48 protein-coding genes and 2 tRNA genes (1 of these 50 running past the window's edge) are annotated in these 57671 nt (G+C 66.2%); 25 read left to right on the top strand and 25 right to left on the bottom strand.

Annotated elements, in window-relative coordinates; all coding sequences use genetic code 11:
• Positions 1-1036, top strand: partial view of a phosphoenolpyruvate synthase gene (ppsA, locus tag IEY31_RS05860; protein ID WP_188969956.1) — the 3' end only. The gene continues 1337 nt to the left of window position 1, outside the view; 1036 of the gene's 2373 nt are visible here — the last part of the coding sequence; its start codon lies beyond the left edge, outside the window; its stop codon occupies positions 1034-1036.
• Positions 1037-1120: 84 nt separating this feature from the next.
• Entirely contained in the window at positions 1121-1681 is a 561-nt protein-coding gene (locus tag IEY31_RS05855; RefSeq protein ID WP_188969955.1) for a PEGA domain-containing protein, read from the top strand.
• 239 nt (positions 1682-1920) lie between these two features.
• Here the strand turns inward: IEY31_RS05855 and IEY31_RS05850 are convergent, their stop codons facing one another.
• Complete coding sequence (locus IEY31_RS05850; protein WP_188969954.1) at positions 1921-3405, bottom strand: SIR2 family protein; 1485 nt, start codon at positions 3403-3405, stop codon at positions 1921-1923.
• A gap of 193 nt (positions 3406-3598) precedes the next feature.
• Between IEY31_RS05850 and IEY31_RS05845 the strand changes: the two genes are divergently transcribed.
• A complete protein-coding gene (locus IEY31_RS05845; RefSeq protein ID WP_188969953.1) occupies positions 3599-4717 on the top strand; it encodes a tyrosine-type recombinase/integrase in 1119 nt (372 codons plus the stop codon).
• A gap of 18 nt (positions 4718-4735) precedes the next feature.
• Here IEY31_RS05845 and IEY31_RS05840 read toward each other — a convergent pair whose 3' ends face one another.
• The 3 genes from IEY31_RS05840 to IEY31_RS05830 all read right to left on the bottom strand — a co-directional run bounded on the left by IEY31_RS05840 (position 4736) and on the right by IEY31_RS05830 (position 6996).
• Positions 4736-5554, bottom strand: a complete 819-nt coding sequence (locus tag IEY31_RS05840; RefSeq protein ID WP_188969952.1) for a DUF4393 domain-containing protein — start codon at positions 5552-5554, stop codon at positions 4736-4738.
• Positions 5555-5736: 182 nt separating this feature from the next.
• Positions 5737-5812, bottom strand: a tRNA-Lys gene (locus tag IEY31_RS05835).
• Positions 5813-5838: 26 nt separating this feature from the next.
• The gene (locus tag IEY31_RS05830; RefSeq protein WP_229723354.1) at positions 5839-6996 is read right to left on the bottom strand and encodes a glutamate ligase domain-containing protein; all 1158 of its coding nucleotides are present in this window, start codon (positions 6994-6996) and stop codon (positions 5839-5841) included.
• Positions 6997-7078: 82 nt separating this feature from the next.
• On the opposite strand from IEY31_RS05830, the gene purE reads away from it, so the two are divergent.
• From purE to IEY31_RS05815, 3 genes are read left to right on the top strand one after another with little or no spacing between them, the layout of a single operon-like run.
• Entirely contained in the window at positions 7079-7576 is a 498-nt protein-coding gene (gene purE, locus IEY31_RS05825) for a 5-(carboxyamino)imidazole ribonucleotide mutase (RefSeq protein WP_268238926.1), read from the top strand.
• On the top strand, positions 7573-8688 hold the full coding sequence (gene purK / locus IEY31_RS05820) for a 5-(carboxyamino)imidazole ribonucleotide synthase (RefSeq protein WP_188969948.1): 1116 nt from the start codon (positions 7573-7575) through the stop codon (positions 8686-8688). Before purE ends, purK begins: the two co-directional genes overlap by 4 nt.
• Positions 8685-9242 carry a GNAT family N-acetyltransferase gene (locus IEY31_RS05815; protein WP_188969946.1) on the top strand — a complete coding sequence of 186 codons (558 nt, stop codon included), beginning with the start codon at positions 8685-8687 and terminating at the stop codon, positions 9240-9242. The genes purK and IEY31_RS05815 overlap by 4 nt, the downstream gene beginning before the upstream one ends.
• A gap of 58 nt (positions 9243-9300) precedes the next feature.
• Here IEY31_RS05815 and IEY31_RS05810 read toward each other — a convergent pair whose 3' ends face one another.
• The 7 genes from IEY31_RS05810 to IEY31_RS05780 all read right to left on the bottom strand — a co-directional run bounded on the left by IEY31_RS05810 (position 9301) and on the right by IEY31_RS05780 (position 17959).
• A complete protein-coding gene (locus IEY31_RS05810) occupies positions 9301-10713 on the bottom strand; it encodes an FAD-binding oxidoreductase (protein WP_188969944.1) in 1413 nt (470 codons plus the stop codon).
• Positions 10714-10780: 67 nt separating this feature from the next.
• On the bottom strand, positions 10781-11254 hold the full coding sequence (locus IEY31_RS05805) for a cupin domain-containing protein (protein WP_229723353.1): 474 nt from the start codon (positions 11252-11254) through the stop codon (positions 10781-10783).
• A 193-nt stretch (positions 11255-11447) separates the two neighbouring features.
• Complete coding sequence (locus tag IEY31_RS05800; RefSeq protein ID WP_188969942.1) at positions 11448-14624, bottom strand: ATP-binding protein; 3177 nt, start codon at positions 14622-14624, stop codon at positions 11448-11450.
• A gap of 108 nt (positions 14625-14732) precedes the next feature.
• Positions 14733-15482 carry an acetylglutamate kinase gene (gene argB / locus IEY31_RS05795; protein WP_188969940.1) on the bottom strand — a complete coding sequence of 250 codons (750 nt, stop codon included), beginning with the start codon at positions 15480-15482 and terminating at the stop codon, positions 14733-14735.
• A gap of 45 nt (positions 15483-15527) precedes the next feature.
• Entirely contained in the window at positions 15528-16607 is a 1080-nt protein-coding gene (locus IEY31_RS05790) for a PilT/PilU family type 4a pilus ATPase (protein ID WP_188969938.1), read from the bottom strand.
• Positions 16608-16681: 74 nt separating this feature from the next.
• Complete coding sequence (locus IEY31_RS05785; protein ID WP_188969936.1) at positions 16682-17299, bottom strand: maleylpyruvate isomerase N-terminal domain-containing protein; 618 nt, start codon at positions 17297-17299, stop codon at positions 16682-16684.
• 45 nt (positions 17300-17344) lie between these two features.
• Complete coding sequence (locus IEY31_RS05780) at positions 17345-17959, bottom strand: 5-formyltetrahydrofolate cyclo-ligase (RefSeq protein WP_188969934.1); 615 nt, start codon at positions 17957-17959, stop codon at positions 17345-17347.
• 26 nt (positions 17960-17985) lie between these two features.
• Between IEY31_RS05780 and IEY31_RS05775 the strand changes: the two genes are divergently transcribed.
• The 3 genes from IEY31_RS05775 (at position 17986) to IEY31_RS05765 (ending at position 19640) form a co-directional block, all read left to right on the top strand.
• A complete protein-coding gene (locus IEY31_RS05775) occupies positions 17986-18135 on the top strand; it encodes a hypothetical protein (RefSeq protein ID WP_188969932.1) in 150 nt (49 codons plus the stop codon).
• A gap of 64 nt (positions 18136-18199) precedes the next feature.
• Positions 18200-19120, top strand: coding sequence for a carbon-nitrogen hydrolase family protein (locus tag IEY31_RS05770; RefSeq protein ID WP_188969931.1), 921 nt, complete (start codon positions 18200-18202; stop codon positions 19118-19120).
• On the top strand, positions 19110-19640 hold the full coding sequence (locus IEY31_RS05765; RefSeq protein WP_188969929.1) for a GNAT family N-acetyltransferase: 531 nt from the start codon (positions 19110-19112) through the stop codon (positions 19638-19640). Before IEY31_RS05770 ends, IEY31_RS05765 begins: the two co-directional genes overlap by 11 nt.
• Before the next feature lie 59 nt (positions 19641-19699).
• Here IEY31_RS05765 and IEY31_RS05760 read toward each other — a convergent pair.
• A tRNA-Leu gene (locus tag IEY31_RS05760) sits at positions 19700-19783 on the bottom strand.
• A gap of 182 nt (positions 19784-19965) precedes the next feature.
• On the opposite strand from IEY31_RS05760, the gene rpsO reads away from it, so the two are divergent.
• Entirely contained in the window at positions 19966-20241 is a 276-nt protein-coding gene (rpsO, locus tag IEY31_RS05755) for a 30S ribosomal protein S15 (RefSeq protein WP_075837046.1), read from the top strand.
• 87 nt (positions 20242-20328) lie between these two features.
• Here rpsO and IEY31_RS05750 read toward each other — a convergent pair whose 3' ends face one another.
• Positions 20329-20787, bottom strand: coding sequence for a gamma-glutamylcyclotransferase family protein (locus IEY31_RS05750; protein ID WP_229723352.1), 459 nt, complete (start codon positions 20785-20787; stop codon positions 20329-20331).
• Between the two features lie 24 nt (positions 20788-20811).
• Complete coding sequence (locus tag IEY31_RS05745) at positions 20812-21522, bottom strand: XRE family transcriptional regulator (RefSeq protein WP_188969927.1); 711 nt, start codon at positions 21520-21522, stop codon at positions 20812-20814.
• Between the two features lie 147 nt (positions 21523-21669).
• Between IEY31_RS05745 and IEY31_RS05740 the strand changes: the two genes are divergently transcribed.
• The 13 genes from IEY31_RS05740 to IEY31_RS05680 all read left to right on the top strand — a co-directional run bounded on the left by IEY31_RS05740 (position 21670) and on the right by IEY31_RS05680 (position 38046).
• Positions 21670-22047, top strand: coding sequence for a hypothetical protein (locus tag IEY31_RS05740; RefSeq protein WP_188969925.1), 378 nt, complete (start codon positions 21670-21672; stop codon positions 22045-22047).
• A 129-nt stretch (positions 22048-22176) separates the two neighbouring features.
• On the top strand, positions 22177-23394 hold the full coding sequence (locus IEY31_RS05735) for a S1C family serine protease (protein ID WP_188969923.1): 1218 nt from the start codon (positions 22177-22179) through the stop codon (positions 23392-23394).
• Positions 23395-23528: 134 nt separating this feature from the next.
• Positions 23529-24023, top strand: a complete 495-nt coding sequence (locus IEY31_RS05730; protein WP_188969922.1) for a multidrug DMT transporter — start codon at positions 23529-23531, stop codon at positions 24021-24023.
• A 298-nt stretch (positions 24024-24321) separates the two neighbouring features.
• Entirely contained in the window at positions 24322-25842 is a 1521-nt protein-coding gene (locus tag IEY31_RS05725) for a SulP family inorganic anion transporter (RefSeq protein ID WP_188969920.1), read from the top strand.
• 226 nt (positions 25843-26068) lie between these two features.
• Positions 26069-27421, top strand: a complete 1353-nt coding sequence (locus IEY31_RS05720) for an ArsB/NhaD family transporter (RefSeq protein WP_229723351.1) — start codon at positions 26069-26071, stop codon at positions 27419-27421.
• A 59-nt stretch (positions 27422-27480) separates the two neighbouring features.
• Positions 27481-28767, top strand: a complete 1287-nt coding sequence (locus IEY31_RS05715) for a cation:proton antiporter (RefSeq protein WP_188969918.1) — start codon at positions 27481-27483, stop codon at positions 28765-28767.
• 31 nt (positions 28768-28798) lie between these two features.
• Positions 28799-29848 carry a UDP-glucose 4-epimerase GalE gene (galE, locus tag IEY31_RS05710; protein WP_188969916.1) on the top strand — a complete coding sequence of 350 codons (1050 nt, stop codon included), beginning with the start codon at positions 28799-28801 and terminating at the stop codon, positions 29846-29848.
• A gap of 286 nt (positions 29849-30134) precedes the next feature.
• Positions 30135-31370: a lipopolysaccharide biosynthesis protein gene (locus IEY31_RS05705; protein WP_188969914.1), complete on the top strand. Its 1236-nt coding sequence runs from the start codon at positions 30135-30137 to the stop codon at positions 31368-31370.
• Complete coding sequence (locus IEY31_RS05700; protein ID WP_188969912.1) at positions 31367-32518, top strand: glycosyltransferase family 1 protein; 1152 nt, start codon at positions 31367-31369, stop codon at positions 32516-32518. The genes IEY31_RS05705 and IEY31_RS05700 overlap by 4 nt, the downstream gene beginning before the upstream one ends.
• Positions 32519-33210: 692 nt before the next feature.
• Entirely contained in the window at positions 33211-34446 is a 1236-nt protein-coding gene (locus IEY31_RS05695; RefSeq protein WP_188969910.1) for a glycosyltransferase, read from the top strand.
• On the top strand, positions 34443-36224 hold the full coding sequence (locus IEY31_RS18965) for a sugar transferase (protein WP_188969908.1): 1782 nt from the start codon (positions 34443-34445) through the stop codon (positions 36222-36224). Before IEY31_RS05695 ends, IEY31_RS18965 begins: the two co-directional genes overlap by 4 nt.
• The gene (locus tag IEY31_RS05685) at positions 36221-36844 is read left to right on the top strand and encodes an acetyltransferase (RefSeq protein WP_188969906.1); all 624 of its coding nucleotides are present in this window, start codon (positions 36221-36223) and stop codon (positions 36842-36844) included. Before IEY31_RS18965 ends, IEY31_RS05685 begins: the two co-directional genes overlap by 4 nt.
• A complete protein-coding gene (locus IEY31_RS05680; RefSeq protein ID WP_188969904.1) occupies positions 36841-38046 on the top strand; it encodes a DegT/DnrJ/EryC1/StrS family aminotransferase in 1206 nt (401 codons plus the stop codon). The genes IEY31_RS05685 and IEY31_RS05680 overlap by 4 nt, the downstream gene beginning before the upstream one ends.
• 75 nt (positions 38047-38121) lie before the next feature.
• On the opposite strand, the gene IEY31_RS05675 is transcribed toward IEY31_RS05680, so the two are convergent.
• The 10 genes from IEY31_RS05675 to IEY31_RS05630 all read right to left on the bottom strand — a co-directional run bounded on the left by IEY31_RS05675 (position 38122) and on the right by IEY31_RS05630 (position 49686).
• Complete coding sequence (locus IEY31_RS05675) at positions 38122-39228, bottom strand: LptF/LptG family permease (RefSeq protein ID WP_188969902.1); 1107 nt, start codon at positions 39226-39228, stop codon at positions 38122-38124.
• Between the two features lie 115 nt (positions 39229-39343).
• Positions 39344-40390: an LptF/LptG family permease gene (locus IEY31_RS05670; RefSeq protein ID WP_229723350.1), complete on the bottom strand. Its 1047-nt coding sequence runs from the start codon at positions 40388-40390 to the stop codon at positions 39344-39346.
• A 221-nt stretch (positions 40391-40611) separates the two neighbouring features.
• Positions 40612-41328 carry a DNA damage response protein DdrC gene (gene ddrC, locus IEY31_RS05665; protein ID WP_188969900.1) on the bottom strand — a complete coding sequence of 239 codons (717 nt, stop codon included), beginning with the start codon at positions 41326-41328 and terminating at the stop codon, positions 40612-40614.
• A 265-nt stretch (positions 41329-41593) separates the two neighbouring features.
• Positions 41594-42787 (bottom strand): GGDEF domain-containing protein, encoded by a 1194-nt coding sequence (locus IEY31_RS05660; protein ID WP_188969898.1) that lies wholly within the window; start codon positions 42785-42787, stop codon positions 41594-41596.
• Between the two features lie 62 nt (positions 42788-42849).
• Positions 42850-43800, bottom strand: coding sequence for a nucleoside hydrolase (locus IEY31_RS05655; protein WP_188969896.1), 951 nt, complete (start codon positions 43798-43800; stop codon positions 42850-42852).
• Positions 43801-44178: 378 nt separating this feature from the next.
• Positions 44179-44799, bottom strand: a complete 621-nt coding sequence (locus IEY31_RS05650; protein ID WP_188969894.1) for a hypothetical protein — start codon at positions 44797-44799, stop codon at positions 44179-44181.
• A 133-nt stretch (positions 44800-44932) separates the two neighbouring features.
• Complete coding sequence (gene pdxY / locus IEY31_RS05645; protein ID WP_188969892.1) at positions 44933-45844, bottom strand: pyridoxal kinase PdxY; 912 nt, start codon at positions 45842-45844, stop codon at positions 44933-44935.
• Positions 45845-45914: 70 nt separating this feature from the next.
• The gene (locus tag IEY31_RS05640; protein WP_188969890.1) at positions 45915-46889 is read right to left on the bottom strand and encodes a hypothetical protein; all 975 of its coding nucleotides are present in this window, start codon (positions 46887-46889) and stop codon (positions 45915-45917) included.
• Positions 46886-47392 (bottom strand): PH domain-containing protein, encoded by a 507-nt coding sequence (locus IEY31_RS05635; RefSeq protein WP_188969888.1) that lies wholly within the window; start codon positions 47390-47392, stop codon positions 46886-46888. The genes IEY31_RS05640 and IEY31_RS05635 overlap by 4 nt, the downstream gene beginning before the upstream one ends.
• Before the next feature lie 17 nt (positions 47393-47409).
• Positions 47410-49686: a RelA/SpoT family protein gene (locus IEY31_RS05630; RefSeq protein ID WP_188970273.1), complete on the bottom strand. Its 2277-nt coding sequence runs from the start codon at positions 49684-49686 to the stop codon at positions 47410-47412.
• Positions 49687-50331: 645 nt separating this feature from the next.
• On the opposite strand from IEY31_RS05630, the gene rnr reads away from it, so the two are divergent.
• Positions 50332-54228, top strand: coding sequence for a ribonuclease R (gene rnr / locus IEY31_RS05625; RefSeq protein WP_229723349.1), 3897 nt, complete (start codon positions 50332-50334; stop codon positions 54226-54228).
• Positions 54229-54596: 368 nt separating this feature from the next.
• On the top strand, positions 54597-56624 hold the full coding sequence (locus IEY31_RS05620) for a DNA topoisomerase subunit B (protein WP_229723348.1): 2028 nt from the start codon (positions 54597-54599) through the stop codon (positions 56622-56624).
• Positions 56625-56682: 58 nt separating this feature from the next.
• On the opposite strand, the gene IEY31_RS05615 is transcribed toward IEY31_RS05620, so the two are convergent.
• Positions 56683-56907: a hypothetical protein gene (locus IEY31_RS05615; RefSeq protein WP_188969884.1), complete on the bottom strand. Its 225-nt coding sequence runs from the start codon at positions 56905-56907 to the stop codon at positions 56683-56685.
• Positions 56908-57671 lie beyond the last annotated feature (764 nt).

The following is a 57671-nucleotide window of genomic DNA, read 5'->3' as shown; positions in this document are numbered from 1 at the left end:
CGTCACGGTGTCGTGCGCCGAGGGCGACACCGGCTACGTGTACGAGGGCCAGCGCGACTTCAAGGTTCACCGCATCGAGCTGGACGCCATGCCCGACGTGCCGATGAAGATCATGATGAACGTGGCCTCGCCGGACCGCGCCTTCTCGTTTGCCGCGCTGCCCAACGAGGGCGTGGGGCTGGCCCGCGTGGAATTCATCTGCTCGAACGTGATCGGCGTCCACCCGCGCGCCCTGCTGGATTACCCGGACGTGCCCCAGGACGTGAAGGCCCAGATCGAGGAGCGCATCCGCGGCTACGCCTCGCCGCGCGACTTCTTCCGCGACAAGCTGATGGAAGGCGTGGCGAACATCGCCGCTGCGTTTGCGCCCAAACCGGTGATCGTACGTCTGAGCGACTTCAAGAGCAACGAGTACGCCCACCTGATCGGCGGCGCGGCCTACGAGCCACACGAGGAAAACCCGATGATCGGCTTCCGGGGGGCCAGCCGCTACCGCAGCCCCGACTTCGCCGCTGCCTTCGCGCTGGAGTGCGACGCCATGCGGGCCGTGCGCGACGACATGGGCCTGACCAACGTGCAAATAATGATTCCCTTCGTCCGCACCGTGGGCGAGGCGAAAACCGTGCTGGAGATTCTGGAGAAGAACGGCCTCAAGCGCGGCGTGAACGAACTGAAGATCATCATGATGTGCGAGATCCCCAGCAACGCCATTCTGGCCGAGCAGTTCCTGGAACACTTCGACGGCTTTTCCATCGGCAGCAATGATCTGACCCAGCTGACGCTGGCGCTGGACCGTGACTCGGGGCTGGTGGCGGACCTGTTCGACGAGCAGGACCCGGCGGTGCTGGCGCTGATGGCGCAGGCCATTGCCGCCGCCAAGAAACAGGGCAAGTACATCGGCATCTGCGGTCAGGGGCCCAGCGATCACCCGGCGCTGGCCCAGTGGCTGATGGACCAGGGCATCGACTCGGTGAGCCTGAATCCGGACTCGGTGCTGAGCACCTGGCTGCATCTGGCGGGAGAAGCTCAGGCCTAGTGGGTCCGGCAACAGGGTCTCCCCTGTCCCCATGTAGGCTTGTTGGTCGGCGGGTTCATCGTGACGGCGATAGGCGGGGCGCTGATGCCTGAAAGCGAGGTGACTATCACGGTGACGCCAGCCAACGCCACTGTGAAGGTGGACGGGCAGACGTTCACACAGTCACCTGTGAAGCTGCCGCTGAACGATCTGACGTATACCGTCGAAGCGAGCGCAGCGGGCTATCACTCGGAGTCCGTGAAATTCGACGCTGAGCAGCAAAAAGCTGTGACGATCGACCTGAAGCAGATCACGGCTGAGGAGATCGCCGCGCAGAAAGCAGCAGAAGCGCGAAAAGCCCGTGACGCTGCGGCTGCACAGGCTGTAGCGCAGGCCAAGGCAGCTCGTGCCGCTAAGGAACTGGATGACGGCACGATGCTCGTGAAGTGCGAGAACCTCGTCCGCTCGCGCCTCAAATCTCCCTCAACGGCGAAATTCCCAGGCACGATGGAAGCCGCAGCGGCGATCACCACCTACGAGAACGGCAACAAAGACTGGTCAGGGTGGGTGGACAGCCAGAACAGCTTCGGGGCGATGCTCAGGACCGAGTTCCTGTGCGAGTACGACTTGGAGTCTCAGCAGCTCGAAGTGACCCTGCGGCAGTAGTCCCCACACGGTGTGCAGAAGGCTATTAAAAAGTGCCAGCAAGCTTGCTTTTTGATAGCCTGGGTGCATTAACTATGAAACCTTTCTACCGTAGGCCATCTTATCAAACATGCATATAAGCTTCGGTTTATATACCGCTGGTAGTTTATCAAAATCTCCAGATGCTAGATTGTACCTGTAGAAATCTTTCAAGAGGGTTAAGTCGATTGCTGTTTCGCCATGCACTTCAATGAATGCACTTAAATTGTGCGCAAATTCACTATCCAATACGGCATAGCTATAAAAGAGGAGAAGGTGGGATAAAGTCTCATCTTCTCTTTTCTTGCAGTGGCGGCAGAAGTATAGTAACGAGAGTATCCTTGCTCGCGCGTAATTCTATTATATATCTTTCTGACGCCCTCAATCCCTTCAAAAGGATTTGGCTTCTCAAAACGGCCCGATAAATGGAGATACTTACATATTGGAACATACGTAAGAGAGTCAAATCTATCATCTATAAATTCAGAAAGTATCTCTTCTGGCTTGTATCCCTGTTCGATGAGCGAATCGTCTATAATATCATGTAATGCATCTCTGATCTCGAGCCCTGAGTAGCCTCGTTTATTGATAGAAATTTTTTCCTTAATTCCGAACCCAATAACAATCTCCAGATTGTCAATACTGTCTTCGGAGTAACTTTCTTGGTCAAGAAGAACAATCTTCCTTTCGGGATCGTTGCCACTTGCTTGGCTTTTGATCTCATAAAGGTTTTGTAATACGTATTTTAGTACGGCTTGGGGGATAATTTCAGGCAGCTCGGATAAAACTTGGAACGTATCGATATAATTTGGTACTCTTACTATATTAACTGGCAATTGAACATCAAGAATATTTTTATAGGTTTTAGATATTTCGGGGGCGGTAAGGCTTTCATCCCACTCAAAAATAAATATCTTATCTCTTATTTTTTCTGTGATAAAATCGCGATCCTTGGCTATTTTCATAATATCTGAAAGGATAGCCTGAACATTATAGTCTCCAATGCTATAGCCAAAAAATATTATAGGGTTCTCAACGAAGATAGTCATGATTTTGGCTACTAAATATTTGTTAATACCAAGAAATTTCTTATAGTCTTCATAAGTTAGAACTATTGAGCTTGGATCCTCGATGCTTCCGTGTATCTTATAAATGTCTCTGACTAAAGTCAGCTGACTAGTAATCAAGTCGTTTTGTCCGACGTAAGGGGTAAAATTAGGAAACACCTGCTCCATGAGAGTGTCGTAATTTGTGGTGATGATTCCTCGTGCCCTCGCTGATTTGAGGAAGTTAATTTCTGTTGCTAGGTCATCCGAAAGCGATGACTCATCTAGAGTTTTTTCTGACATGTACTCACTAATTGCAATTTTTATTGGAGCTTCTCTAAAACCCGCACGGCCGAGATACTTTTCTCTTTGTGCTTCATATTTTGGACTTCTGAACCAAACATCGGTAAAGTCGCTTGCTACAAGAGTTCCCGTCATAGGCATTGACAGGATCTGCTCATCGTCATCTTTTAGCTGAGTTCTGACTTTGTAATAGTCTAGAACATTGCTAGATTCGCTTGCAAATTTTTGTAGCAGTCCGCTCCAGCTTTCTAGGCCTAGATATCTGATGGACATTCCAGATCCCACGAATAAATAGGGTAGACCTCCGGCACGAGTAAGCATTGATGTTAGCTGACTTCTATATGCATCCGGATCCATAGTGCGAGTATAAAGTGGGCGCTGGAGTTCTTATCCGCACATTCGCTAATCGCGCAGGTGTTCGAGACGGGAGCGAGTGGCAGAACACTGTGTATTTTGATCGCAGAAAATGCGGTGCCACTACCAAAATCTTGCCTCTAGGACGCAGAAAACACCTGTGTACTTTGGTCAGCGGGTGGCGATACCTTGGCTCATGGCTACTGGCATTTATCCGCTCCAGAACGGCAAATATCGTTGGCAGATCATGGTCGAGGGCCATCGATTTCACGGTGTAGCAGACTCCGTGAAAGAGGCACAACAGGCTCGGGCGCAGAAGCTCGCAGAGCAGGCGAAAGGGCTTGTCATTGCGCCGAGCCGTGTGACGCTCGGTGAGCAGTTGGCAGCGTGGCTAGCCGAGAAAGACCAGTCACGCGCCAAGCGCACTTCGCTGGGCTACCGCTACAGCTCCGAGAAGTACATCTCTGACAGCTTCAAGGCGCGCAAGCTGAAGGACATTCGACCAGTTCACATTCGTCAGCTCTACACGGAGTTGCAGGAGCGAGGGGTCACAGAATCGAACACGCTGCGACTCACACATGTGGTGATTCACGGCGTGTTCGAGTTTGCTCTGAAGGACGAGCTGATCGCTCGTAACCCTGCACATGGGTTGAAGCCGAATACGACGAACAAGGACGATGTGAAGGACCTTCTGGTTCTCAACCCAGCTGAGGCAACGCGCTTCGCTGCGGCCTGTAGACGTCACCGATGGGGTCCGGTGTTCTTGTTCATGTTGCTGACGGGTGTGAGACGCGGTGAGGCGTGTGGGGTGACTTGGTCGAACGTGTTCTTGGACGCTGACTCACCACATGTGCGTATCGAGCAGGCGCTTCATGTTGCGGGCAAGGAGAAAGTGCTGACTCGCCCGAAGACGAAGACGAGTCGGCGGACGCTGTACCTGTCGGCAGACGTAGTGACTCTGCTCAAGCAAGTGCGTCAGCAGCAGCAGGCCGTCCGAGATGAGCTGGGCGACAAGGCGGAGCGGAACGACTTCGTGTTCACGAATCTGAAAGGCGACTCGTTGAGCCCGGACAACCTGAAGGTGCACATGACGGCCATCTGCAAGGCCGCTGAGGTGCCTCGGATTCGGATTCACGATCTGCGCCACAAGTATGCGTCGCTGGCACTCAGGGCTGGTGTGAGGATTGAAGTGCTGAGCAAGCAACTCGGGCACGCAAGTGCCGTGATGACGCTAGACGTGTATCGGCATGTGTACGTTGAGGAGATGCAGCAGACTGCTTTGCCTACTTCGGTGTTGTTCGGGCATGCTAATTAAGTGGCAGGCTGCCGCAGTCTAAATACATGCTAATTTCAAAGCATCTCCAAATGGTGTAAGAGAAATAATGCCGGGCTGATAAAACCCAGGAATGATCTTGTCACTTTCCGTAAAAGATGCAGAAACCCTCGGTGGAGAATATCGCGCATCATCGATCTCTGCGTTGGCGGATTTCAGGAGATTAATCATTGGTATATATTCTTCGTCTTTGATTAGCCATCTTTCATAGGATATCTTTACAATTCCGAGTCTGGATAGATTCTCTATCGCAAGTTCAATTTCTTTTAAGTCTTCATCCATATCATTCAGATCGGTAAAATGAAGCAGAGTATCTGTCTCACTGTTATCTATGCGCGCTACTATTTTAACGGCAGGAATATAACTACGCATTCTGGTTGTGAAGCTTCGCAATATGCGAGCATCGAGAGGGGATAACTGCCGCACTACTTCGACAAAAGATGAGTGGAAGGATTTGGCTTTATCGGCGTTTGCGGCAGAAGCTAAAAGATTGGCAAACATTTCCCTAATATCTTCATGCTGAGCGGCATATGACGAAGCTTGTAGAACCGGCACTAATATGGCGGGATCAACTGGAATGCGCTGTTCTTCCGGAATCGCTTCGAGCTTGGGTTCCAATGTTGCTTGCAAGAGATTCAAATTTGCTCTAGCGATAGCGCCTTGCGCTTGCCAGCCGTGCATGTAATAGCTAGCTAGACCGCCCACGCCCTTACCGACTTCTTGGATCGCAGGTTTGAGTAGGTCATCGTAAACTGGCCCTACGAGCTTGTCGATCAATGCTGACACCGGATTATTGGGCGTGCTGTTGTCTTCAGGCATAACTCAGAATAGCTGTAATCACAGGCGGGGCGGCGGTACTGTCACGAATTTAGGTATGAGAAGGCCGAGGTGCATCCCTCGGCCTGTCTTCTTACACTCGAATTACACAGTTTTGCCGATCGGGGTCGGTTTTCACTAGTGTGCAAAAGAAAAGAAACGATGTGCTGGACATCGTTTCTGTCTGGTGGATCGTGTAGGAATCGAACCTACAACCCGCTGATTAAGAGTCAGCTGCTCTACCAATTGAGCTAACGATCCAGAGCAGAGCGGAGTATAGCAGCTCTTCAGGGCCTGTCAAGCTGCGCCCGCACGCCTGCCGCCAGATACAGGCTGCCGGTGACCAGCAGCGTGCCTCCCGGCGGCGTCAGGGCCAGGGCGCGGGTCAGCGCACCGGCAGGGTCGGGACAGGCCTCACCGCCGTAACGGGCCGCGAGGTTCTGCGGCGGCGTCGCCAGATCACCGGGCGCGGTAAAGACCCGCAGTGGGGCCACCGGCAACAGCGGGGCCAGCGTGGCGTCGGTGTCCTTGCGGGCCAGGTTGCCGAACAACAGCACGTCGGCCTGCGGCACCGCCAGCGCCAGCGCGCGGGTAGCGTGAGGGTTGTGCGCGCCGTCCAGCAGCACGGTCCGGTCCCCCACCACCAGCCGCTCCAGGCGGGCGGAATGGCGGGCGTTCAGGGCGGCCTCAACTCCGCTGCCGTGGTCCAGCGTCCGCAGGGTGGCGGCGGCCAGGGCGGCGTTGGCGTGCTGGTGCGGACCCGCCAGCCGGGGGGGGTGGGGCAGGGCGAACAGTCCAGGATGGCCAGCCGGGGTCAGCAGCGGCGCTCCCCGCTGCCGGGCCACCATCCGCGCCACCGCCAGCGCCTCCCCCGTCGCGGTGGTCAGCAGCGGCACGCCACGCATGGCCGCCCCCGCCTTGTCGCGGGCGATCGCGGCCACCGTCGCCCCCAGCACGCCGGTGTGGTCCAGGTCCGCGTTGGTCAGGGCCACGGCGACGACGTTTTTCAGCGCGTGGGTGGCGTCGCTCTGACCGCCCACGCCCGCCTCCATCACGGCCACCTCCACTCCGTCCCCGGCGAACACCTGACAGGCCAGTGCCAGGGTCAGGTCGAAGAAGGCGGCGTCCGGGGCGTGCGCCCTGGCCCACCCGATAAAGGCGCCCGTGCGGGCCGGATCAAGGTTGACCCCGTCCACCCGGACGCGTTCCTCGTAGGCGTGCAGGTGCGGGCTGGTAAAGCGCCCCGTCCGGACGCCCGCTGCCATCAGGCCCGCTTCCAGCATGGCGCAGGTGCTGCCCTTGCCGTTGGTCCCGATCACGCGGACGGACGGGAAGCGGGCGTCCGGCGAGCCCAGGGCGTCCAGCAGCGCCCGCGCGCCCGCCGGCCCCCGCGCCCGGCCTGCACGGGTGCGCGAGTACAGCCAGTCGTAATCGGGCGACGTCACAGGCCAGAGGCTAGCGCGTCCGGGTAGCATGCAGGGCGTGAGTGAAACACCGTCCGTGAGTCAGACGCCGCCCGCCCCCCGCGTGGGCGTGGTGATGGGCAGCCGTAGCGATTTTGCGACCATGGAGGCGGCGTTGGACACGTTGGCCCAGCTGGGATTGCCCTACGAGGTGCGGGTGCTGTCGGCCCACCGCACGCCGGAGCTGCTGGCCAGTTACGCGGCGCGGGCCCAGCGGCTGAACTTCACCTGCATCATCGCGGGGGCGGGCGGCGCGGCCCACCTGCCGGGCATGCTGGCGGCCTTCACGCGGGTGCCGGTACTGGGCGTGCCGGTGCAGTCGCGCGCCCTGAGCGGCCAGGACAGCCTGCTGAGCATCGTTCAGATGCCCGGCGGCATTCCGGTGGCCACCTTTGCCATCGGGCCAGCCGGGGCAAAGAATGCCGCGCTGTTCGCCGCCGCCATGGTCGCCGGCAGCGACGACGGGGTCCGGCAGCATCTGGACGCCTTTCGCCACCAGCAGACCCAGGCGGTGCTGGACGAGCCGTTTTTTGAGGGCCACCCCGAGGCAGGCGCGCAGTGACCCCTGCTTCCCCACACCTGGGTATTCTCGGCGGCGGGCAGCTGGCGCAGATGCTGGCGCTGGCGGCCCTGCCGCTGGGCGTGCGCGTCACGGTGCTGGAGCCGGACGCCGGGGCCCCGGCGCGGCTGTGCGCTACCCACCTGCACGCGCCCTACACCGACGCGGCCGGACTGGACCGGCTGGCCGGCTGCGACGCCGTGACCCTGGAGTTCGAGAACGTCCCGGCCGCCGCTCTGGGTGCGCTGGAAGGCCGGGTGCCGGTGCGGCCAGGACGCAGTCTGCTGGAACGCAGCAAGCACCGCGTCCGCGAGAAGAGGGCCCTGCGCGAGGCCGGGGCGCAGACGGCTCCCTTCGTGGCCATCGAGACCGGGGCCGACCTGGACGGCGCGCTGGCGCAGGTGGGCGGGCGGGGCGTCCTCAAGACCTCCGAACTGGGCTACGACGGCAGGGGGCAGGCCCGCGTGTCGGACGGGGCCGGGCTGCGGGCCGCGTGGCAGGAGATGGGCCACGTGCCGTGCGTGCTCGAAGGGCTGGTCGACTTTGAGCGCGAGGTCAGCCTGAGCGTGGCGCGGGGCCCGGACGGCGCGGTGGCGTTCGGCCCGCTGATCGAGAATGTCCACCGGAACGGCATCCTGCGCACCAGCGTGTGCCTGGAGGGGGACGCGCACGAGGCCGGGGCCCGCGAGGTGGCCGGGCGCGTGGCCGCAGCCTGGGAGTTGCAGGGCCTGATGACGCTGGAGTTCTTCCAGCTTGCGAACGGCGGGCTGCTGGTCAACGAGGTGGCCCCGCGCGTCCACAACAGCGGCCACCTGACCCAGGACGGCGGCGGCGTCAGCCAGTTCGAGGCCCAGGTCCGCGCCGTGCTGGGCCTGCCGCTGGCCGACTGGCGGCCCCTGCTGCCCTGCGCGATGGTCAACATCATCGGGGCGGGGGGCCAGGAGCCGGACCAGCAGCCGGACTGGGCGGGCATCGACGCGCTGCCGGGCACGCACCTGCACCTGTACCACAAGGCCTGGCGGGCCGGGCGCAAGCTGGGACACGTCAATCTGGTGGCCCCGGACCCGGCGACGTTGCGCGGGCGGCTGGCACAGCTCGAGGCCCTGATTCCATGACCGCGCCCCACGTGCCCAGCGAACTGCGCACGCCCCGGCTGCTGCTGCGTGCGCCCCGGCCTGGGGACGCCGGGGCCGTTCACGCCGCTGTCCACGCCTCGCTGCCGGAACTGCGGCCCTGGATGGTCTGGGCGCAGGAACCGCTGGACCTGCCGGGAACCGCTGAGAACCTGCGCGGGGCCGCTGAACGCTATGCCGCCCGCGAGGAACTGCGTCTGCTGGTCTGGACTCCAGATGGCCGGGAACTGATCGGCAGCAGCGGCTTTCACGCCCTGGACTGGCGCGTGCCGAAGGGCGAGATCGGGTACTGGATCGCCACCCCCCACACCGGCCACGGCCACGCGCAGGAGGTGGCCGGGGCGCTGACCACCTTCGGCCTGGACACCCTGGGGCTGCGCCGCATCGAGATCCGCTGCGACAGTGCCAACGCACGCAGCGCCCGCATTCCCCGGGCACTGGGCTACGCCCTGGACGCCACCCTGCGCCACAACGCGGTGGCCGCCGACGATCCGGCGCAGCTGCGCGACACGCTGGTATTCAGCGTGACGCGGTAGGGACGGCAGGCCGGGAAGAGGCCCCCGACCTTCTGGCCGGGGGAAGAGCGCGGGCGGGTCAATCTGCCCGGATGTTCTGGTTGACGTTAAAGACATTGTCCGGGTCATAGCGGGCCTTGACCTGCCGCAGCCGGTCATAGTTGTCGCGGTACGCCGCCCGGACCCGGTCCTGGCCCTCGTCCATCATCATGTTGACGTAGGCGCCGCCCATCGAGTGGGGATGCACCGCTTCCCAGTAGTTCACGCACCAGTCCTTGATGGTGCCCGCGTTGGCCGGATCGGGATCGACGCCGACAATCACCTCGCCCCAGGTGGCGTCGCGGTAGCTCCAGGCGGTGTCCTGCGGGCCCACGCGGTGGGCAGCGCCGTCCAGCGGGTACAGGTGCATGGTGCACTGCATGGTCGGCAGGGTCCGGGCGTGCTCGACGTGCGTGGCGATGGCCTCGTCACTCAGCTCTTTGACGAAATCCGCGCGCCAGTACCACTGGTGTCCGGGCGGGTACAGGCCGTCAAAGGCACTTTGCAGGGCGGGAAACGGCATGTCATGAATGCCGTGGAGCGCCGGCGGCCCGAAGTCGCGGATGGGCGCGAAGACCTCCTCGGCCTTCTCCTGCGGCCCGGTGTAGCACCACACCACCCCGCACATCTTCTGCAGGTGCAGCGCCTCGGGGAACGGCGGCGCGGGCGGCACGGTCAGGAAAGCGAAGAAGCCGTTGAGGTCCTCGGGGGCGTTCACGATGAATTCGCGGTACCAGCGCATCACCTCGGGGGCCTGCTCCAGCGTCCACAGGGTCGGCCCACCGACGACGGTGTCCACCGGCTGGCCCCGGAACAGGAACGAGGTGACCACGCCGAAGTTGCCGCCGCCCCCGCGCAGCGCCCAGAACAGGTCGGGATGCTGCTCCGCGCTGGCGGTCACGAGCTGCCCGTCGGCCAGCACCACGTCGGCTTCCAGCAGGTTGTCGATGGTCAGGCCGTACTTGCGGGTCAGGTGGCCCAGCCCCCCGCCCAGCGTCAGGCCGCCCACCCCGGTGGTGGAGATGATGCCTGACGGCACGGCCAGCCCGAAGGGGTGCGTGGCGTGGTCCACTTGCCCCCAGGTCGCGCCGCCCTCCACCCGCACGGTGCGCTCGGCAGGATCGACCCGCACGCCGTGCATCGGCCCCAGGTCGATGACCAGGCCGCCGTCGACGCTGCCCAGGCCGCCGCCGTTGTGGCCGCCGCCACGAATGGCGAGTCTCAGTGCGTGTTCGGCGGCAAACTTCAGGGCCGCCTGCACGTCAGCCACGTCGGTGCAGCGCACGATCAGCGCCGGGTGCCGGTCGATCATGCCGTTGTAGAGTGCCCGAAGATCGTCGTAGCGTTCATCCTCGGGCTGAATGACCTCGCCGCGCAGGGAGGCCCGCAGAGCGATCACTGCGTCCTGGACTGGAAGATTGGAAAGAGCTGGACTGCTGGGCATGGTGGTCATGACACACTTCCTTTGGTCGAATGCCGCCACCCCCCTCGGAGCGAGGGGGAGTCAGCGGTCAGGGACGTTATTTCTTGTCTCTCGGATCAAGAGCCGCGTCGACATAGGTAATCTCGAAGGGGCCGTCCATGTGAATCTGCAACTCCGTGGCCTCGTCGGTCCACGCGTAATGGTTCATCCTGGCGCCCAGGGCCACGAAGCCGCCGGGTTTCAGCAGGGTGCCGCCGGTCTTGGCCAGCACGTCACCCATGCCCACGTACACGCTGCCGGACAGCACGGTGACGTCCTCCTGGGTGGGGTGCCAGTGCGCCAGAATCTGGTAGCCGGCAGGCATCTTGAGGCGCAGCGTGATCCTTACGGCCTTGCTGGGGTCGCCGTCCAGCACCGCGAGCTGTGCGCCCGGCGGCAGGAAGGGAGGTGCATCTCCCCACTTCAGCGCGTCGGCGTTGACCGGTGCGGTGGCGGCGAGGCCCAGAGACAGCAGGGCGGCGCCGGCGGTCAGCGAGAGCAGGGTGAGCGCAGTCAAGCGGGGAACAGGCATGGCAATCAACTCCTGGGACGGAGGGGGCGGAAGCTGAAAGCAACCCCGCCGGAAGAGCGTGCCGGTCTCGTGTGGTCTGTCACTCCCGCTCTTCTGGGTTTCCGTGAAGCGAGGTTAGACTTCGCGCCGTTCGCCCGCCGTTCGCCCGGGCGTTCGGGCGCTGGACCTCAGCGTTCAGAGGCGGCCCAGGCCGTCAGGACAGCCGCTGCAGCAGCGCCCGCGCCGCGCCCAGGTCGGGCGTCACCAGCCGTTCGGGGAAGGCGGCCTGAACCGGGTCCAGCACCGCGGCGGCCTCCGGGGACCGGCCCTGCAGGTGCAGGTGCCCTGCCAGGCTGGTCACTGCGCGCAGCTCCAGCGAGCGGCTGCCCTGCTTCTGGGCCAGCGCGTGGGCGCGCCGGAACCAGACCTCGGCCTCTGGCGGGCGGGTCAGGCCACGCAGCCGGTACAGTTCAGGCAGGTACCACACCTCTCCGTTCTGGCCCACCATGGCCTGGGCGCTGTCCAGCGTGGCCCGCGCCGCTTCCGGTTGCCCGAGGTGCAGCTGCGTCTCGGCCAGCAGCGCCAGGTAGTACGGCCGGCGCAGCGCCGCGTCCTGCTGACGCAGCGCCTCCAGGCCCCGCTGGATGCGGGCCAGACCGGCCTGCCCCTCGCCGCGCTGCGCCAGGACCCAGCCGCCCACGATCATGCCCCACTCGTGGTAGTACGCGATGTTGTGGTGCTGGCAGCCGGCCACCGCCGCCTCGGCACTGGCCCAGGCGGCGTCCAGATCGCGCTCCAGCTGCTGCGAGATGGCGCGGTAGGCCACGGTCTGCATCACCGTGAAGGGATGGTCCAGCTCCGCGGCAATGGCGGCGGCCCGCGCCACATGTTCCCGCGCCTGCCCGACGTCGCCCTGAAGCCACAGGCCGTGCGCCCCCCAGGACAGGCTGAAGGCCCCCACGTCCGCCCCGAACAGGACCCGGCGCTGGCCGTTCTGGTGGTACAGCCGGTTGGCAATGCCGAAGTGCTGGGCGGCGCTGACCAGCCGGCCCTCGATCTGGTCCACGCCGCCCAGCGCCTGATGGCAGTCGGTCAGCCGCCCGCCGTGGTTCCCGGCCAGGGCCAGCGCCCGCTCGGCCAGCCGGCGCGACAGGGCCACGTTGCCCCGGACGAGGTGCAGCGCATACAGGCCCCACAGGCTGGCGATAACCGCCCCCTCGTCGCCCAGTTTCTCCGCCAGCCCCAGGGCGTGGTTCAGGGCGCCTTCCAGCTCAGGAGAGGCGAAGCCTTTCAGGGCGGTAAAGGCCGCGGCCAGGCTGGTGTGGGCGCCGAGTTCGTGCCGGTCCCGGCCCGCGCCGGGCGGAAGCTGCCGGAGCTGCTGCAGCGCCCGCCCGGCCAGGACGATGGCCTGCTGGCTGGCCGAGACCGCGTTGGCCCGCTGCGCTGCCCGCAGGGCAAACGTGACCGCCTGCTCCGGCTGCCCGGCCTGTTCGTGGTGGGCGGCCAGCTGGGCCGCCACGCCGCCCAGGTCCGGCGCGTGCCGCAGTTCCAGCGCCTGGGCCACCCGCCGGTGCAGCAGCCGCCGGCGGGCCGGGCTGAGCCCCTGGGCGGCGCCCTCGCGCAGCCGGTCGTGCGTGAAGTCGTAGGTGCCGCCGGAACCGGGCTGTTCGCGCACCACCGCACGCTGCCACAACTCGTCCAGCGCCGCCACCAGCGCGCCCTCTTCCAGATCGCTGGCCTCGCGCAGCACGTCGAAGGCAAAGGCCCGCCCGATGGTGGCGGCCAGCTGCGCGACATCGCGCGCGGGGCCGGACAGCTGCCCAAGCCGCGCGGCGATGATGGCCTGCACCCGCGCAGACGGCGGGAAAACCAGTGAGCCGTCCCCGGCGTTGACGGTCAGGCCGGCCCGCACCGCCTCGACCACAAACAGCGGCTGGCCCTCGGTGGCCTCGAACAGCTGCGCCTGCGCCTGTGGGGACAGCGCCTCCGCCGAGACCGACACGGCAAGCGCCGCCGTCTCGGCGGCCCCCAGCGGCCCGAGTTCGGTGCGCTCCAGCAGTCCGCGCTGCTGGTGGTCCCGCAAGAAGGCCTGCACCGCCGGGCGGACGGCCAGGTCCTCGCGGCGCAGGGTGCACAGCAGCAGCAGCGGCGCGGCGGGGGCAAAGCGCAGCAGGTAGTGCAGCCACTCCAGCGTGTCGCGGTCGCACCACTGCAGGTCGTCGAGCAGCAGCAGCGTCGGCCTGCCGCCCACCAGAAAGGCGCGGGCCAGCGCCTCGAACAGCCGCTGGCGCTGCCAGCCCTGGCTGGGCAACTCGGGCACCGGCACGGCCTGTGGCGGCGCCAGTTCAGGCAGCAGCCGCGCCAGTTCGCCCCGCCACGGCTCACCCAGCTGGGTCAGGCCCGCCTGCAGCGCCGGACTGCGCAGCCACTCGCCGATGGGCGCGTAGGCCAGCCGGCCCTCGGCGGCGTAGCAGCGGGTGCGGGCCGCCACCGCCCCCTGTGAGGCCGCCAGCGCCAGCAGGGCGTCGGCCAGCCGCGTCTTGCCGATGCCCGCCTCGCCGGCGATCAGCAGGACCTGCGAGGTGCCGGCCGCAGCCCCGCGCCACACCCGCAGAAGCTGCTGCCATTCCGCGCGGCGGCCAATCAGCGGCCGTTCGCCGGCAGGTGGTGGGGGCGGACCCGCCGCGCCGCCCTGCAAGGCCGCGTACTCCGCCTCCACCACCGGGCCGGGGCGCACGCCCAGCTCGGCCTGCAGCAGCGCCGCGCAGCGGCCATAGGTCTGCCGCGCCGCCGCCGCGTTGCCCCCGGCCAGCTGCAGCCGCATCAGCTGCGCGTAGGCCGTCTCGCGCAGCGGCTCCAGGGTCAGAAGCCGCTCCAGCACCTGCAGCGCCCGCGTGCCCTCGCCGGCGTGCTCCAGCTGCGCGGCCAGCTGCTCCAGCACCGCCACGGCCTGTCCGTGCAGCGCCTGGCGGTGACCCTCCAGCCACCCGTCTTCCGCCGCGTACAGCAGCTCGCCCCGGTACAGCGCCGCAGCCCGTTCCAGACCAGCCGGGCCGGCCTCCAGGGCCTGCTGGAAGTCCCGGACGTCCAGGGCGCAGGGCGCGTCGTGGCGCCAGCGCAGGGTCTGCCCCGTGATGTCCAGGTACCGCCCGGCGCCGGGCAGGCCACGCCGCAGGTGGTGCAGTTCGCGGCGCAGGTTGGTCAGCGCCTGCGCCTCGCCCGAGTCAGGCCACAGGGCCCCAGCGATCTGCCGGCGCGGCTGGGGACCGTCTGGATGCAGCAGCAGCCACGCCAGCAGCGCCTGCTGACGTGGGGCGCTCAGGGTGGTCAGGGGCTGCCCGCGGTGGACCAGGTGAAAGCCGCCCAGCAGCTGAATCTCGAGTTCCGGCACGGTCCCACTCGCCCCCTCTGCCCGGAGTGTGGCTCCCGCAGTCTAAGCCCTGCGGCCGGGAACGAGAGATTTTTTACAAACGGTCCCCCTGGCCGCACACCCGGAGGCTCACGGCGTGAGGCGCGTCCCGGCCTCGCCGCGCGCGGCTGCCGCCAGCACGCCCGCCGTCATGCCGCTGGCCACCGTGGCAAACGGCGCGCCGCGTTGCAGGGCGTCCAGCGCCGCGCGGACCTTGGGAATCATGCCCCCGGCAATCCAGCCCTGGGCGATGCCGACCTCGGCCTCGGCGCGGCTCAGGTGGGCGGCGCGGCTGTCCGGATCGGGGTAGTCGCGGTACACCCCGTCCACGTCCGTCAGGAACACGATGCCCACCCCCAGTGCCCCGGCCACCGCGCCGGCGGCGGTGTCGGCGTTGACGTTCAGCGCCTCGCCGTCCGGCCCCACGGCAACGCAGCCCAGGACCGGGGTCAGGCCCGCGCCCAGCAGGGTCCGCAGCAGGTCGGCGTTCACCCCGGTCACGCGGCCCACCCGCCCCAGCGCGGGATCGAACGTCTCGGCGCGCAGCAGATCGCTGTCGCGGCCCATCAGCCCCACCGCCCCCCCCACGTCCTGACTGAGGCGCTTGTTCAGCGCGCACAGCGCCATCTCCACGACGTCCATCAGTTCCGGCGGCGTGACGCGCAGTCCACCTTTGAAGGTGCTGAGCAGTCCACGCGCCGTCAGTTCGCGCTCGATGAAGGGCCCGCCGCCGTGAACCACCACCGGCAGGTGCTCCCCGCGCAGCGCGGCGATCTCGGCCGCCACGGCGCGGCGCAGTTCCAGGCTTTTCATGGCGTTGCCGCCGTACTTGATGACCATGGGGCAGAGTCTAGGCTGCCGGGTCCCCTTCCGGGTCAGCGCCGCTCAGGACGCGAACTGGTGGCGCATCATGAACAGCTTGAGCTCGTGCGGGCTGGTGGCGGTGGCCATGGCGTCCTCGGCGCTGATCTGACCGTCCTGGACCAGCGCGGCCAGGTGCTGATCGAAGGTGTGCATGCCGTGCGCGCTGCCCTCGATCAGCGCCTGCTTGATCTCCTCGGTGCGCTCGGGGTCCTTGATGCACTCGCGGATGGTGGGCGTGCCCAGCAGAATCTCCAGCCCCAGCACCCGGCCCCCGTCCACGCGCGGCAGCAGGCGCTGGCTGACGATGCCCACCATGGACTCCGACAGGCTGCGGCGCACCTGCAGGCGCTCGTGCGGGGCGAAGAAATCAATGATGCGGTTGACGGTCCGCACCGCGTCCTGGGTGTGCAGCGTGGAAAAGACCAGGTGTCCGGTCTGCGCGGCGCTCAGGGCCGCCTCGACCGTTTCCTTGTCGCGCATCTCGCCGATCAGGATGATGTCGGGGTCCTGGCGCATGCTGGCGCGCAGGCCCGCCGTGAAGCTCAGGGTGTCGAGGCCCAGTTCGCGCTGGCTGATCATAGCCATGCGGTCGCGGTGCAGCACCTCGACCGGGTCTTCCAGGGTCACGATGTTGACCGGCTGGGTGGCGTTGATGTGGTCAATCATGCTGGCCAGCGTGGTGGTCTTGCCGCTACCGGTGGGGCCGGTGACCAGCACCAGACCGCGCTCATGCTCGGTGAGCGCCGTGAAGGTGTCCTGCGGCAGGCCCAGCTGCTCGAAGGTGGGAATGGGCTTGTCCTCGATCACGCGCATGATCAGGCCCACCGTGCCGCGCTGGAAGTAGGCGTTGACCCGGAAGCGCGCCACCCCGGCGACGCCGTAGGCAAAATCCGCCTCGCGGGTTGTCTGGAAGTGGTCCCACATGGCGGGCGTCATCATCTCGCGGGCGAAGTCCGCGACGTGATCGGGCGACAGGCGGCTCTCGCCGTAGCGCTTGATCAGACCCCCCACACGCCCTGCCGGCGCGCTGCCCACCCGCAGGTGGATGTCGCTGGCCCGGTCCTTGACAATCGCAGCCAAAACGCTGTTCAGAACACTCATCTGGGGCTCAGCCTAGCGGCGGGGGTCTTACAGTTTTCTGCGCGGACCTGAAAACCAGAGGCGGCCCCCACAGGTCAGGACGGCGCCGCTTCGGGCATGACCTCCTGTCCCTCTCTGGCCTCCTCCTTCGCGCCGCGCAGCCGGCGGCTTTCCAGGTCCGCGTGCTGGGTCAGGTAGCGCAGCCACGCCTTGGCGGTCAGCGGCCCCAGGCCGTTGTGGTTCACGGTATCGCCGTCCTCCGGCGGGTTGGCGTGCAGCTGCCGGGCCAGATCGACGGTGCCGGAACGGGTCTGAGACAGCAGGTCCCGCAGGTCCGTCAGGCTGGCGTCCGGCGCGGGGCGGTAGGCGTGGTAGGTGTCGGACTGGTAGGTCGCGCGGCCCAGCGCCGCCCGCAGCCGGTCCTGGCCCCAGCGCTCGATGCCGATGATGTGGGCCAGCACCTCGCGGTTGGCCGGGGTGTCGGCGGCCCGCGCGGCGCGTCCGGCCAGGGCGGTGCCGCCGCGTTCCAGGCCCTGGCCCAGATCGGTGTAGCTGCTGCGCCCGGCGGGGGCTTCCAGCACGCGCGAGACCACGAAGTCCTTGACCTCGCCCTTGCGCTGGCGGGCCAGGTAGGCGGCCCCGGCGGCCAGGCCCACGCCTGCCACCGTGATCAGGGCAGGTACAAGAACGTTGGGGGTGTTTGGCTTGGTCATGGGTCAGGGTACGCGGTTTGGGGCCGGGGGGTTCCCACCGGGCGCTCAGCTGGCCGGGAACGGGGAACCGGAAACTTCCAGCACCGCGTCCGGCGTGCCGATCAGGACCACGCGGGAGTCGGCGGGGCAGGGCAGCGTGGGGCTCAGCATCAGCGGATGCGCCAGCGTGTATTCCGGCAGGCCCAGGCCCAGGCCGCGCGCTCCCCAGCCGAAGCCCTTGCCCAGCCGCGCGCCGTCCCAGCCCACCGCCACGCTGGCCAGCACGGCGGCCTGCGCGCCCTCCAGGGTCAGGCGGCCGGGCAGCGACAGGGCCGGCTCGCCCACGCGCGGCATGGCGCTCAGGCGGGCGCCGGCCGGGTCCCGCAGGCGCCAGTACCACAGCTGCCCGGCGCGGGCCTCTTTCTTCTGGTTCGGCACGTACAGCGTCATGCCCGCCTGCAGCGCCAGCTTCCGCAGCGGGTACAGCGCCCGTTCGGGACCGACGATCAGCGTGCCCAGCCCCGCGACCTGCGGGTGCGCGAGCAGCTGCGCGGCCGCCTGCCGGGCGCCGATGAAATTGGGGTGGCGGCCGTGTGGCGGCAGCGGGTAGGCGCAGGCCCGCGCCCGCATCAGGGCCGTCCACAGCTGTTCGCGGTACGCACCGGGCAGGAGGGGGTCCATTGTGTGCCCAGGGTAGCGCCACACTGATGACCACCGACGGTCCCTTCACCGACGTGACCCTGTGGTGCGTCTTCTCTCCCGGGACCATCGCGGCGGGCACGGGGACCGGGCAGGCAGCCGACAGCCTGGGGCAGTCCACCGCCGGATTGACCGGGCGGCGGGCCAGAGCGCATTGATGGGCCAGTGCGCATTGAGAGGAGATGCACCGGGCGCGGCGCTGACCTGCCCTAGACTGCGGGCATGACGGTGGTGCGGGTGGCAGCGGCGGCGTATGGCGTGGATTTTCTGGCGGACTGGGCGGCCTACGAGGCCAAGGTCAGCGCCTGGGTGGCGGAGGCGGCGGGGGCCGGCGCGGAGCTGCTGGTCTTTCCCGAGTACGCGGCGCTGGAACTGGTGGCGCTGCTGCCGCCGGGGCTGCACCACGACGTGCTGGGCATGCGGCCCGCGCTGCAAGCGTTGCTGCCCGAATTTCTGGCGCTGCATGCCCGGCTGGCGCGGCAGCACGCGCTGTGCATCGTGGCGGGCAGCTTTCCGGTGGCCGGGGCAGGCGGGTACGTCAACCGCGCCCACGTCTTCGCACCGGACGGCACGCACGCGTGGCAGGACAAATTGCTGATGACCCGCTTCGAGGCCGAGGAGTGGGACATCGCGCCCGGCGCGGGCGTGCGGGTCTTCGCGCTGACGCTGCGCGGGGGCGACACGTTGCGGTTCGGGGTGGCCACCTGCTACGACAGCGAGTTCCCCGGCCTGGCCCGCCGGGTGGCCGAGGGCGGCGCCGAACTGCTGCTGGTGCCGTCCTTTACCGGCAGCCGCGCCGGCTTTACCCGCGTGCGGGTGGGCAGCATGGCCCGTGCCCTGGAAGGACAGTGCTACGCCCTCCACGCCCCGCTGATCGCCGATGCGCCGTGGTCCTACGCCCTGGAGGACGCCGTGGGCCGCGCCGCCATCTACGCCCCCGCCGATGGCGATCTGCCCGAGGACGGCGTGGTGGCCGAGGGTGAATGGAACGGGAGCGGCTGGTTGATCCGTGACCTGGATCTGAAGTTGATCCGCGACGTGCGCGTGGGCGGCCACGTCCTGAACTGGCGGGACCGGACGGCGGCTGAAAAGCGGGCCACCCCCGCCGAGGCCGTGATCCTGGGGGCGGGCGTTGTCGGCTGAACGGCTGGTCCGGCTGCTGACCGCCGGGGACGCCGCCGTCTACCGCGAGGTCCGGCTGGCCGCCCTGCTCAGCGACCCGGACGCCTTCCTCACCACCGCCGCCGAGTTTGAGGGCAGGACGATGGAGTCGGTTGCCGAGCGGCTCACGCCCCGGGACACGTCGGTGACCTACGGTGCGTTCGTGGGCGGGGAACTGGTGGGCCTGCTGACGCTGGTCCGCGAAGCAATGCCCAGATTGCGGCACCGGGCCAGCATCTTCGGCGTGTCCGTGGCCCCAGGGGCACGCAGCCAGGGCTGCGGCGACGCGCTGGTGCGGGCGGCCCTGGCCCACGCGCGCGGCTGGGACGGCCTGACCTCCGTCCACCTGACGGTCACCGAGACGCAGGCCGCCGCCCACCGCCTGTACGAACGCCACGGCTTCCGGGTCTGGGGCACGCAGCCCGACGCCGTCCGCGACGGGGCAGGCCGCGCCCTGGCCGAGCATCACCTGTGGCTGCCGGTGGGCAGCGCCACCGCCTGAGCGCACAAAAGCCAGCGCCGAATCCCCGTGAAAGGCATTCGGCGCTGACCCTGAACTGTTGGTGCTCGGGATGGGACTTGAACCCACACAGCTAAGCTACACGCACCTCAAGCGTGCGCGTCTACCAATTCCGCCACCCGAGCACACGGTAAAGCGAGGCAACGCAATATTAGGGGCGGCCCCACCCGATGTCAACCCACATCAGGGGCGCCTGTGGTATCTTCCTCTTTGCCGCCGCGAGCGGTCTGGCCCAGCCCCCGCGTCTGCGGGATGGATTTTGCCAGGGCTGCTGCGCGCGGGACTTCAAACAAGAGAGGCAACATCCATGATCGACAAGAAAGCAACCATCCAGGCCCACGCCAAGAGCGACAAGGACACCGGCAGCACCGCCGTTCAGGTGGCCCTGCTGTCCGCCCGCATCAACAACCTGGGCGCCCACCTGGCCGAGAACAAGAAGGACAAGCACGGCCAGCGCGGCCTGCAGCTGATGAACGGCCAGCGCCGCCGTCTGCTGAAGTACCTGGAGCGCACCAACTACGACGAGTACATCGCCCTGACCGATCAGCTCAAGATCCGCCGCGGCCAGCGCATCGTCCGCTAAGTCCCAGCGTTTGCAGGAACCGCCGCCCAAGTCCATGGGGCGGCGGTTTTGTTTTGTCTTGAATGCTGTGTGCTGAACGCCCTCCGTTCAGCGGTCACTCTGCGATGTGCGGCGGCGGTCCGCCACCGTGGTCCAGTCGCCGCCCGCGACAGCACTCACGCCGGGGCGCGTGAGGCGGCCCTCCAGTGCGTACAGGTAGACCCAGGCGGCCAGGGTTTCGCCGCCCTCCAGCGTCAGCGTGACCTGTTGCCGGGTGTACAGCGGCGGGATCTCGTCCACGCCCTCGAGTTCATCCAGAAATGGCAGGGCCACCGGACAGTCGGCGGGCGCGTAGGTCAGGGCGTACCCGCGCACGGCCTGTGCCGCGTCGGCCCCCGCCGGAACCACCGCGGGGTACGCCTCGGGCCACAGGTGCAGCAGCCGGTGGCCGGGCAGGCGCGCAGGCTGGGCGCGAAACGCGCCGCCCTGCGCGGCCACGTGGGCATTGCGTTCGCCGGGCATCAGGGTGCCGTAGACGAAGACGGTGGTGGGAGGCGCGGCGGACACAGGGAAAACTGTAGCGTCCGGGGCCTAGAGCCGCACGCCGCGCGGCTGGTGAAAATACACGCGGCCCACCACCGTGACGTCCTCGGGCTTGACTGGCGGGTGGTCCGGGTTGTCGCTGGTCAACCACAGCGCCGCGCGGGTGCCTGCCCCGTACCGGCGCAGGCGCTTGACAGTCAGCCCCAGGCCAGACACATGCAGCACGTAGACCAGACCCTCGCGCAGGTCCAGGTCACCGGGATCGACGTAGATGCGGTCGCCGGGCCGGATGCCGCCCCCGGCTGCGGTGGTCATGGAGTCGCCGCCCACCTCCAGCACCAGCATGCCGGGGCGGTGGTCCCGCGCCGGCACCAGTTCGTGATCGATGATGCCAGCAGTGTCCTCGGTGACCGGCAGGCCCGCGCTGGCCAGGGCGCGCACCGGCACGCGCATCAGTTCCAGCACCTGCAGGGCGTCGTCGCTGGGAGCGCCCTGCAGCAGCGGCAGCCCGGTGCGGGCCACCCACTCGCCCGCCGGAATCTCCAGGGCGCGGCGCAGGGCGTCCTGGCGGGCCGGGGTCAGGGCCGAGAGCGGCCGGACGCCGCGCTCCAGGCGGCTCAGGTACGGCTGCGTGACGCGCCCGGCCGGGCCGCCCTGCTGCAGGGTGCGGGCGCTGACCTGCCCCTGCTGCAGCCCCAGCGCCGTGCGCCGCGCCCCCAGCCACGCCGCCAGTTCCGGTGAGGAAGGTTCGCCTGACATGGCCCGAGTCTAGCGGGCGGCGAGAACAGCACCGGAATCTACATCACTTGTATTATGTCTATAGACATAATACACTTCAATCCTGAATACGCTCTGAACAGAACAGGGTGTTCCTTTTCGTCCCCACATGCCGCACCGGAGGTCCGCATGTCCGACGTCTCCCCCGTTTCCGCCCTGCTGGTTCTGGCCCCCCTGCTGGGGGCGGCGTTCGTGGCCGGCGGCATCACGCAGCTGGCGCGGCTGCTGGGCCAGAGCGAGCCGCCACGCACCCGCGCTGTGCTGGCCCTGGCGGTGGCCGCCGGCATCGCCGCGCTGACGGTGGTGGCGCTGCTGACCGTGACGCTGCGCCCCGAGCCGGCCCCGGCCCTGCTGCTGGCCGCTGCCTGCGTAACCGGCTGGAGCGGCCCCGGCATCCTGGCCCGGCTGGGCGCGGTGATCGAGCGCCGGCTGGGCCTGTCCTCCACCCCCAGCGTGTTCGCGCCGGACGCGGGGCCAGGCGAGGAAGCGGGCCGCGGGCCGTCCTGAGTGCGGGCCGGTCAGGCCGCCCTTCGCGGCCCCCCCAATCGCAGTCCATCAGACGATGTTGGAGGCGCATGAGACCAGATGGAAAGGGCAGCCACAGACCCCCTGGCCCCGGCGCGGGCACAATAAACCATGAACGCCGAGACTGACCGTCTCCCGCGCCGGGATGTCCGGGGCCGGGACTCCAAATTTCGCGCCCTGCTGCTGACCGGCCTGCTGCTGGGCGGGCTGGGCGTGTCCGGCCCGCAGGCGCAGGGCCAGGACCTCGGCGCCCCGCTGGCCCAGAAACCAGCGGCCCAGTCCACCACCGCGCTTCCCACGGCCAACGCGCCCGCGCCGCTGACCGACGCCGACCGGGAGGCCCTGAAAACCCTGTTCGGCAAGGTCCGGCCCGCCACGCTGCGCATCGAGCAGTGTGACCTGAACCGGCCGGGAGACTGCGACGACCCCAACGGCATCGGCTCCGGCGTGCTGATCTCGGCAGACGGGCTGGCGCTGACCGCCTACCACGTGGTGGAGGGTGGCCGCAAACTGAGTGCCCAGACGGTGGACCGGAAGCGGTATGCGGTGGAGATCGTGGGCTACGACGACCAGTACGATCTGGCCCTGCTGCGGGTGGCGGTGCCGCGCGGCACGCCGTTCCTGCCGCTGGCCAGTGCCCGCCCCGGCGTGGGCGAGGCGCTGCTGGCCGTGGGCAACGGCGGCGGCGGGTTCCTGCAGCCCAAGTCGGGCCGCCTGACCGGCCTGGAGGCCGACGCCGGACCCGGCGGGGCCAGTTTTCCCCCCGGCACGCTGCAGATGAGCGCCCCGCTGGTCCCCGGCGACAGCGGCGGCCCGGTGCTGAACACGCGCGGCGAGCTGACCGGCATCGTGAGCTACATCAGCCTCAGCCGGACGAAGGGACCGGCCTCCTTCGCGGTGCCGGTGTCCGCCAGTGACGCCCGCGTGGCGGAGCTGCGGGCCGGCAAGAAACTCGACGCGCCGATCATCGGCATCGGCCTGAACGGCACCTTCTCGGCGCTGCTGACCATCGACTCCAGCGACTTCAAGCAGGTGAGCGAATTGCTCAAGCTGGGCGACACGCCCGGCGCGTTCTTTACCAGCGTCGTGCGCGGCAGCCCGGCGGACCGCGCGGGCCTCAAGCCGCTGGAATTCAACGATCAGAACCAGCGCGTCTCCGGCGACATCGTGACCGCGGTGAACGGCAAGCGCATCATCAACTTCGATCAGTTCCAGTACGCCGTGCGCTCCTACAAGCCCGGCGACACCATCACCCTGAGCGTGCTGCGCGGCGACAAGCCCCTTACGGTCAAACTCACGCTGATCGGCCGCAGCCAGAGCCAACCCTGAGCCGGAAAAGCCAGGGGGAGGGACCGGGACGCCTCTCCCCTTTTTTGCCGTGTGGCCCGGCAGTGCCGCCTCGGTATGGGCAGAATCCCAGAAATACCCCTTGACATTTACGTCCAAAACAGAATAATGGCGGTATGGATACCCTCAAGAAAGCAGGTGCGATGCTGGCCCATCTCGACCTCTTCCACCAGATGCTGGACCTGCGGGGGCTGTTGCAACTCGCCGCCCACATGGAGGAGCGCGGCGACCGCGTGACCCTGATCAGCCCCGCGCACATCACCCTGATCGGCGCGGAGATGCTGAGCGACGCGGGCGTGACCACCGGCAAGGGGGCCAGGATCGAGGCCGCCACCGCTTACCGCGTGCTGCAGGGCCTCAAGGGTCACGACGCCCCGGAGTACGCCGTGACCCGCGAGGAACTGGGCGCCCTGAACGCCCGCGCCGTGGCTGAACTGGAAGGCGGCGGCGCGCTGAAGGCCTTCGCCGACACCCTGGCCCGCATCGGGGCGGCCCCGGCGGCCCCCGCCCAGACCCCCGGGCACGAGGAACCGGCCCCCGCCGAGCGTCCCGGACGGGGCCGCCGCGCCGCCGAGTCCGAGGGCCAGCCGTCCGAGCAGCCTGCCGCGTAGGCCCAGAATCATTCGCCGCGCCCCACGCCCCGCCCCCAGCGGATGGGCGTGGGGCGCGGTTTTCTGACGTTGGCGGCGCACGCCCCTGAAGGCAGGTTGCGGGCCAGCCTGCCCCAGCCCCCTCCCCCACCGTGACCTGCAAGCTTGCGGCGAACCCCCGCCGTCCGGCATACTCGCGGACGCCGCAGGCCCGCGCGACAGCCCAGACCATGGCTGACGCCCCCTGACGATAACCGCAGAGTTTTTCGCCACCGTCCGTGCCCGCACCGTGCCGGCACGCGCCCAGCCGAGGTTCACGTTGACTGCCCTTCCCACACCGTCCAGATCCAAACCGCCCAGGCCCCGTTTCGACTTTCAGGCCTACCTGCACGAGTGGTTCCAGAACCCACGCGGCGACATTCTGGCCGGCATCGTGGTGGCGCTGGCGCTGATTCCGGAGGCCATCGCCTTCTCGATCATCGCCGGGGTCGATCCCAAGGTGGGGCTGTACGCTTCCTTCATCATCGCGATGGTCATCGCCTTTATCGGGGGCCGCCCGGCCATGATCAGCGCGGCCACCGGTGCCATGGCGCTGCTGATGGTGGGGCTGGTGCGGGACCACGGGCTGGACTACCTGTTTGCCGCCACCATCCTGACCGGTGGGCTGCAGGTCGTGTTCGGCTGGGCGCGGCTGGCCCGCTACCTGAAGTTCATTCCGCGCCCGGTGATGGTGGGCTTCGTGAACGCGCTGGCCATCCTGATCTTCTCGGCGCAGCTGCCGCAGTTCGTGGGCGCGGGCTGGGCGATGTACGCGATGGTGGCCGCCGGCCTGGCCATCATCTACCTGCTGCCGCGCGTGTTCAGGGCGGTGCCCAGCGCCCTGGTCGCCATCGTGGTGCTGACCGTGGTGGCGATCTTCGGCCGGGTGGACGTCAAGACCGTGGGCGACATGGGGGCGCTGCCCGGCGCCCTGCCCCCCTTTCAGCTTCCCAACGTCCCGCTGACGCTCGAAACCCTGCAGATCATCTTTCCGGTGGCGCTGACGCTGTGCCTGGTGGGATTGATCGAGAGCCTGCTGACTGCCCAGCTGGTCGACGAGCGCACCGACACCACCAGCAACAAGAACACCGAATCGCGCGGGCAGGGCGTGGCCAACGTCGTCACCGGCTTTTTTGGCGGCATGGCCGGCTGCGCCATGATCGGCCAGAGCATGATCAACGTCGGGAACGGCGGGCGCGGGCGGCTGTCCACTTTCGTGGCCGGGGCGTTTCTGCTGGTGCTGATCCTGGCGCTGCAGCCGCTGCTGGTGCAGATTCCGATGGCCGCGCTGGTGGCGGTGATGATCGTGGTCAGCGTGAGCACCTTCGACTGGGGCAGCCTGCGGACGCTGACCGTGGTCCCCAGGGGAGAGACCATCGTGATGCTGGCCACCGTGCTGACCACCGTGATCACGCATGACCTCTCCAAGGGCGTGCTGGTGGGCGTGGTCCTGAGCGCCCTGTTCTTCGCGCGGCAGGTCTCCAAGCTGTCGCGGGTCACGCACAGCGACGCGGCCCTGGGCCGCACCTACCGAGTGGAGGGGCAGCTGTTCTTCGTTAGCACCCACGACTTCGCCCAGCAGTTCGACTACCGCCACGTCAGCCCACAGGTCACCATTGACCTGAGCGCGGCCCACGTCTGGGACGGCTCGGCCGTGGCCGCGCTGGACAAGGTGATTCTCAAGTTCCGCGCGCAGGGCGTGCCGGTGCAGGTCGTGGGCCTGAACGAGGCGTCGGCGCACCTGCTCGACCGGCTCGCCACGCACGACCGGCCCGGCACGCCGGGGCCTGATATACACTAGCGCTGATAATTTTGTGACCACAGGCACGGGTTCCGGCGACCATACGCCGAACTGGGGGAAGTCTGCTGCCGCGGCTTCTCCCCTTTTCTTGAACGCTGCTTCGTGAACGCCGGCCCCCTGCCCCGCCTCTCCCACCCCTTCCCAAGGAGTCCGCTCTTGAACGACCTGTCCTTCCGGCCCGCCCCCCGCCCTGCCCTCCCCGCTGCCCCCGCTCCGGTTCGCCGCCGTGCATGAGGCCGGCGAGTCGCTGAACCTGCTGAGCAGCCTGGGCCTGACCCTGTCGCCCAGCACGATGACGGCGCTGGCCATCGTGCTGTTCGTGGCCACCTACGCCATGATCCTGCTGGAAAAGTACGTGCACCGCACCGTGGCCGCCATGCTGGGCGCCTGCGCGGTGATGGTGCTGGGCATCCTGACGCCTACCCTGGCGTGGGCCAGCATCGACTTCAACACCATCTTCTTGCTGTTCGGCATGATGAACATCGTCAACGTGCTGAGCCGCAGCGGCTTTTTCGATCTGGTGGCCCGCCGGGCCATGGTGGTCACGCGCGGCGAGCCGGCCCGGGTGCTGTGGATCTTCTCGATCCTGACTGCCGTGTTCAGCGCCTTTTTGGACAACGTGACCACGGTACTGTTCATGGCCCCGGTGGTGGTCACGGTGGTGGCCCGGCTGGGGCTGCGGCCGGTGCCGTACCTGGTGGCGGTGATCCTGGCCAGCAACACCGGCGGCACCGCCACGCTGGTGGGCGACCCACCCAACATCATCATCGGGTCGGTGGCCGGCAAGGGCTTCGGAGACTTTCTGGTGAACGTGGCCCCCTACGCCGCCGTCGCCACGGTGCTGGGCATCGCGCTGATGCACCTGCTGATGAAGATGCGCGGCGACCTGGCCGGGGCCGGCTCTGCCGAGCGGCTGCGCGCCGTCCTGACCGACACCACGCCCATCAAAACCAACCCCCGGCTGATGAAGCAGGCGCTGGGCGTGTTCGCGGTCACGCTGCTGCTGTTCATGATCGGGCACCCGCTGGGCCTGGAGGCCGGGCTGGTGGCGCTGACCACCTCCACCTTCCTGATGCTGATTGCGGACCTGAGTCCGGTGGAACTGTTCGAGCAGGTCGAGTGGACCACACTGCTGTTTTTCATGGGCCTGTTTATCGTGGTGGGCGGCCTGGAGCACGTCGGCGTGTTCCAGACGGTGGCGGCTGGCCTGACCGGGGCCATCGACGGCAACATCGGCGCGGGCATCCTGGCGGTGGGCTTTTCCAGCGCGATCATCAGCGGCTTCGTGGACAACATTCCCTTCACCATCAGCATGGCCAGCGTGCTGCGCGAGTTGCAGGTCACGCTGGGGCCGGCCATGGACCCGCTGTGGTGGGCGCTGTCGCTGGGCGCGTGCCTGGGCGGCAACCTGACCTTGATCGGCGCGTCAGCCAACATCGTGGTCTCGGACATCGCCGCGCGTGAGGGCCACCCGATGGGCTTCTTGCAGTTCATGAAGTACGGCACCCCGGTGGCGCTGGTGACAGTCACGGTGGCCCTGGGGCTGTACTACGCCGCCTTCGTTCTGCGCGGCGGATAAAAGGCCGGCCACCTCCCCCCGTCCCTCGCCTCTGAGCCCCGCGCCCCACAGGAGCCCCCATGCAAATCCTCGATCTGGCCGCCCTGCTGGTGTGCGTGACTGCCGCGCTGGCCTTTGTCAACGCCCGCTACTGGAAACTGCCCGCCTCCATTGGCGTTACGGTGGGCGGGCTGGGGGTCAGCCTGATCATCTTCGCGCTGGTCAGCCTGGACGTGCCGTTTGCGCGCGAGGCCGTGACGCTGGTGCGCGGCATCGAGTTCAACGACTTCGTGTTCGAGGGCGTGCTGTCGTTCCTGCTGTTCGCCGGGGCGCTGGGGGTCAACTCGCACGCGCTGTGGGGGCTGCGCGGGCCGGTGCTGACGTTTGCGCTGCTGTCCACCGCCATCTCGATCGCGCTGGTGGGTGGGGCCACGTTCGTCCTGCTGGGGGCCTTCGGGCTGCAGGTCTCGTTCATCTACTGCCTGCTGTTCGGGGCGCTGATCAGCCCCACCGACCCGGTGGCGGTGCTGGGCATGCTCAAGCAGGCGGGCGTGCCCAAACGAATAGAAACGCTGGTGGCCGGCGAGTCGCTGTTCAACGACGGCGTGGGCGTGGTGGCCTTCGCGGTGCTGGCGGGCATTGCGGCGGCGGGGGGCGGCGGTGAGGCCCACGGCCCGGCCATGAGCGCGGGCGGCGTGGCGCTGTTCTTCGCGCAGGAGGCGCTGGGCGGGCTGGCGCTGGGCCTCACGCTGGGCTGGGTGGGCTGGCTGGCCCTGCGCTCGGTCAGCGACTTCGTGGTGGAGGTGCTGGTCACGCTGGGCGTGGTGCTGGCCTGCACCGCCGTGGCCGCGAACCTGCACGTCTCGGCGCCGCTGGCCGCCGTGGCCGCCGGGCTGCTGGTCGGCTCGCTGGCCGACCGCCGCCCCGAGGGACTGTCCTCGCGCGAGCGCTACGAGGGCTTCTGGCACCTGGCCGACGAACTGCTGAACATCTTCCTGTTCGCGCTGCTGGCGCTGGAGGTGGTGGTCGTGCGCTTCAGCGGCCAGTCGCTGCTGCTGGGGCTGATTGCCATTCCGCTGGTGCTGCTGGTCCGGACCATCAGCGTGCAACTGCCGGTGCTGGTGCTGGGGCGGCGGCGCGACTTCAGCCCGTACACCCGCCGCCTGATGGTCTGGGGCGGGCTGCGCGGGGCCATCAGCGTGGCGCTGGCCTTCACGGTGCCGGCGGGACCGGAGCGCGATCTGTTTCTGGTGATGACCTACGTGGTGGTGGTCTTTAGCATCATCGTGCAGGGGCTGACGGTGGGGCGGCTGGCGGCGCGGGCCAGCGGCGAGGCCCAGGCCGAGAGCGGCGGCGGGACGGCGTAGCGCGGTGGGCCTGGTGCCTATACTGCGGGACATGAAGGTCCTAGTGACAGGCGGGGCGGGGTTTATCGGCAGCACGACGTGTTCGGCCCTGGAGGACGCGGGTCACACCCCCATTGTGCTGGACTCGCTGGTCAGCGGCCCGGAGGCGTTCACGCGGGGGCGCGTCTTCTATCACGGTGACATTGCCGACGCCGCCCTGGTCCGGCGCATCTTTGCCGAGCATTCTGACATTGCCGCCACGCTGCACTTCGCGGCGCGGATCGTGGTGACCGAGTCGGTGGCCCTGCCCGCGCTGTACTACCGCGAGAATGTAGTGGGCAGCCTGACGCTGTTCGAGACCTTGCTTGACCTGGGGCAGACGCGGGTGATCTTCAGTTCCAGCGCCGCCGTGTACGACAGCCCCGCTGACCTGCGGGTGGACGAGCAGAGCCCCCTGAAGCCCCTGAGTCCCTACGCCCGCAGCAAGCGCATGACCGAGGAGATGCTCGAAGACCTGTGCGCCGCCTCGCAGGCCACCGCCTCGCCCATGCGGGCCATCGCCCTGCGCTACTTCAACCCGGTGGGGGCAGATCCACAGCTGCGCAGCGGGCCGTACGTCGCGGACCCCACCCACATCCTGGGGCGGCTGATGGCCGCCGCCCAGGGCCGCGCGGACGGCTTTACGATCACCGGCACCGACTACGCCACCCGCGACGGCAGCGGCCTGCGCGACTACATACACATCTGGGACCTGGCGCAGGCCCATGTGGCGGCGCTGGAAAACTTTGAGGGGGCCTTCGAGGCGGCGGCGCGGGACGGGCACGGCGAGGTGTCGTTCCTGCCCATCAACGTTGGCAGTGGCAACGGGGTCACAGTGCGCGAGCTGGTTACCGCCTTTGGGGAGGCCTCGCCCACGCCGGTCACGGTGCGCGAAGGGCCGCGCCGCCCCGGCGACAGCGCGGGTGCCCACGCCGACACCACGCGGGCACGAGATTACCTGGGCTGGTCCGCGCGGCTCACGGTGGCCGAGGCGATGCAATCAGCGTTCGCATGGGAAGGGGTGCGTGGGGAGCGATTTGGCTCAGTGGCTGTTGTGAACTGACGAGGCGCATCGGCCACAACTGCACGACGCGCAACAACAAGTTGTGAGATGTACCCTCTCGGTCAAGTTCCGTAGGCCGGGACACATGCGTAGAGTGAGCCACCCTTACGACCTCTACCTATTATGATGGGGGGCGTGTTTTTGGCAGACTTAAGTTTGATGGCACCAGAAAAGAATGAAAGCTGCGCCGGGGGGTGGGTGTGACCATGCTGGGCATGATTTTCGCAAATGGTCTAACGCAAGCAAAGCTGCACTCCACAACCAAATTGCCAGAATTGAACAGTCCATGAATGCCGCTGTGGGCCTAAGCCTTGGCCGCAATATTTCATGGACCCTGGCGGGCAACATAGTCTATGCTGCGTGTCAGTGGGGAATGCTGGTGTTACTGGCACGACTGGCTTCTCCGGACATCGTCGGGCAGTATTCTTTGGCTCTTGCGGTGAGTGCCCCTATTTATATGGCTTTGAATTTGCAACTCCGGGGCGTTCAAGCGACCGATGCAGCCCAGGAGTTTCATTTTGGCGATTACTTGATTTTAAGGCTGATTACTACCGTGTTGGCTCTATTTGTTCTGGCTGTCCTTATCAAGGATTACGCGGCCGAGGTCCGCCTTGTTATTGGCCTTATAGGGATATCAAAAGCCTTCGAATCTATCAGTGACGTGCTGTACGGGCGGATGCAGGCCCGAGAGCGTATGGACATCATTGCCCGATCTACCCTAATTAAGGGACCGCTCTCGCTGCTGACTTTGTTGCTGGGCTTTCTTTGGGGAGGGTTGCCCGGCGCAGCGGCAGCGCTGGCGATTGGCTGGCTGCTGTTGCTGCTCGCCTACGATCTACCCAATGCGCGCCGCCTAAGTACAGCGCAGGATTTACAGATGGGAGGGACCTCGGTGATGTGGCGGCTGTTCAAGGTTGCATTGCCACTAGGTGTAGTTATGGGATTGCTTTCATTGAGTGCCAATATTCCACGCTACGAAATTGAATCCACCTTAGGTACCAGTGCGCTAGGCGTTTTCTCAGCACTGGCTTATCTAATGGTGGCGCTGGGAGTAGTGGTCAGTGCTGTGGGACAGGCGGCCAGCCCTAGGTTGGCCCGACACGCAGCCGATGATGAAATTTCAGCTTTTTGGCAATTGCTTCAGCGTATGTTGCTGGGTGGGCTATTGATCGGTCTAGCGGGTATTGTGGGGGCTGCTTTGTTCGGCCAATCGATCCTTCGTTTACTGTACGGGGCTGTATACGCACAGGACTTGCCATTGTTTATATGGCTCATGGTGGCAGCAGCAGTCAGCTATCTGGCAGCCTTTATGGGTTTTGGCATGACGGCTGCCCGCCGTTTCCGTGAGCAGGTACCGCTGTTCGCCCTGATGGCTGGTTTGTTGTGGCTGCTGAGCCAGTGGCTGGTGCCGGAATATGGGCTGGTGGGTGCCGCCTGGGCCACCCTGGCTGCCAACATTTTTCAATTGATGGGCGGTGGCCTGATTCTCTTGCTTACCTTTAGATCAAGGAGGACAAAATGACAACAATAACATCTGATCAAAATAGACGTCCCATACGTGTGTTGCATGTGGTGGGAAGTATGAACAGAGGCGGTGTGGAAACGTGGCTAATGAACGTCTTACGTAATGTTGATCGGAATGAGTTGGCATTCGATTTTATGATTCATAAGCCGGAAGCTGCGGCTTATGATGATGAGATGCAAGCATTAGGGGCGGGACGCTATGTCTGCAAATGGCCTACCAATCCACTGTCATATGTTATAAATTTCTTTAAAATTATAAAGGATCATGGACCTTATGACGCCGTGCATAGTCACGTACACCACTTTAGTGGTTTCGTCCTTTTACTGGCTAAATTTGCAGGAATTAAGATTCGCGTGTCTCATAGTCATAATGACAGCTCTGAAGAATTGGTGCTATCCAGAGGGTTGCGTCTCATTTATCTGAAAACTTTTACACAGCTTATTAAGCTCACATCGACCTCTGGGTTAGCCGCTAGTGAAAAGGCGGCTGCTGCACTTTTTGGAGAGGATTGGAAAACGGATGGCCGCTGGAAAGTGTCGTTTTGCGGTATAGATTTGAAGCCCTTTCGTCGTCCAGTATCCCGATCAACAGTCCGAGATTCACTAGGTGTTAAAGATGGCTCAATTGTATTTGGGCACGTCGGTAGATTTGAAGATCAAAAAAACCATGAATTTTTAATAGATATATTTTCAAAAATAAAACAAAAGATGCCTACAGCAATGTTGCTCTTAGTTGGTGATGGTGAATTAAGACAAAAAATTGTCTCCAAGGTTATTCATTTGAATTTAAGCGAAAGTGTGATTTTCGCTGGCCTTAGAGATGACATCCCTACTTTGATGACAGGCGCGATGGATGCATTTGTTTTTCCTTCAAAATTTGAGGGCTTGGGCTTAGCCATTGTTGAAGCACAGGCTGCCGGATTAGATACGTTTATTTCTGATAACATGCCTCATGAAGTGAATATATCCGATAACACTTTTCTTATACCTCTGACACACAGAGCTGATGATTGGGCTGATTACATTATTAATAATTTAGGATACAGAGAGTCAACTGCAAATTCTAAAATAGCTATGTTCGATATTAAAAATTCAATCGCAAGCTTGACCAAGCTATATAATCATACGCTAGAGAAACCATTATAGACGCATTTAAATATTTGATCTCTATTTGGTCAACACTCTTCTCATTTCTTCGCATAAATGGGTCACCAGCAAGGACTTTAAATCGCTCTATTCTTTATTTGCAATACTTTGTATATTTTTCACTTCCACTATGACTAGATTTGTTATTAAGATTATCACACTATTCAGTAGAATCGGGTTTTTAGATGTCTAAAGCAATTGTACCACAAAACATTATTATTTACTTTCCATCTCAGTAATTTCGATAATTTTCTGCGATAAGCTAAATCCGCCAAAGCAATTCAAATTTTGCTCCACTTAACTACAATTTAGCTATAGCCTATGCATTATATTCGTCAAGGTATCGCCTTTGTTTCTGTTGTTGTTTTTCCTATATCATGTAATTAACTTCACTACAGATTGATTTCTGCAGATGCATTAAAATGGATATAGCAAATATATTTGACGCAGTTACCTTTCTAGAATTATTTGTTTCACTAATATATTTACTTCGTCTACAGTTATTGCATTAATTTGTATATATTGAAGTAGCCTGCAAAAATTTTACAATGAATCTATCAATTGTATGGATTTCTTCTTTATTACTAGTAATCTGAAATTTGGCATTTTATCCTATAATTGCAACGTACTTTATAATTCTCATAACTTTAAATAACTACTGCCAAGATCCGATACAGGAGAGATTAAAAAAAATGGAATTAGTCACAGTTCTTGAGCATCGCTTCGAGCGCACTCCCGATGGACAAATCTGGACCCAGACAGCATTTGCCTATTCAGACTGGCTGCCATATCTGACGACATTTGAATCTGTCAATGTGGTGGCCCGTGTAGAAGATATAGCCGCAGTCGGCCATGACATGAAACTGTCGAGTGGCCCCAATGTCTGTTTTACGGCAGTTCCATATTTTGTCGGCCCCAAACAGTTCTTGCTAAAGGCCAGGATTGTGCGCCGCGCCGTCCATAATGCTCTTCTCAAAGAATCTGCAGTACTCCTGCGAATTCCTGGAATCTTAGGTGCAATAGCATACAGCATCCTGAAAAAAACGGGGCGACCTTACGGGGTGTTGGTGGCCGGCGATCCGCACGAGGTCTTTGCACGCGGAGCAGTGAGACACCCGTTGCGTCCACTGTTCCAATGGTGGTTTACACGCGAGATGCAGATCCAGTGCCAGAATGCAATGGCCATTAGCTATGTCACCCGCTCTGCCTTGCAAAAGCGTTATCCAAGCCGGGCTGGCTTCTCTACTTCTTTTTCTGATGTCAAATTGTCTGAAGATACTTTTGTAGACCGGCCACACACTGGATGGCAAGGCCTAGCCACTGCTCAGCGACCTTGTCGGATGGCGTTGGTAGGTTCGCTGGAGCAGATGTATAAGGCCCCGGATGTAGTTATCAAGGCACTTGCCATTTGCGCCAATTATGACTTACATCTTCAGCTCACGATCATTGGCGAGGGCAAGCACCGCCCTGAGTTAGAGGCGCTGACGCGGGAACTGAACGTTCAAGATCGTGTGCGCTTTGCCGGACAATTATCGTCCGGCGAAGCAGTCAGGCATGAACTTGATCAGGCAGATCTGTTTGTCCTGCCGTCACGCACAGAAGGACTTCCCCGCGCCATGATCGAGGCGATGGCGCGAGGCTTGCCCTGTATCGGTTCGACGGTGGGCGGCATACCTGAACTGCTGCCATCTGAAGATCTGGTACCGCCCGGTGACGTTCACGCCCTTGCCCAGAAACTGCAAGAAGTGGTGACCTCGCCGACGCGCCTCGGTGCAATGTCAAGTCGAAACTTGGAAGCCGCCCACACCTACGAAGACAGCGCCATGACACAGCAGCGGACCGCTTTTTACCAGTATATCGAGGAACAAACCGCACGCTGGCAAGCCGCACGACATCGAGTAGTCCCGCCGTCAGGTACCGACTTGTGAAGAAACTCTTATATCTGGTTACCATCCCACTTAGCGCCCGCGCCTTCTTGTGGGGTCAGTTGCAACACTTCAGCCAGCACGGCTATGACGTTCACCTCGCCTCATCGCCTGCCCCCCGAGACGAATTGCTGACGGTGGCACATCGTGAAGGAGTTCAGGCCCATTTCGTCCCACTGGCGCGTGAAATCTCCTTGAAACACGATGTGCTGGCATTGGCAGACACCTGGAAGCTACTGCGGCAGCTTAAGCCCAGCGTAACCAATGTAGGAACGCCCAAAGCGGGATTGATTGGTGGCATGGCGGCAACACTTTCGGGGGTTCCAGCACGCGTCTACACCCTGCACGGTCTGCGCCTGGAAACAGTCCAGGGACCGAAGCGACACCTGTTGGTCTGGATGGAGCGACTGGCCTGTGCATGTGCCCACCGGGTGGTGTGCGTGAGTCCAAGCCTGCAGAAGCGGGCTGTGGAATTAAAACTGGTTCCTGCAGCAAAAACGCTGGTTCTTGGTTCGGGAACGTCCAATGGGGTTTCTGTCGAACGTTACCTTCCATCTGCCACGATGCTGCAGCAAGCCGGAGAGTTGGGGATGATGCTCGGTCTTTCCCCCGACGCTTTGACGGTAGGATTCGTGGGCCGTTTTGTTAAGGACAAGGGAATTGCTGAACTACTTGGAGCTTTTGAACAACTTTATGCCGTCAACTCTCGTCTGCGCCTGCTGCTACTGGGCGATTATGAGGAAGGCGATCCGGTTCCCGCTGAACTCCGCCAGACCATTGAAACCCATCCCGGCGTGATCTGGGCCGGGTTTGTCGCTGATCCTGCACCTTACTACCAGCTCATGAACGTCCTGGCCCTGCCCACTTACCGTGAAGGCTTTCCAACCGTTCCCCTAGAAGCTGCCGCCGCTGGAAAGCCTGTGGTTGCCACTAATGCAACGGGCGCAATGGACGCCGTCGTGGACGGTGTGACCGGTTTTACGGTGCCGGTGGGCGACACTGAGGCCCTGACCGACGCACTGCGGCGGCTGCTGAACGATAAAGCGCTGGCCGTGCAATTCGGACATGCTGGACAGGAGCGTGTTCTGCGCGAGTTCCAACCCCAGCATGTCTGGGAGGCCATGGACAGGCTTTATCAGGACCTTCTTGCTGAAGCCCGGACCCGGAAGGGTCAACACCTCAAACGGGCGGTAGACGTGGTAGTGGCGGGCGTTGGACTGGCCGTTCTGGGGCTGCCCATGCTTGCGCTTGGTGGCGTGGTGCGTCTCAAGCTCGGCTCCCCTATCCTGTTCAGCCAGAAACGCCCTGGATTACACGCTCAGCCCTTCATCATGCATAAGTTCCGCACTATGCGTGACGCGGTAGACAGCCACGGTCAGCCGCTCCCCGACAGTGAACGCATGACGCCGCTGGGCCGCTTTCTGCGTGCGTCTTCAATGGACGAACTGCCCGGCTTGTTTAATGTCCTGCGCGGCGACATGAGCCTGGTCGGACCACGTCCTCTGCTGATGGAATACCTGGACCGCTATACGCCCGAGCAGGCGCGGCGACACGAGGTCCGTCCCGGTATTACCGGCTGGGCGCAAGTTAATGGACGGAATGCGATCGCCTGGGACGAGAAGTTCAGGCTGGATGTGTGGTATGTGGAAAATCGCAGCCTTGCGCTGGACCTGAAAATTTTGTGGACGACGGTACAGAAGGTATTTAAGCGAGAGGGCATCAGTGCGGCTGGAGAAGCCACCATGCCCAAATTCATGGGCACACCCAGCAACGAGACATGAGCGGGATTCTGGTGGTAGGCGCAGGAGGACATGCCAAGGTGGTGATCGCCACTTTACGCGCGGCAGGACTGGATGTGGCTGGGGTATTAGATGACCGTGCCGAGTCTTGGGGCACATCAATACTGGGCTGTAGCGTGCTCGGCGGACTGGATCAACTGGAGCGTTTGGCAGACCGCGCCGTCATCGCCATCGGCAGCAATGCGGCGCGGCTGGACATTGCGACCCGGTTTCCAGACACAGAATGGACCTCAGCCATTCACCCTGCAGCCACCGTCCATGAAAGTGTGAGGGTGGGGCCAGGAACCGTCATTTTTGCAGGCGCGGTGATCCAGCCAGACACCGTGCTGGGACGGCATGTCATCGTGAATACAGGTGCAACCGTTGATCATGACTGCGTTCTGGGGGATTACGCGCATGCGGCCCCTGGCGTCCATCTGGCAGGCACAGTCCGATTGGAGGAAGGTGTCTTTTTAGGCGTCGGCTGCGCGGTCACTCCGGGTATAACGGTGGGACGCTGGACGACAGTGGGTGCGGGCGGCGTGGTGGTTCGGTCCTTGCCCGCCAATGCTGTAGCCGTGGGCATACCTGCCCGACCAAGAAAGGAGACAATACCGACATGACCCACACCGCCCCCAAACAACTCGACCGCACGCTGGCCCCCTGGCCCGCTTTTGAATCCGACGAGATTGAGGCCGTCTCGGAAATCATGCGCTCCGGCAAGGTCAACTACTGGACCGGCACCGAGGGCCGCGAGTTCGAGAAGGAATATGCCGCCGTGCTGGGCGTGCCGCACGCCATCGCCCTGCACAACGGCACGCTGGCGCTGGAGCTGGCGCTGTACGCCCTTGGCGTGGCGGCGGGTGACGAGGTGATCACCACGCCGCGCACCTTTATCGCCTCAGCCAGCGCCGCCGTGATGCGCGGAGCGGTGCCCGTGATGGCCGAGGTGGACCGCGACAGCGGCAACATCACTGCCGAGACCATCCGCGCCGTGCTGACCCCGCGCACGCGGGCGATCATCGTGGTGCATCTGGCTGGCTGGCCCGCCGACATGGACCCGATCATGGCGCTGGCCCGCGAACACAACCTGTTTGTCATCGAGGACTGCGCCCAGGCCCACGGCGCGAAGTACCACGGGCAGCATGTAGGCACCATTGGGCACATGGGCTGCTTCTCCTTCTGTCAGGACAAGATCATGACCACCGGCGGCGAGGGCGGCCTGCTAGTCACCCGCGACGAGGCGCTATGGAGCAAAGCCTGGGCTTTCAAGGACCACGGCAAGAGCTACGACGCCGTGTACCACAAGGAGCATCCGCTGGGTTTTCGCTGGCTGCACGAGTCCTTTGGCACCAACTGGCGCATGCTGGAAGTACAGGCCGCGATTGGGCGTCTGCAGTTGCAAAAGCTGCCTGCATGGACGGCGCAGCGTCAGCGCAACGCGGCGGTGCTGGCCGGGCGTTTCTCGGCACTGCCTGCCCTGCGCGTGCCCACCATTCCTGAAGGCTCCGAAAGTGCTCAGTACAAGTTCTACGTGTACGTGCGTCCCGAATTGCTGCGTGCAGGCTGGGACCGGGACCGGATCATGGCCGAGGTGGTGGCGCGCGGCGCACCGTGCTACACCGGCACCTGCTCCGAGATCTACCTGGAAAAAGCGTTCACGGACGCCGGACTGGGACCGAAGGAACGGCTGCCGGTGGCCCGTGAGCTGGGCGAGACCTCGCTGATGTTCCTGGTGCATCCCCCGCTCAGCGAGGCAGATATGAACGCGGTGGCAGATGTAGCGGGAGAGGTGGTTCGGGAAGCGACGCGCCCGGAGGCCTGAGCTCAAAGCCAGGACAACACCAGCTTCAGGATGCGTTCCTGAAAATGTGCTCCAGACCCTTTACCTTCTTCCCCTTCAACGCCGTCCCGTCCGCCACAGCAGCGCCGCCCCGGCCACCACAGCGATCAGGTCCGGGGCGTAGGCGGCCACCGCGCCGGACACCGCCCCATTCTCGCCCATCACCCGGAACACGCTCCAGGTGGCGTAGTACGCAAACGTCAGCAGCAGCGCCCACACCAGCCCCAGGTCACGCCCGCTGCGGAAGGTGAACACCGCCAGACTGACCGCGAAGAAGGCCAGCGCCAGGGCCGCCAGCGGCTCGGCAAACTTGCGGTGCAGCGCCGTGAAGTCGGCGGGCGAGCGGACCCCCTGCACGCGGTACTGGGCGGTCTTCGCCCACAGCTCGCGCAGCGGCGTGTAGATCGCCTTCAGCTCGCCGCCGCCCGCGTCCAGATCGGCCTGCACGTCCTGCACCGGCAGGCTGCCGGACTTGAAGGTCAGCACCGTCACCGGGCGCGCGTCCTGGTAGGTCACGCGGCGGCCATCCTGCAACTCCAGCACATTGCTGCCCGGCAGCAGGCGGCCACGGGCGGCGGTGATCACCTCGCGCGGGGGCAGGCCCGGCTGCATGGTCACGATCCGCAGGTCTTCCAGCGTGCCGCCGGGGCCAATCTTTCCCACGCTGATGGCCCGGTTCAGGGCGTCCCGCAGCACGATGCTCTGGCCATCCGCCCCTGTCCCGTCCAGGCCGATCACGCGCGGGTTGTCGAAGACGATCTCCTGCTTGACCTTGCGCTCCTGCACCTTGGCGCGCGGCACCAGCCCCTCGCCCAGCGCGAAGGCCAGCACGGTCACGCCCAGGCCCAGCGCCAGCACCGGGCGCAGCAGCCGGGTGGCCGGAATCCCGGCGGCCAGGGCGCCCTTCAGCTCCGAATCGCTGCTCAGGCGCGACAGGCCCAGCAGCGTGGCGAACATCAGCGCAATCGGCAGGGCGCGGGCGGCGGCCTCCGGCACGTTCAGCGCCAGCACGCGCGCCACCAGCACCGGATCGGCCCCCTTGGCCAGAAGCGGCGCGATCACGTCCTGCAGCGCGGCCAGCACCAGCAGCACAATCACGGCGGACAGTGCGCCCAGCAGCAGGGGCAGAATCTCGGCCAGGACGTAGCGCTCAAACAGTTTCACGGCTGGGCCTCGGTGGGTCTGGGGGACAGGGGGACTGAGGGGGCGCGAGCCGTCCCCGGGGCGGCGGAAACACGCACCGTCCGCCCAGCCCAGCTGACAGCGGGCAACACGCCCCTCACCTCAGCCTCCAGGCCAGCCCGCCCGCCAGCAGCAGGAAGGCCAGGTTGGGCACCCAGGCGGCCAGCGTGGGGTTCAGCGCCCCAGCCCCGGCCAGCCCCGGCATGGTGGTCCACAGGATGTAGAAGCACACGATAAACACCAGCACGGCGGCGAAGGCGGCGGCGCGGTTGCGGATCAGCAGGCCCAGCATCCCGGCGGCCAGGGCGAACACCACCGGGGTGGCCGGGTCCGCGACGCGGGCGGCCAGCTGGAAGGTGTAGTCGCGCCGCCCCTTGCGGCCCAGGGTGTCGCCGGCCAGCGCGGCGCGCAGCTCGGCGTTGCTGACCTGCTGGGCGGCAGGCGGCGGCGGGCGCAGGGTGTCGGTCTGCGCGATCACCACATCGGTGGGCGACTGGCGGGGGTTCTGGCCGGGACGCGTGATCCAGGCGTTGCTGAGGGTCCAGGTCTGGAGGCCCGAGTCCCAGGTGCCGAACTGCGCCGTGATGGTCTCGTCGCCGCGCTGCACCATCACGCCGCTCAGCTGCGCCACCGAACTTCCCGCGCTATCGGCGCTCACGCGTCCGGCGTAGAACAGGGCCCCGGGCGGGGCGTAGGTGTATTTCTCCTGCTGCGGCGGCGGCAGCGGCTGATCGTAGATGGTGAACCACGCGCGGTCCCAGTTCGCCAGCCCCGCCGGGACCAGCGTGCCCGCGTTGACGTAGGCCAGCACGCCCACCAGCGCGAACGGCAGCGCCAGCGGCCACACCAGACTCAGCGGGCGGATGCCGCTGGCCAGGATCGCCTTGAGTTCATTGTCGCGCTGCATGCGCGAGAAGGCCAGCAGAATCGAGAACGGCACCGCCAGCACCAGCGTCTTGTTCAGGCTCTGCGGCAGGATCGACAGGAAGGCGGCCAGCGCCTGTGCGGGCGGCGGATCATAGATCAGCAGCTTGCCCACCGTGCTGCTCAGGGCGTCGGTCATCAGCAGGGTCAGGAACAGCGCCACGCCCCCCAGATACCAGCGGGCGATCTCGCCGAGTACGGTTCGGGTCAAGATGGGCACGGGCGCGATTGTAGCGGTCCCGGATGAGGAAAAGGGGGCCAAAGGCAACTTCTGCCGGGGGCAGCGGGCGGGGGTGGCGGGCAGGCGGTGGGGATCCTCTTCCCTGCGGTGGGCTGCCGCGCCGGGCATCGTGCGGCTGGCCGCCGGGGACCGCTCCGATTGGGGCATGAAAAAGCCCCCTCCATTAGAGAGGGCAGTCTCTTTCGGAGCCAGGAGGGGCGCTACCCCGCCTGCGAGGACCCGCCGGCGTTCGCGCTCCAGCCCTCACCGGCCCAGCCCCGGCGCTCGTGGCGGGCCAGCCGCTCGTGCAGCTGCAGGATGGCGGCGTTGCCGTGGGCGCCGCGCTCGGTGATGGCCTGGGTGGTGGCGGCATCCAGGTAGGCCATGCGCAGCAGCTCGGTGCTGCTCAGGCCGTCGCGAGTGGCCCGCACGCCGCGCAGGCGGCGGATGCCAGCGCTGTCCATGCCCAGCACGCTGCGGTTGCTGATGCTGCCCAGCTGCCCGTACACGTTGCCCTCGCCGCCGTGGCGGGCCACGGTGGCCATCAGCTCGCGCCGGGCGCCGGTGCTTTCCAGCCGGGCGGCCAGCCAGCGCCGCGCTTCCGGGTCGGTGCTGCGCTCGGCGATCTGGGCGGCCAGTTTCACGTCGCCGCCCATGGCGCGGGTCAGCAGGTCCTGCGCCCGCCGGCGCCAGCGCCGCGCCTGCGGGGTGTCCAGCACGAAGGCCAGCCGCGTGAATTCGGCCAGGCTCAGGGTGGCCTCGGGGCCGGCGCCGAAGTCGCGGGTGGGCGAGGCCAGCCCGTGTTCGGCGGCCAGCGTGGTCCAGTCGGTCCCGGCCAGGCCCAGCTGGGCCAGGGCCGGGGCGGCGAGCAGCAGTCCGTCGGCGCTGATGGGCAGCCGGACGGTGCCGAAATCAAGGGTCAGCGGAGCGTTTTTCATACGTAGAGTATAGCATAGATTCTGTCTATTACGTAATTTCTAGTAAAGCGTAGGCATCCTGTGAAAGACTGCTTTCAGCCGTATCAGCCGAGTTTTGTTCAACACGGCAGCCCACCTCGGCGGGGCCAGGGTAAGGACGGCCAGCACTTTTCCACAGGCCTCCTGGAGAAGACCAGCGGGGCCGAAGCACATCCCTGGGTCTGCCTCTCCGCCCAGCCCGCTCGCAGCGTCAGCCCCACGGCAGCTGCCCCGCCCTCCCGGAACGTCAGGGGCCGCCGCTGGAGGCCGCCTCGATCCGGTCACGTCCCCCCGCCTTGGCGCGGTACATCGCCACGTCGGCCCGCGCCACCAGTCGGCTCAGGTCATCGCTCGCACGGCAGGCGCTGACGCCGAAGCTGGCGGTCAGCAGCCCGACCTGCGGGTGGAGCGAGGCGTGCAGCAGGTCCCGCAGGGTCTGCGCCCGGCGCAGCGCCCCCGCCTCGTCCAGGCCCGGCAGCACCAGCATGAACTCCTCGCCACCCCAACGGCCCGGCGTCTCGCCGGCCTGTGCCGAAGCCCGCAGCAGCCCCGCGACGTGGGCCAGGGCGCTGTCGCCGGCCAGGTGGCCGTGCAGGTCGTTGACGCGCTTGAAGTGGTCGATGTCGAACATGATCACGCTGCCCCGCGGCTCCGGTTCCGGCTGGTCCTCCCCGGCAGGCTCCAGCAGGGCGGCAATCTGCTGGTACAAGTGGCGGCGGTTGGGCAGCCCGGTCAGGGGATCGGTGCGCGCCTCGTGTTCCAGCCGCAGCTGCTCCTGGGCCTGGGAGACGAAGCGGGACTTGTACCACGCCAGGGCGTGCAGCAGCAGCAGGATGGTGCCGGTGGACAGGTACAGCTGCACACTGGGCAGCGCCATGTCCGTGCCCCCGTGACGGCTGAAGCCCAGCAGGCCGGCCACCACCGCCAGCGCGAAGCTGCCCAGCGCCAGCAGTCCGGCGCGGCGGGCCTCGAACACCAGGTAGCCCAGCACCGAGTTGGCAATCAGCATCAGCAGCATGCTGAAGCCGGTCTGCGCGGCGCTGGCCGACTGGCCGGCCCCGGCCGCGTACGCCTGCACGGCGACAAACACCACGTTGAAGGCCACGATGGTCCTGAGCGCGCCCTCCAGTCGGCTGCGCCGCAGCACCCGCAGGATGCCCCACACGCACAGCAGGGCCATCACGGCGTACAGCCCCAGCAGCTGGGCGCTGGCCGAGGGACTGCGGGCCTCCAACACGCCCATGATCGTGAGCACCGGCAGCCCGCAGGTCAGGGACGCCAGCGCCAGCCGCCGGTGCAGGGCGTACCGCAGTTCATCGCCCGGCGGGATCAGCGGTGTGGCGGCGGTGAGGGGCGCGGGCGTGTCGGGGCTGCCGGCGGTCTGACCCGGGGTCCGGGGCGGTGCCGGACGGCCAGACCGGACCTGAGCCGGAAGTCGCATGCCGACATGTTAAACGATCCCCTGTAACAGAGTTCTGACCGTGGCCCCGGCAGCCGCCCGGCTCAGGGGTAACGGCCCAGGCGCTCCACCAGCAGGGCAAAAAAGCCGTCCGCGTCCACGTTGGTCACCACCTCAGCGTTGGGTGCCCGGCCCATCACCCTCCACACGTCGGCCAGCGTGCGGCCCGCCGAGGGACCGCCCGTCAGGTCCAGCTCGACGTGCATGGGCCGCGACACGAACAGCTCCGGGCGCAGCAGCCACGCCACGGTCATGGGATCGTGCAGGGCACCCCCGTCCCAGCCGTAACGCTCGCGGTGGTGTTCGGCGAAGAATTCCAGCAGCACTGCCGCGAACTCGCCCACCCGCGTGCCCAGCGCCCGGAAGGCGGCCACGCGGGCCGGATGCGCGATGGCCTGGTGGGTCACGTTCAGGCCGAACATGGTCAGCGGCACGCCAGAGCTGAAGACGATGTGCGCGGCGTGCGGGTCCGCCAATGCGTTGAACTCGGCGGCGGGCGTCCAGTTGCCGGTGTCGGTGCTGCCGCCCATCCACACCACCCGCCGGACCAGCCCCGCGATGTCCGGGGCCAGCCGGAAAGCCAGCGCCACGTTCGTGAGCGGCCCGGTCGGCACCAGCGTGACCTCGCCGGGGCGGGCGCGCACCTGCCGGATGATGAAGCGCGCGGCGTGTTCGGCCTCCGCGTCGCGCGCCGGGACCGGCAGGTGGGGGCCGTCCATGCCGCTCTGACCATGCACCGCCTCGGCGCTGATGCGCGGCGAGACCAGCGGGCGGTCCGCCCCGGCGTACACCGGCACGTTGGCCCCGCTCAGCTCGCGCACGATCAGCGCGTTGCGGGTCGTGCGCTCCAGGCCCACGTTGCCGAACACGGTGGTCAGGCCCAGCACCTGAAACTCGGGGCTGGCCAGGGCCAGCAGGAAGTTGATGGCGTCGTCGTGGCCGGGGTCACCGTCCAGAATCACGGGCGCGGCAGGGGCAGCGGTCATGCCCCGCATTCTGAGGCACCGCCTTGGCCAAGCGTTGACACAGATGCCTGGGGCAAGGGTTTGTCAACGCATCGTAAGCTGCGTGCCATCTGGCCCAGGGGGACCCCGGTACAATGCCGTCATGAAGGGCTTGCGAGAGTTTATTGACTGGCTCCGGGAAATCCTGGGGGGGGCGCCACAACCCCAGCCAGTCCCCATCCCTGTCCGTGTGCGCGACCGCTATTGACCGGGCCAGCCACCAGTCCCCCCGCCCACCCTGACCGGTGGGCGTTGTCGTTGGCCGCCGCGGTGTGGCCTGGAAGTGGACTGGCCCGCCGCGAAACCCGTCGTCCCACCGAACAGCGCCCCCAGCCGCCGGAGCGGTGGGGGCGCTGAGGTGGAGGCTGCTTACATGCGGCGGGCGTCCATCATGTTCTCATCGACGAACTCGCCGCCGTGACGCTTGACGGCGTCGGCGACCACGTCGTAGGGCACGCTGTCCTCGACGGCCACGGCGCGGCCGCCCGAGTTCACGGTGCTGTGCATGCGGTCATAGTAGTCGTCGTTGACGCTGTACGCGCCGTAGTCGCTGTCCGCAGTCCGGCCGTCGTGGTTCTCGTCCACACCGGCCGCGCCGCCCGCGGCGCCCACGGCGGCACCCACGCCAGCGCCCAGGGCAGCCATGCCCAGGATCACCGGGATGGCCAGGCCACCGGTAGCGACGGTGGCGCCCACGCCTGCCACGGTGCCGGCCGTGCCCAGCAGGCCTGCGCCCGCACCCACCACTGCTCCCACGCCGGTGCCCTTGACGGCGCCTGCGCCCGCGTCCTCAGCGGCCGCGCTGGACTCGCCGTCCATGCGGTCATCAGTGTAGGTGCGGGTGTCACCGCCAGCGACAGCCGTGTTGTTCATGCCCCCGTGACGGTTGTAGGTGGAGGTGCCGGTCGTCGGGGCCACCACGCCCTGGCTCTGCAGTTCGGCAATGAAGGCGTCGGCCTGTGCGCTCGTCGGGAACAGAATATGTTTCATGAGCCACAGTCTGGCCGCGCCGCCCGGAGGCCATGTGAGAGGGGCTGAAACAGACGTTGGGCTGACCCTGAAATGACCTGTAGATCATCCTCATGGACGCTCAGGAAGGGCGTTCAGGGGCGCGGCCCCCGCTTCAGGCGACCTGTTCGGCCGTGAACACCTGTGAGGGGGCAGTCAGCTCCTCCTGCGCGGCCACCAGCATGACCTCGCGGCTGCCGTGGTCGTGGGTGCGTTTCAGCAGGCCGTACAGCGCGCTCATCGACAGGCTCAGAGACCGGGCCACGTCGCGCGAACCCAGGTAATGTCCGTAGAACAGCGCGGCCATCACGTCCCCGGTGCCGTTGCGGGGCGGGTCCAGCGGCAGCAAAGGCGTGCGGCACAGCCACGCGCCCTCCCCGGTCACCGCCAGCGTCTCGATCTGATCGGCCGGGGCGTCGGCGCGCACCAGGCTGGTCACCACCACGATGCGCGGGCCGCCGGCATTCAGCCGCCCGCGCAGCTCGTGGGCCGCCTCCAGCGCCTGCGCCAGCGTCTGGACCGTGCGGCCGGTCAGCAGCTCCAGCTCGAACTGGTTGGGGGTCACGACGTCGGCGGCCGCCAGCGCCTGCGCCGCGATCAGCTCCGGCAGTTCGGGGCGCACGAACACGCCGCGCCCCACGTCGCCCATCACCGGATCGCAGCAGTACAGCGCCGCCGGGTTGGCCGCCCGCACGCGCCGCACCGCCTCCACCACCGCCGCGACCGTACCGCCCGAGCCCATGTAGCCGCTCAGCACGCCGCTGCAGCCGGGCAGGACCCCGCGCGCCTCGATGCCGTCCACCAGTTCGGCGATGCTCTCGGGCGGAAACACGGCCCCGGTCCACGCGCCGTAGCCGGTGTGGTTGGAAAACTGCACGGTGTGGATGGCCCAGGCCTCGATGCCCAGGCGCTGCAGGGGAAACACGGCCGCGGCGTTGCCGACGTGCCCGTAACTGACCCACGACTGGATGCTCAGGACGCGCAGGGGCTGGGACGTGGGCGTAGGGGCCTCGGGAGACAGGGTCATGGGCTTCAGGATAGGACGCGCGGCGCGGCGGCGGGCCAGGCAGGCAGGCCAGCCAGGACGTGCAGCGCCGCTACGCCGGCCCCAGTTCGAGACGGAACGGTTCCTTCAGCCCGGCCTCGGCGGCGGCGCGGGCCACGGCAGGGGCGTGGTTCAGGGCCAGCACGGCGAGGTAGGTGCGGGTGGCCAGCTCGCGGTCCCCCTGGGCGTCGCGCACCTGTCCCAGCCGGGCCAGCGTCAGGCCCGCCAGACTGCGCGGCAGCCCGTCGCCCAGGGCGTGAACGGCGCGCTCCAGCAGTTCGCGGGCGGCCCCCAGGTCGCCCACCGCCAGGTAGATGCCGGCGGCGGCGGCGGACAGCTCGGCCCCCGGCGTCACGCGGTCGCCCGTTTCGCGGTCCAGGGCGGCCAGCAGGGCGTTCAGGTCATCGTCCTCGCGCAGCTGCCACGCCCGGTCCGCCAGGGCGCGCAGGCGGCTGGTCTCGCCGGGAGCAAACCCGGCCAGGTCCGGCAGGCGGGCGTCCGGCAGTCGGTCCAGCAGCCCGGGCAGGTCGTCCAGCGGGGCAATCACGACGCCGGCCTGCCCGGCCAGCCTCTGGGCCAGTTCGGACAGCCGACGTTCCCGCCATAGCGTGCCCGGTCCCTCGTCCAGCGCGGCACGCACGGCGGCGTGGTAGGCGCGGGCGGCGTCCATGGTCTCTGCGCCCATCATTTGGCGAGCGTTCATCGGCGTGGTAACGAATGCGGCGAAGCGGCGCTCGGCGGCCCCCGCCTCGCGCAGGCGTTCGCGGCCCTGCGGGTACTGGCCCAGAAAGCCCTGCAACTGCCCGTGTTCGGCCTCAGCCCAGGCCCAGTCCGCCGCGAAACCGTCCAGAATCCCGATGCGGGCGGCAGGCAAGGCGTCGCGCAGCGGATGATCGGGGTCCATGTCGCTGGCCCACAGCACCTCCGCCGCGCCCAGATGCCGCAGCAGCTCCACCACGGTCCCAGCGTTGTACTGCGGGTGAAGGCGCAGCAGATCGCCCAGATCGGGCAGCAGTGTGAGCCTCATGCGGCCACCTGTGCGCCGCGCCGCGTCAGCTCGGTCAGAAAGGCGTCGGGGTTGGCCGGCGTCAGGAAATAGTCGGCGTCCCCGGAGCACAGCAGCACGCCGCCCTGTCCGGTAGACGCGGCGGCCCGCACGCGGCTGACCCCCTGCCCGTCGTGGGCCAGCGTGAAGTGCCCGGTCAGGTAGCCCGGCAGCCCGGTTCCGAAGGTACGGAGACCCAGCACGCCAGCGGTCCGGCGGGCGCTGAGGCCCGCGTAGGGCAGCCGGGTCTGGTTCAGCATCCGCTGGATCACCACGGCGTCGGAGGTCAGGGTGTAGGCCAGGCGGCGCGGGGCCAGCTGGAACCACGCGAAGATGACCAGCGCCAGGACAATGATTGCGCCCTGCAAAAGCGGGGTATTGTCCTCATCAGGAAGAAACGCCACCACAACGAGGAGTACCGGAACGCCCCAGGTCACGGCACGCAGCAGCGCCGGGGCGCGGGCTGCCGCCAGCGGAATCTTCATGGAAGGTGCCACACCGCTCACGCGCTGGCCCCGCTCTGACGGCCGCGCGCCCCGTTCTTGCCCAGCCGCACGATGCCGGTGACGCCCGGCACCCGGCCAATGGCGGCGCGCACGTGTTCCAGGTCGGCGTTGCCGCGCACGCCCAGCCGCAGCAGGATGTGGGCCACGTTGTCCAGGCCCACGTTGGCCTCCACCTTCAGCGGACTGCGCTTCTCGGCGCTCAGCACCCCCAGGATGTCGGCCAGCAGCCCCTGGCGGTCCGGGGCCAGCACGTCCAGATCCACCAGGGTCAGGCCCGGCAGGCCCGCGTCCCAGCTCGCGGCCACGCAGCGCTCGGGCTCGTCCTTGAGCAGCCGGATCATGTTGGGACAGTCGATGCGGTGAATACTGACGCCCCGGCCGCGCGTCAGGTAGCCCATGATCTGGTCGCCGCGGATCGGGCTGCAGCACAGGCTCAGCTTGGTGGTGGTGGTAAAGCCCTCCACGTACACGCCGCCGGTCTCGGGCGGGCGCGGCTGCGGCGCGCGGCGGCCCGGCGCGGCCCCCTGCTCGCTGGCCAGCCGGGGCGACAGCACCCGGCCCACGGCCGCCGGCGTCAGCTTGCCCGCGCTGATGGCGAAGTACAGGTCATCGGGGTTGCGGGTGCTCAGCAGTTTCTGGGCGGCCTCTTCCAGCAGCTTGGTGCGCATCAGCTGGCGCACCGGCAGCTGGCGCTTGCGCAGGTGGCGTTCGAGCTGATCGTGACCGCGCTGCCGGGCGTCCTCGCGCTCCAGCAGCCGGAAGTGGTGGCGGATCTTGGCGCGGGCGCTGCGGGTCACGGCGAAGTTCAGCCAGTCCTTGCTGGGGTGGCCGTTCTTGCTGGTCACGATCTCCACCATGTCGCCGTTGCCCAGCTTGTGCGCCAGCGGCACGATGCTGCCGTTGACCCGCGCCCCTACGGTGGTTTCCCCGATGCGGCTGTGGATGTGGTACGCGAAATCGATGGGCGTGCTGCCCGCCGGCAGGCTGATCGCCAGTCCGCGCGGCGTGAAGACCCGCACCCGCTGGCCCAGGATGTCGGACTTGACCGCGTCCATGTAGTCGCTGGCGTCGTTGATCTCGTCCTGCAGCTCACGCAGCTGGGCAATCCAGTTCTCGCGGTCCTTCTGCGCCAGCTGCGAGCCCTGCTTGTACATCCAGTGGGCCGCCACGCCGTACTCGGCCACCTCGTGCATGCGCCGCGAACGGATCTGCACCTCAATCGGCTGGCCGCTCTGGCTGATCACGGTGGTGTGCAGCGACTGGTAGCCGTTGGGCTTGGGCACCGCGATGTAGTCCTTGAAACGCCCCGGCAGCGGGGTCCACATGCTGTGCACGATCGAGACGGTGTGGTAGCAGATGCGCTTTTCGCGGGTGGCCTCGGCCTTCTCGCGCCGTTTGTCGTCGGTGCCTTCGGGAACCACCAGGTCACGCGGGGTCACGATCACGCGGATCGCCAGCAGGTCAAAGATCTGCTCCAGGCCCTTGCCCTCGCGCTGCATCTTGCAGTGAACGCTCCACAGGTGCTTGCTGCGCCCGGAAATGTCAATATCGGCCACCCACTCGGGCAGTTCCAGGTCGTCGCGTAGCGCCTCGTCCAGCTGGGTGACCGCCTCGCCGATCAGGGTGTCGCGCTCGTCCTGGCGGCTTTGCAGGCGGCTTTGCAGGTAGGCGTAGTCGTCGGGGTACAGGTAGCGGAAGCTCAGGTCCTCCAGTTCCCACTTGATCTGCCCGATGCCCAGCCGGTGCGCCAGCGGCGCAAAGATGTCCATGGTCTCGCGCGCGATCCGGACCTGCTTGTCGGGGCGCATGCTGGCCAGCGTGCGCATGTTGTGCAGGCGGTCGGCCAGCTTGACCACGATGATGCGGATGTCGTCGGTCATGGCGATCAGCATCTGGCGCAGGTTCTCGGCCTGCAGGTCGCGCCCGGCGTCGCTGACCACGGCCGACTGTGAGCCCTGCTTGCTCAGCTTGCTGACCTTGGTCTCGCCCTCCACGATGCGGGCCACGTCGCGGCCGAACTGCGCCTCGATCTGCTCGAAGGTCACGCCGTCCACGTCCTCGACCGTGTCGTGCAGCAGCCCCGCCATGACGCTGTCACTGTCCATGCCCAGCCGCGCCAGAATCACCGCCACCGCCACCGGGTGCGTGATGTACGGCTCGCCGCTCTTGCGGTTGACCCCGGCATGGGCGTCACGCGAGAAGGCGTAGGCGCGCTCGATGCCGTCGACCTCGGGGGCCGGGCGGTCCATCACCAGCGCCCGCAGCTCCGGCATTCCGTGGTCCTGCATGCTGTGTTGTTTGCTTCCCTGACCCACGCGCTCCGGCACGCCCGGCAGCATAGCGCGGCGGCCGGGCTGCCCATGCGGGCGCGCGTGGCAATTCACGGGGCCATGGCTGCCGGGCCGCCCTTCATGCAAAACCAACCTGAATGAGAATGGGGTCAGGCGCGCCGTGTTATGCTGCGCTCGCTGCCGGGTTTCAGGACAGCGCCGCCAGACAGGCCCCGAGCAGTGGGCTGTGGCAACGAAGGCGCAAACCCGAGGAAGCGATAACCAGTTGCCCGTGGGCGGGCCGCGCACGCCGAGACCAGCGCCAGCATAAAAGACCGGCCAGATCGGCGTGCGCCCACGACATAACCCCCACGGGCGCGTCCTGAGTAACCAGGTGCGTGAATGCCTAAAGTGAAAAAGCAGGATGCGGCGCAGGAAGCCCCACAGCCCGGCGCCGGATCCGAAAAGACAGCGAAGAAGACAGGCCAGCGGACCAGGAAAGCCGCGCCCCCCGCGGTAGATGCCGCGCCCGAACTGCAGCAGCCTGCCGGAAGTGTAGGTCTGCCCGCATCCCCGAAAGCCCCAAGGAAGAAACCCGCGCCCCGCAAACCCAGGGTTCAGCCTGAGACGGCCGTAGCAGCCGAAGACATGGCCATGGCCGAACCGGTCCAGACCGAGCCGCCTCAGCCCGAGGTGGCCCCCCATACGGCCAGAAAACCCAGAAAGGCTGCGAACCAGACCCAGGCCCTCGCAGCAGCGGTGGAACCGGTGCCCGCCGAGGTTGAGGTGGCGCCCGCTCCCGCCCCGCTGCCGACAAAAATGAAGCGGACGCGCAAGGCCCCAGCCGCCGAAACTGCGCCTGTCGCGCAGCCCGAGCCTGAGCTTCCCGAGCCCGAGCCTGAAGTGCCTGCGGCGCCCAAACGCCGGGGCCGCAAGCCCGCCGCGCAGGCCCAGGCCCAGCCGGTCACCGCACCGGCCGCCGAAGCTCCTGTTGTGGAGACGCCGGTGGTCGAGGCCGGAGCCGGACAGGCAGCCCCCGATACGGAGGCTCCCAAGGCCCGCCGGGGCCGCAAGCCCAGGAAGACCGGGGCCGAGCCTGTTGAACCTGAGACGGCGCCCGTTGACATTGGAGCGGCTCCGCCCGAACCCGCCCAGCCCGAACAGCTTCAGGCCGAGGCCGACGGGCCGCTGATCCTGGAGGTGCCCAGAAAGACGCGGGGCCGCCGCAAGGCGCAGCCCGACTCTCCCCTGCCGGAAATTCTGAGCGGCGTGGAGGCCGTGAATCCGGCGGCCACTGCCGCCACGCAGGTGGTGGCCGCGCCCGAGGCGGTTCCGGCGGTGGACTCGGTGCTGGCCGTGCAGGAAGCGGCCGCAGCGCAGCCCGAGCCGAAGCCGCGCGGACGCGGCGGCCGGGGCAAACGCGCCCAGAGTCAGGAGCCTGCAGCCCCGTCCGCGCCAGACCAGACCACCCCCGCCCAGGACGCCCCCACCGGGGCGCAGGCGGAAGCGGCGGCCGAAACAGCGGACGCGCAGGAACTACAGGACGCCCAGCCCAGCAGCCCCGAGCGCGATCTGGTGGTCACGCAGCTGCGCAAGCTGGGCCGGCCCGTGCACGTGCGCGACCTGGAGCGCACCTTCACCCGGCAGGCCATCAACCGTATTGGCGGCTGGCGCGAGCTGGAAGAGCTACTGGACGCGCTGGTGGAAGAGGGTCAGGTGATCCGCACCCGCAAGAAGACCTACGGGCTGCCCGAGGCCATGAGTCTGGTGCGCGGACGCTTCCAGGCGTCGGCGGCGGGCTTCGGCTTCGTGGTCCCCGACAGCGGCGGCGACGACTTCTACATTGCTGCCGAGCAGACGATGGAGGCCTGGAACGGCGACATCGTGCTGGTCCGCATGGAAGGCCGGGGCGACACTGGCCGCAGCGAAAACGGACGTGGAAGTGGCGGTCCAAGGCGCGGCCAGAAGGGCGACGGCAGCCCGCGCGCCAGCGTGGTCCGCATCGTGCAGCGCGCGTACAGGCAGCTGGTCGGCACGCTGGAATACAGCCACGGCCACCCGATCCTGCGGCCCGACGATCACCGCGCCCGCCACCGCATCCTGGTGCTGCCCGAGGGCATCGAGGGCCTGGAAGCCGGCGCGCGGGTGGTGACCGAGCTGTTCTGGCCCGAGAACACCGGCGAGGACGAGGTCTTCGGTCAGGTCACGCGCGTGCTGGGGGCCGAGGACGATCCCGAGACCGAGACCGAGGCGGTGATCGTCAAGTTCGGGCTGCGCGGCGACTTCCCCGACGAGGTCACCGAGCAGGCCGGGGCCATCGCCACCGAGATTCCGGCCGAAGCCCTGCAGGGCCGCCTGGATCTGCGCGACTACAACATCTTCACGGTCGATGGGCGCGACGCCAAGGATTTCGACGACGCCATTCACATTCAGCCCACGCCGGAAGGCACCTTCGTGGTGGGCGTACACATCGCCGACGTCAGCCATTACGTGCAGGAGGGGACCCCGCTGGACGAGGAAGCCTACGCCCGCGCCACCAGCGTGTATCTGCCGGGCCGCGTGCTGCCCATGCTGCCCGAGCACCTCAGCAACGGCGTGTGCAGCCTGGTGCCGAACCAGGACCGTCTGACCCTGACCGCGCTCATAGAGCTGTCTGCCGAGGGCGAGATTCTGGACGTCAAGATCGCGCCCAGCGTCATCAACTCCAAGGCGCGGTTGACCTACGACGAGGTGCAGGCCTACAGCGAGGCCACCGCCACGCTGCCGGACGCGGCCCGCAACCTCGAAGGCGACCTGCACCTGCTGCTCAAGATCACCACCAAGCTGCGCCAGCGGCGGCTGCGCGAAGGATCGCTGGACTTCAAGCTGCGCGAGGTCAAGGTGGACGTGGGCAAGGACGGGCGCATGGAACTGATCCCGATCCGCGAGGAAACCGCGCGCGGCATGATCGAGGATCTGATGCTGCTGGCCAACAAGGTGGTGGCCCACTTCCTGATCCAGCGCGAGATCCCGGCGCTGTTCCGCATCCACGAGGAACCCACGCTGCAGCGCTTTCAGGACGTGACGGCGGCCATCGGGCGGCTGGGCTTCGCCTTCCCCGGCGGCGAGCCAACCCCGCAGGCGTACCAGGCGGTTCTCAAGGAAGTGCGCGGCACCAACCGCGAGAGCGTGGTCAACACGCTGCTGCTGCGGTCCATGCAGCAGGCCAAGTACGCGGGCGAGAACCTGGGCCACTTCGGGCTGGCCTTCGACGAGTACCTGCACTTCACCTCGCCGATCCGCCGCTACCCGGACCTGCTGGTCCACCGCGTCATCAAGGGCATCCTGAGCGGCGAGCTGAAGGCGGGCAACCGCGAGGTGGCGCAGCTGCAGGGCCGCCTGCCGGGCATGGGCGACCACACCAGCGAGCGCGAGCGCACGGCGTCCGAGGCCGAGCGTGACCTGACCAAGTACTACCAGGCCAAGTGGGCGCAGGAACACCTGGGCGAGTCCTTCCCCGGCAACGTGTCGGGCGTGGTGGCCAGCGGCCTGTACGTGGCGCTTGACAACGGCGTGGAAGGCAAGCTGCACATCAGCAACCTGGACGACGATTACTACGTCTATATCGAGGACGCGCAGATGCTGCGGGGCCGCAGCCGGGGCAAGAGCTACCGCCTGGGCGACAGCATCCACGTCACCATCAGCAGCGTTAAACCGCTGGCCCGCCAGACCGATTTCACGCTGGCCGATCCCACCGACCCGGACTACGTGCCGGGCAGCTATACCGAGGAGACCGACATGGATTCACCCGTCAAACCCCGCGCCCGCCGCCGCGACGACCGCGAGCAGGAAAAGCGCGAGAAGCTGCAGAGCGTTCCCGTCAGTGAGCCACGCAAGTTCACCCTGGATGATCCGGCCCCCGCCGCCTCGTCGTCGGCCGATGCCTCGCCCCGCCAGGGAGGCCGTGGGCGTGGAGGCCAGGGGCAGGGCCGCGGTCAGCAGGGGCAGGGCCGCACCTTCGGCGGGGTCCGCATGGACGGCCCGGACGGCGGCAGCAACGCGGGCGGCAATGGCGGCGGGGGCAACAGCGGCGGCGGCCCCGCCCCCCGGCGCGGCACGCGGCGCGTGGTCACGCTGGAGCGCCCCCGCAACGAGCACCTGCGTCCGGTGAACATCACCGTGCAGCGCATGTACTTCGGCGACTGGACCCTGGACAACATGCCTGCCGAGGACGGCGAGGGGGGCGGCGGCGGACGCCGGGACCAGGGCCGGGGCGGACGCGGCGTACAGGAGCGCGGCAGCAACAACCGTGGCTCCGCCGCACGCGGCGAGCGTGGCCACACCCGCGGCGGCAACGACCGCGGCGCAGCCTCGCGCCCGAACGGACGCCCGCAGGGCCAGCGCGGCGGCGGCACCCCCCAGGGCCAGCCGGGACCGTCCGCCCCGGCCCCCGCCCAGAACGCTCAGGCGGGCGCGGCGCAACCGGACCAGTCGGCCCAGAGTGACGACGCCAAGCGCCGCCGCCGCCGCCGTGGCCGCCGGGGCACCGGAAGCGGCACCGAGTAAGGGCGCGTAAGACCCACCCCTCTCCAGAAACGCGGCCCCAGCCTCTCCGGAGGTCTGGGGCCGCGCTGCTGGTGCTTCCATCGCCTTCCGAACCGCGGTGCAGGAGGCGATGAGAGCAACTGCGTTTCTGCTCGGTCCCAATTTGCACGGCCAGAGCCCCAAACCCACTGCCAGCACAGCCTTTTCAGCCCTTCCAAACCGCCTCACATGATTCTGTCTGACACGTAATTTTATTGACCTATTTCAACTGTTGTAGTATACTGAGAGACGAGAAATGGCGTCTCCGAGCGCCTCACCACATTCCAAACTCCACTCTCCAGATTTGAACGCGGCCCCGCGTCAGAAATGGGCCGCGCCGCAGGAGTCACATGACCAAACTTGAAGACCAGAACGCCGCTTCCGCCAAACCCGCAACGCAGTCCCGCGTCGTGGGCGGCCCGGATGCCCAGTACACCGCCGCCGACATCTCGGTCCTCAAGGGCCTCGAAGCCGTGCGCAAGCGGCCCGGCATGTACGTGCAGGGCGGAACCGGCGTCGACGGCTACCACCAGTTGCTGACCGAGATCATCGACAACGCCATTGACGAGGGCACCGCCGGTTTCGCCGACGAGATCCACGTCATCATGCACGCCGACGGCAGCGCCACCGTCACCGACAACGGGCGCGGCATTCCGGTGGACATGATGGAGTCCGAGGGCCGCCCCGCCATCGAGGTGATCTTTACCGAGCTGCACGCCGGAGGCAAGTTCGGCCAGGGCGCCTACAAGGTCTCGGGCGGCCTGCACGGCGTCGGTTCCAGCGTGGTGAACGCGCTGAGTACCTACCTCGACGTGACCGTCAACAAGGGCGGCAAGCTGCACCACATCCGTTTCGAGCAGGGTGTGGTCACCACGCCGCTGGAGGTGCTGGGCAATACGCCCAGTGACGTCGAGTGGGCCACCCGGGTCAGCTTCCACCCCGACGCGGGCGTGTTCAAGGAGTTCGACAACGCGTTTTCCTATGACCGCATCCGGGGCCGCCTGCGGGAGCTGGCATACCTGACCGGCCTGAAGATCGTGATCCGCGACGAGCGCCGCGAGCTGCATGCCGGCGAGGTCCGCGAGGAAGTGTTCTACGAGCAGGGCGGCATCGCCAACTTTGCCCGCGCGCTGGTCACCGACGACACCAAGCTGCTGTATGACCAGCCCATCGTGATGCGCGGCACCCACAGCGACGTGGTGGTGGAAGTGGCGTTCATTCATGCCAACACCTACTCGTCGGACAACATCCTGACCTACGCCAACATGATCCGCACCCGTGACGGCGGCACGCCGCTGACCGGGTTCAAGACCGCCTACACCCGGATTCTGAACAAGTACGCCAAAGACAAGAACATGATCAAGTCCGGCAACCCGGTGCCCAGTGGCGACGATCTGCTGGAGGGCATCTACTGCGTGGTCAGCGTGCAGCTCGGCGAGCCGCAGTTCGAGTCGCAGGCCAAGGTCAAGCTGCTGAACAGCGAGGCGCAGACAGCCGTCAACGCCGTGGTGGGCGAGAAGTTCGCCGAGTTCCTCGAGGAAAACCCCAAGGTGGGCAAGACCATCGTGGAGAAGGCCGCCGAGGCCGCCCGCGCGCGTGAAGCCGCCCGCAAGGCCCGCGACATCGTGCGCCGCAGCAACCCGCTGGAAAACGACGACCTGCCCGGCAAGCTGGCCGACTGCTCCTCACAGGACCCGGCCGAGTCCGAACTGTTCATCGTGGAAGGCATCAGCGCGGGCGGCAGCGCCAAGGGCGGGCGTGAACGCCGGTTCCAGGCCATCTTGCCCCTGCGCGGCAAGATCCTCAATGTGGAAAAGGCCGAGCTGAACAAGATTCTCAAGAACGCCGAGATCCGGGCGCTGATCGCCGCCATCGGCGCGGGCGTGGAGGGCACCGGCGACCGGATGCACTTTGACCTGTCCAACCTGCGCTACCACAAGATCGTGATCATGACCGACGCGGACATGGACGGCGGGCACATCGCCACGCTGCTGCTGACCTTCTTCTACCGCTACATGCGCCCCATCGTGGAGGCGGGCTACCTGTACATCGCCCAGCCCCCGCTGTACCGCATTACAGTGGGCCGCGAGAAGAAGGGCGCCTACCTGTACGACGAGAATGCCCTGAAGGTGGCGGTCGCCGCCGCCAACAAGGAAGGCAAGAAGTACGACATCCAGCGCTTCAAGGGCCTGGGCGAGATGAACGCCGATCAGCTGTGGGACACCACCATGAACCCCGAGACCCGCGCCATGAAGCGCGTGGGCATCGAGGACCTGATCGTCGCCAACGAGGTGTTCGAGGACCTGATGGGCAACGAGGTGGCGCCGCGCAAACTGTTCATTCAGGAAAACGCCCGCTTCGCCGAGATCAGCGTCTAGCATCTTTCTCTGAATAAGCCCCTCTTCCGCTGTGGAAGAGGGGTTTGTTGTTGGTAACTTACGAACAGGCCCGCACCACACCCTGCGGCGGCGGCAGCCGTCCTGGCGTGGTCAGCAGCGGCAGGAACGGTACGCCGAGCCCGCTGACCCAGGGTACCTTCCTGGCCCCCAGGCGGGTGAGCAGGCCCAGTTCCTGTTCCCGGCCCACAAACGGCACGCCAGACAGCCCCGGCACCACGTCCAGTAGCAACTCCAGTTCGTCGGGCGGTGGCGCTCCGCGCACCCCACGGCGCGGGCCTCCTATTCCTCGGCCTCGTCCACGCGGCCGTGCGCCGCCGCCTGGGCCGCCAGATTCAGCTACACGCGCACCAGGGTCTTCCGCGTGTCATAGAGCCACTCTTGCAGGTCCGTGCCCAGCAAGATGCTCAGGGTGTCCAGAGAGGAGCCGCCGTACAGCGCCGCCGCCCGCTCCAGCTGCCCGCCCTGCGCCAGCCCGCGCAGATGCCCACGTCATGTCCACGTCACAGCCCACGTCGCCGCCCGCCTCGACCCGGCGGCCGTCCTCGTGCACCGCGCCGGGCAGCGAGCGCAGATGCACTAGGTGCTGCGCCAGACTGATCATCGGGTTGGCGGCTTCCAGCCAAAAGCGCTTAGCCATCCGCCGGCGCGGCTGCGGACCACCAACACACAGGTACGCTGGGAGCAGAAGCACCTGACTGCCTGCGGAAAGTGGTTCCCTCTAGGGACGATCCAACCGGCGTCCGCAGTTTCATGGATCTTCATTCTGGGCTTCAACCGCCAGAAATTCAAGAAATGACATGATTCTCTTTAGCTCAGGGGGCTAATGCAAAGCGTCGATGGATCGCCACGGGAAATTTGCGCTGCCCCTTTCACCACTGCCCGGTCGGGTTAATCTGAAACCTTGCACCTATGTAAAAAATCCTCGGTTCTTAGCTCGACTTTGGCCATCGAGGCGTCTCAGGCGGCGTAGCAGAGTGCGTCCGCAAGGCGCTCAATAAATTCCAGTGGGACTTTAATCATTTCGCG

Origin of the sequence: Deinococcus aerolatus, from assembly GCF_014647055.1 — a bacterium.
Classification (GTDB): domain Bacteria; phylum Deinococcota; class Deinococci; order Deinococcales; family Deinococcaceae; genus Deinococcus; species Deinococcus aerolatus.
This window is presented reverse-complemented; position numbering and strand designations above follow the sequence as displayed.

Excerpts from the sequence above, each read along its gene's own strand:
- IEY31_RS05780 (WP_188969934.1), bottom strand. The coding sequence starts at position 17,959 with ATGGACCCCCTCCTGCCCGGTGCGTACCGCGAACAGCTGTGGACGGCC.
- IEY31_RS05785 (WP_188969936.1), bottom strand. The coding sequence starts at position 17,299 with ATGACCAAGCCAAACACCCCCAACGTTCTTGTACCTGCCCTGATCACG.
- IEY31_RS05680 (WP_188969904.1), top strand. The coding sequence starts at position 36,841 with ATGACCCACACCGCCCCCAAACAACTCGACCGCACGCTGGCCCCCTGG.
- IEY31_RS05840 (WP_188969952.1), bottom strand. The coding sequence starts at position 5,554 with ATGCCTGAAGACAACAGCACGCCCAATAATCCGGTGTCAGCATTGATC.
- IEY31_RS05655 (WP_188969896.1), bottom strand. The coding sequence starts at position 43,800 with ATGCGGGGCATGACCGCTGCCCCTGCCGCGCCCGTGATTCTGGACGGT.
- IEY31_RS05855 (WP_188969955.1), top strand. The coding sequence starts at position 1,121 with ATGCCTGAAAGCGAGGTGACTATCACGGTGACGCCAGCCAACGCCACT.
- galE (WP_188969916.1), top strand. The coding sequence starts at position 28,799 with ATGAAGGTCCTAGTGACAGGCGGGGCGGGGTTTATCGGCAGCACGACG.
- argB (WP_188969940.1), bottom strand. The coding sequence starts at position 15,482 with ATGGTCATCAAGTACGGCGGCAACGCCATGAAAAGCCTGGAACTGCGC.
- IEY31_RS05730 (WP_188969922.1), top strand. The coding sequence starts at position 23,529 with ATGGATACCCTCAAGAAAGCAGGTGCGATGCTGGCCCATCTCGACCTC.
- IEY31_RS05650 (WP_188969894.1), bottom strand. The coding sequence starts at position 44,799 with ATGAAACATATTCTGTTCCCGACGAGCGCACAGGCCGACGCCTTCATT.
- IEY31_RS05770 (WP_188969931.1), top strand. The coding sequence starts at position 18,200 with ATGACGGTGGTGCGGGTGGCAGCGGCGGCGTATGGCGTGGATTTTCTG.
- IEY31_RS05620 (WP_229723348.1), top strand. The coding sequence starts at position 54,597 with ATGACCAAACTTGAAGACCAGAACGCCGCTTCCGCCAAACCCGCAACG.
- IEY31_RS05810 (WP_188969944.1), bottom strand. The coding sequence starts at position 10,713 with ATGACCACCATGCCCAGCAGTCCAGCTCTTTCCAATCTTCCAGTCCAG.
- IEY31_RS05640 (WP_188969890.1), bottom strand. The coding sequence starts at position 46,889 with ATGAGGCTCACACTGCTGCCCGATCTGGGCGATCTGCTGCGCCTTCAC.
- IEY31_RS05775 (WP_188969932.1), top strand. The coding sequence starts at position 17,986 with ATGACCACCGACGGTCCCTTCACCGACGTGACCCTGTGGTGCGTCTTC.
- IEY31_RS05630 (WP_188970273.1), bottom strand. The coding sequence starts at position 49,686 with ATGCCGGAGCTGCGGGCGCTGGTGATGGACCGCCCGGCCCCCGAGGTC.
- IEY31_RS05805 (WP_229723353.1), bottom strand. The coding sequence starts at position 11,254 with ATGCCTGTTCCCCGCTTGACTGCGCTCACCCTGCTCTCGCTGACCGCC.
- IEY31_RS05695 (WP_188969910.1), top strand. The coding sequence starts at position 33,211 with ATGGAATTAGTCACAGTTCTTGAGCATCGCTTCGAGCGCACTCCCGAT.
- IEY31_RS05715 (WP_188969918.1), top strand. The coding sequence starts at position 27,481 with ATGCAAATCCTCGATCTGGCCGCCCTGCTGGTGTGCGTGACTGCCGCG.
- IEY31_RS05740 (WP_188969925.1), top strand. The coding sequence starts at position 21,670 with ATGTCCGACGTCTCCCCCGTTTCCGCCCTGCTGGTTCTGGCCCCCCTG.
- rpsO (WP_075837046.1), top strand. The coding sequence starts at position 19,966 with ATGATCGACAAGAAAGCAACCATCCAGGCCCACGCCAAGAGCGACAAG.
- IEY31_RS05735 (WP_188969923.1), top strand. The coding sequence starts at position 22,177 with ATGAACGCCGAGACTGACCGTCTCCCGCGCCGGGATGTCCGGGGCCGG.
- IEY31_RS05660 (WP_188969898.1), bottom strand. The coding sequence starts at position 42,787 with ATGCGACTTCCGGCTCAGGTCCGGTCTGGCCGTCCGGCACCGCCCCGG.
- IEY31_RS05845 (WP_188969953.1), top strand. The coding sequence starts at position 3,599 with ATGGCTACTGGCATTTATCCGCTCCAGAACGGCAAATATCGTTGGCAG.
- IEY31_RS05850 (WP_188969954.1), bottom strand. The coding sequence starts at position 3,405 with ATGGATCCGGATGCATATAGAAGTCAGCTAACATCAATGCTTACTCGT.
- ddrC (WP_188969900.1), bottom strand. The coding sequence starts at position 41,328 with ATGAAAAACGCTCCGCTGACCCTTGATTTCGGCACCGTCCGGCTGCCC.
- IEY31_RS05815 (WP_188969946.1), top strand. The coding sequence starts at position 8,685 with ATGACCGCGCCCCACGTGCCCAGCGAACTGCGCACGCCCCGGCTGCTG.
- pdxY (WP_188969892.1), bottom strand. The coding sequence starts at position 45,844 with ATGACCCTGTCTCCCGAGGCCCCTACGCCCACGTCCCAGCCCCTGCGC.
- IEY31_RS05700 (WP_188969912.1), top strand. The coding sequence starts at position 31,367 with ATGACAACAATAACATCTGATCAAAATAGACGTCCCATACGTGTGTTG.
- IEY31_RS05790 (WP_188969938.1), bottom strand. The coding sequence starts at position 16,607 with ATGAGTGTTCTGAACAGCGTTTTGGCTGCGATTGTCAAGGACCGGGCC.
- IEY31_RS05635 (WP_188969888.1), bottom strand. The coding sequence starts at position 47,392 with ATGAAGATTCCGCTGGCGGCAGCCCGCGCCCCGGCGCTGCTGCGTGCC.
- rnr (WP_229723349.1), top strand. The coding sequence starts at position 50,332 with ATGGCCATGGCCGAACCGGTCCAGACCGAGCCGCCTCAGCCCGAGGTG.
- IEY31_RS05705 (WP_188969914.1), top strand. The coding sequence starts at position 30,135 with ATGAATGCCGCTGTGGGCCTAAGCCTTGGCCGCAATATTTCATGGACC.
- IEY31_RS05745 (WP_188969927.1), bottom strand. The coding sequence starts at position 21,522 with ATGTCAGGCGAACCTTCCTCACCGGAACTGGCGGCGTGGCTGGGGGCG.
- IEY31_RS05685 (WP_188969906.1), top strand. The coding sequence starts at position 36,221 with ATGAGCGGGATTCTGGTGGTAGGCGCAGGAGGACATGCCAAGGTGGTG.